Genomic DNA, 57,671 nt, shown 5'->3' on the forward strand with positions numbered 1-57,671 from the left:
ACACCACGAGAGTTTACAACACCCGAAGTCGGTGGGGTAACCCGCAAGGGAGCCAGCCGCCGAAGGTGGGGTAGATGATTGGGGTGAAGTCGTAACAAGGTAGCCGTATCGGAAGGTGCGGCTGGATCACCTCCTTTCTATGGAGAATCGTTTCCTGCAATGGAAACATTCAAATCGGAAGTATTACTTCCACAACGAACCTTAGGGTTCAAACACTCACTCGTTGGTCAGTTTTGAGAGTTGAAGCTCTCATCTTTGAACTTGATCCTTGAAAACTGGATACCGAAACGAATTTGCGTTTTAGAACATTCCTTTAAGCTGAACTTGTGTAAACAAGTTTCAATATTATAGTGATGCTAAGCGAAGATTTTGGATGATGAAGCGACCTTTGGCTTTGAATGTGTTGGTGAATGGAGCAATCCATGAACAGCATTCAAAACAAGATGAGCGAATCAGCCAAACATCGGAGCGTTGGTTAAGCTAATAAGAGCACACGGAGGATGCCTAGGCGCCAGGAGCCGACGAAGGACGTGGCGAACAACGAAACTGCCTCGGGGAGCTGTAAGCAAGCTTTGATCCGGGGGTGTCCGAATGGGGAAACCCAGCTGTGGTAATTCGCAGTTACTCATTTCTGAATACATAGGAAATGTAGAGGCAGACCAGGGGAACTGAAACATCTAAGTACCCTGAGGAAGAGAAAACAATAGTGATTCCGTCAGTAGCGGCGAGCGAACGCGGAACAGCCTAAACCAAGGGGCTTGCCCCTTGGGGTTGTGGGACGTCTCACATGGAGTTACAAAGGAATATGGTAGGTGAAGAGGTCTGGAAAGGCCCGCGATAGAGGTAAAAGCCCTGTAGCCTAAACTGTGTTCTCTCCGAGACGGATCCCGAGTAGTGCGGGGCACGTGAAACCCCGTATGAATCCAGCAGGACCATCTGCTAAGGCTAAATACTACCTGGCGACCGATAGTGAAACAGTACCGTGAGGGAAAGGTGAAAAGCACCCCGGAAGGGGAGTGAAATAGAACCTGAAACCGTGTGCTTACAAAAAGTCAGAGCCCGATCTATGGGTGATGGCGTGCCTTTTGTAGAATGAACCGGCGAGTTACGTTTAACATGCAAGGTTAAGGTGAGAAGCCGGAGCCGCAGCGAAAGCGAGTCTGAATAGGGCGATTGAGTATGTGGACGTAGACCCGAAACCGTGTGATCTACCCCTGTCCAGGGTGAAGGTGCGGTAACACGCACTGGAGGCCCGAACCCACGCATGTTGAAAAATGCGGGGATGAGGTGGGGGTAGCGGAGAAATTCCAATCGAACTCGGAGATAGCTGGTTCTCCCCGAAATAGCTTTAGGGCTAGCCTCGGTGAATGGAGTGGTGGAGGTAGAGCACTGATTGGGTGCGGGGCCCGCAAGGGTTACCAAGCTCAGTCAAACTCCGAATGCCATTTACTTCTTGCCGGGAGTCAGACAGTGAGTGCTAAGATCCATTGTCAAAAGGGAAACAGCCCAGACCATCAGCTAAGGTCCCCAAGTGTGTGTTAAGTGGGAAAGGATGTGGAGTTGCACAGACAACCAGGATGTTGGCTTAGAAGCAGCCACCATTGAAAGAGTGCGTAATAGCTCACTGGTCGAGTGACTCTGCGCCGAAAATGTAACGGGGCTAAACACACCACCGAAGCTATGGCTAGATGCTTTGCATCTGGGGTAGGGGAGCGTTGTATGTAGGTTGAAGGTGTACCGTAAGGAGCGCTGGACCGCATACAAGTGAGAATGCCGGTATGAGTAACGAAAAGATCAGTGAGAATCTGATCCGCCGAAAGCCCAAGGTTTCCTGAGGAAGGCTCGTCCGCTCAGGGTAAGTCGGGACCTAAGGCGAGGCCGACAGGCGTAGTCGAAGGACAACAGTTTGAAATTACTGTACCACCGTAATCCGCTATGAGCGATGGGGTGACGCAGGAGGGTAGTGACGCGGACTGATGGATGTGTCCGTCTAAGCAGTGAGGCTGATGTGTAGGCAAATCCGCACATTACTAAGGCTGGGCTGTGATGGGGAGCGAAAATTGTAGTAGCGAAGGTCATGATCTCACACTGCCAAGAAAAGCCTCTAGCCAGGAGAAGGTGCCCGTACCGCAAACCGACACAGGTAGGCGAGAAGAGAATTCTAAGGCGCGCGGAAGAACTCTCGTTAAGGAACTCGGCAAAATGACCTCGTAACTTCGGGAGAAGAGGTGCCTCGGTAGGGTGAATAGCCCGAGGGGGCCGCAGTGAAAAGGCCCAAGCGACTGTTTAGCAAAAACACAGGTCTGTGCGAAGCCGTAAGGCGAAGTATACGGGCTGACGCCTGCCCGGTGCTGGAAGGTTAAGGGGAGTGGTTAGGGGCAACCCGAAGCTGTGAACCGAAGCCCCAGTAAACGGCGGCCGTAACTATAACGGTCCTAAGGTAGCGAAATTCCTTGTCAGGTAAATTCTGACCCGCACGAATGGCGTAACGACTTGGGCGCTGTCTCAACGAGAGATCCGGTGAAATTTTAATACCTGTGAAGATGCAGGTTACCCGCGACAAGACGGAAAGACCCCATGGAGCTTTACTGCAGCTTGATATTGAATTTGGGTACGATCTGTACAGGATAGGTGGGAGCCGGTGAGGCAGGAGCGCAAGCTTCTGCGGAGGCGCCGTTGGGATACCACCCTGATCGTATCTAGGTTCTAACCTAGTGCCCTTAGCGGGTACGGGGACCGTGTCAGGCGGGCAGTTTGACTGGGGCGGTCGCCTCCTAAAGAGTAACGGAGGCGTTCAAAGGTTCCCTCAGAATGGTTGGAAATCATTCGCAGAGTGCAAAGGCATAAGGGAGCTTGACTGCGAGACCTACAAGTCGAGCAGGGACGAAAGTCGGACTTAGTGATCCGGTGGTACCGCATGGAAGGGCCATCGCTCAACGGATAAAAGCTACCCTGGGGATAACAGGCTTATCTCCCCCAAGAGTCCACATCGACGGGGAGGTTTGGCACCTCGATGTCGGCTCATCGCATCCTGGGGCTGAAGTAGGTCCCAAGGGTTGGGCTGTTCGCCCATTAAAGCGGTACGCGAGCTGGGTTCAGAACGTCGTGAGACAGTTCGGTCCCTATCTGTCGTGGGCGCAGGAAATTTGAGAGGAGCTGTCCTTAGTACGAGAGGACCGGGATGGACGTACCGCTGGTGCATCAGTTGTTCCGCCAGGAGCATGGCTGAGTAGCTACGTACGGACGGGATAAGCGCTGAAAGCATCTAAGCGTGAAGCCCCCCTCAAGATGAGATTTCCCAGTATGTAAGACCCCTTGAAGACGACGAGGTAGATAGGTTGGAGGTGGAAGTGCAGCAATGCATGGAGCTGACCAATACTAATCGGTCGAGGGCTTATCCAAATACACTAATACACAAATTCGTTTCGGATTCAGTTTTCAGGAATCAAATCCTGAAGCATTTACGCTGTAAATGCCCGTTTGGTGGCGATAGCGGAGGGGTTCCACGCGTACCCATCCCGAACACGACCGTTAAGCCCTCCAGCGCCGATGGTACTTGGACCGAAGGGTCCTGGGAGAGTAGGACGCCGCCAAGCGGACCATCCACACACACTGTGGTATTTTTTTTGCCCTTATTGGTTACATATTCCCTGATAGCTCAGTTGGTAGAGCACTCGACTGTTAATCGAGTTGTCACAGGTTCGAGTCCTGTTCGGGGAGCCACCATGGAGAGGTGTCCGAGTTTGGCCGAAGGAGCACGATTGGAAATCGTGTAGGCGCCACAAGCGTCTCGAGGGTTCGAATCCCTCTCTCTCCGTAGCATTACTTTTGTACAAGCAATACTTTTCACATAACATGGCTCGTTGGTCAAGGGGTTAAGACACCTCCCTTTCACGGAGGTAACATGGGTTCGAATCCCATACGAGTCACCAATTTCTTCTTCGATGAATGGGATGAGAATTCCCTGGGTTCGTTGAAGCATAGGCATCGTTAGGAATACTTCGCAATCTCGTAACGGAGTGGAGAGTATCCCATACGAGTCATACATGGAGGCTTAGCTCAGCTGGGAGAGCATCTGCCTTACAAGCAGAGGGTCGGGGGTTCGAACCCCTCAGCCTCCACCATCTATGATTAACTGAATAGATCTTTACCAATGACGCGGGGTGGAGCAGCCCGGTAGCTCGTCGGGCTCATAACCCGAAGGCCGCAGGTTCAAATCCTGCCCCCGCAATTTATCCCCACAAAGTGAAGAGATGCTCTGTAGCATATTCCGAGTACTTTCCGGGGACCCCAAAGTGCCAAACATGGAACCGTGGTGTAGTTGGCCTAACATGCCTGCCTGTCACGCAGGAGATCGCGGGTTCGAATCCCGTCGGTTCCGCCATTTTTATGGTATTAAGATGTCAGGGTTTGAGCATCCTATATCTCGAAGTATAGAGTATCCACCCGATTCCGTAGTGTTCTGCTAATTATAATATTGGGGATTAGCCAAGCGGTAAGGCAACGGACTTTGACTCCGTCATTCATAGGTTCGATTCCTATATCCCCAGCCATCTATTTTTGATTGTTTTTCTCATGAGAGCCATTAGCTCAGTTGGTAGAGCACCTGACTTTTAATCAGGGTGTCGAAGGTTCGAGTCCTTCATGGCTCACCATTTTCTTGTAACGTGTGCGCGTGTGGCGGAATGGCAGACGCACCAGACTTAGGATCTGGCGTTTCACGACGTGGGGGTTCAAGTCCCTTCACGCGCACCATGTTTTTGCGGACGTGGCTCAGCGGTAGAGCATCGCCTTGCCAAGGCGAGGGTCGCGGGTTCGATTCCCGTCGTCCGCTCCATATAGATTTTGCGCCCTTAGCTCAGCTGGATAGAGCGTTTGACTACGAATCAAAAGGCCGGGAGTTCGAATCTCTCAGGGCGCGCCACTATTACTTCATTGAATTATCAAAGTGTCCTCAAGATTCGAACGAGTTCGTTGGAGCATTGTCTTCGATAGCACAACTTCGCAATCGGATGCGCAGCATCCGTATCTCTCAGGGCGCGCCATTATTACTTCATTGAATCATCGCTTCACTTGTATTAACGGGATGTAGCTCAGCTTGGTAGAGCACCTGGTTTGGGACCAGGGGGTCGCATGTTCAAATCGTGTCATCCCGATATTTCACCTTTGCGGGTGTAGTTCAATGGTAGAACTTCAGCCTTCCAAGCTGATAGCGTGGGTTCGATTCCCATCACCCGCTTAAATATTTGCTGTAGAAGAAGTCCGTCAACCATAATTGGTTGGCGGACTTTTTTGTGTACAGGTGGGAGTTGCAGGAGGTTGCAGCGAGTGTTTTTGCAGACAGTTATCTTCCTGTAGAACTGATATAGTATAGCTATGGAAATCATAGGTGACATTTACGTGGAAGCTAAGGAGCATTCGTTATGACAGACAAGGTGATTCGGATTTTCAAAATTATTAATGCAATTCAGGCCAATCCCGGGATTACTGCGGCTGACTTGGCCTTCAGGTGCGAGGTGAATATTAGAACGATCTACAGGGATCTTGAGGTGATCAGCCATTTTGCCCCGGTTACGAATGAGGGAAGGGGGACGGGCTACAGGTTCATGGGGAAGTTCTTCATGTATCCGCTGGATTTCTCTGAGCAGGAGTCACTCGCCTTCTCGCTGCTGCCTTCAGTACTGAATCAGGATAAGATCCCGCCGGGCTTCCATTCTGCTTACGACAAGGTAATGGGAACGCATCTGAAGGAGAAATCCAGACAGAATGGAATCCTGGAGAATATTGCCGACATTATTCAAATGGGCACCCCGGCCTACCGCAAGGAGAGCCGGAATTTCCTGCAGCCGCTAATCGGGGCGATTCTGGAGCAGCGCAGCATCCGGACCATTTATCACTCGCAATCCCGTAATGCGACTACTGCACGGGAGATTGACCCTTATTATCTGGTCCCGCGTGATCAGCGCTTTTATCTGATTGGCTATTGCCATCTGAAGGGAGCCATCCGCACTTTTCGGATTAGCCGTTTTCAGCAGGTAGAGATGACGGCCTCCACTTTTGATAAGGGGAATTTCAATATTAAACATTACTTAAAAAATACATGGTCGATTAACCGAGGCACCCGGAATATTACGTTCAAGGTACGGTTTCATCCAGAGGTGGCGCGTTACATCAGAGAAGAGGAGTTGTTCGTACACCCGCGGATGAGTGACGAAGGAGATGGTACGATGCTGTTTGAAGTCACCGTTAATAATGAGAAAGAATTCACGAAGTGGGTGCTGCAATATGGCCCTAATGCGGAGATCCTGGAGCCGGAATCCGCCAGAACCGGACTGAAGCTGAAACTGGAGCAGTGGCTGGAGGTGTACCAGCAGTAATTAGATGTTAATTAATTACAAATTTTAGCTAGAATATGTCGAAATGATAAGATTATTATGCTCATTTGGGAAATAAGGGGTTATTTAGAGATATATCTGCCGGGAAATAATTGACCAGAGCCGGGAAGCAGAGTATTATTGGAATATAATGGAATGATAGGAGGCAAGATAGAAATTGCTGGAACTGGATGGGATGAATGAAGACTCTTTGACAGATATGCTTAAAGTTTCGTTTTCATGGGAGAACTGGACAGCAATTCTCGAGATTTCAGATAAGCTCTTTGAACTTGCGGTTCTAACCTACGGCTCCCGTCAACAGGGTGCAAAGAAGCCTTACCTGAAGAAAAATATAGCGTATTACCTCGGCTACAGTTTGTGCATGAAGGGCATTGCCTATCAAAAGCTGGGTAACCTCGCTGAATCAAGAAAGTGTATAGGACTCTATTCGGATATGAGCTGGGTTAAGAATCTGGATCATGATGCTTACGCTGAAGTGGAATACTACAAGAATATTGCTATTGCTAACACCTTCGTTATTGATCTGCTGGAAGGTAAGGTAGAAGTGCTCGCCGACTATGTTGAATTCATTCGTACAGGCGACAAGGAAGAACTGCTTGCCTGCCTGATTACAGTATTGGAATCTGCCATTAAATACAACTTTTCAATTGATTGGGTACTGGATGAATTTCATGATCAGTTGAAGGAATTGAGCTGCAGAGAGAAGCAGGAAGACATACGGTACTACATAGACTACATGCATCTTAGTGCAATTTATTTGTATAAAAGGGAAAAAATTCATGATGCAATTAATTTGACTCTCTATATTTTGGTAATAAGTAGTAAACTTTATGATGGGACAGGCTTTCGGAAGATTGTTTCATTTTATGAGCATATCCGGAGCCATGCTTCTGCAGAACAACAAGAATCTTATCAAAATATAATGAAAAATATCTTAGAGAGGGAGTTTTTAAAAGATGAAAAAGGCGATCTCGTTATTAACAGCCGTATTGTTGATTAGCGCAAGCGTAGTAGTAACAACGGTAAGCGCAGGCGGTCATCTGTCAGCATCCTCGGGTAATATATCTATCAACAATCATGGAGCAGGACACTAATCTGAATTCTCTGTCTTATTATTCTGGAAATATAAGTGGTATATAATGCAAAAAAGGGGTAAGCGATGCTTACCCCTTTTTGCTGCTGCTTCCAGGTTACTCGGTTACAGCCAGCCCCAGCCCGTCAGCGATACGCCGTCCAAATTCCGGATCAGCTTTGAAGAAATGACCTATCTGGCGAAGCTTGATCTCGTCGGACTGCACTGGAGTCATGGCGCCTACAATGTTGCGCACAAGCCGGGCACGTTCCTCTTCACTCAGCAGACGGTACAGGTCACCCGGCTGGGTGTAGTGATCGTCATGGTCATAAGGAACACTGTCCGCCTGGCCGGAGACTTCGAATGCAGCCGGTTTATGCTGCGGTGACTCGGTGGCTCCGCCGGAGCTGTTAGGCTCATAATAGACGGAGCCTCCTCCGTTATTCGTAGCATTCATTGCGCCGTCGCGCTGATTATTGTTGACCTCTGCGATGGGCCGGTTAACCGGCAGATGGTTATGATTCGCTCCTACCCGGTACCGGTGGGCATCCCCGTATGCGAAGAGACGGCCCTGAAGCATTTTATCAGGGGAAGCTTCTATGCCGGGCACGAATGAGCCGGGGGAGAAGGTAGCCTGCTCCACTTCAGCGAAGTAATTGTCAGGGTTGCGGTCCAGCACCATACGGCCAACCTCAATCAGCGGATAATCCTTCTGGGACCATACTTTGGTGACATCGAACGGATCGAAACGGTAGGTGTCGGCATCCTCTACAGGCATGATCTGCACGTGCAGTCTCCAGGCCGGGAAGTCCCCCTTATCAATAGCGTTGAACAAGTCCTCCGTATGATAATCCGGGTTGTCAGCGGCAAGCTGTGCAGCCAGTGTAACATCGAGGTTCTTGACGCCTTGCTCTGTCTTGAAATGGTACTTCACCCACACGGCCGCGCCTTCAGCATTGACCCACTTGAAGGTATGGCTGCCGAAGCCGTGCATATGACGGAGGGTAGCCGGAATGCCGCGGTCAGACATCAGAATCGTAACCTGGTGCAGAGATTCAGGAGAGAGGGACCAGAAGTCCCAGACGGCATTCGGATTCTTCAGATGGGTCTGCGGATGGCGTTTCTGGGTATGGATAAAGTCCGGGAATTTAATCGCATCACGGATGAAAAAGACAGGCGTGTTGTTGCCGACCAGGTCGTAGTTGCCTTCTTCGGTATAGAATTTCACGGCGAAGCCGCGCGGATCGCGCACGGTGTCGGAAGACCCCGATTCTCCGGCTACAGTGGAGAATCGGATGAACATCGGTGTGCGTTTGCCGACTTCAGACAAGAAGGAAGCCTTCGTATATTGGGAGAGATCATTGGTGACTTCAAAATAACCATGGGCCCCGGCGCCTTTGGCATGGACGACACGTTCAGGAACACGTTCCCGATTGAAATGGGCCAGCTTTTCCAGCAAATGAACGTCCTGCAGCAAAGTAGGCCCGCGTGAGCCTGCTGTCATAGAATTCTGGTTGTCGCCGACAGGGGCGCCCCAGCTTGTAGTCAGTTTATTGTTATGATTCGGAGTCATAAACACAATCACCTCGTATTAGGATTTGATTTTAGAATAAGTATAAGTTTCATGATAACAAAAAATTTAATAAAATCAATCCTTTTTTATAATTATTATAATTAACAATATGCGGTAGGCGCTTGGTTCATGTTCGATCTGCCTCTCTTTCGGGGAGAAATTTGAACAAAGCCCTCCACGCATAAACGTGAAGGGCCATGGATTCTGGCGGTCAGAGACCGGCGGTGAATGTATGGATAGAGGTGCTGTTGGTGGAGGCTAATTAGCTTGGAATGTACATTCTGGTATAGTATTCGTCCAGCATACGTTTGGTGGCGAACTCGGTGCGGGTGGTCTCGATGCTGCGGTGCATCATCTGTACCCACTTTGCCTGATCCTCATAAAAGACTGGAAGGACACGGTTCAGAAGCGTGTCGTATAGAGCGTCACTGTCGTGCTTGTCGAGCACTGCAAAATCGGTAGTCTCGAAGCCGTCACCAATCTGCCAGCCGTTCTCTCCGTCTATGCAGGCTTCCGGCCACCAGCCGTCAAGGATCGAGCAGTTCAGGACGCCGTTCATGGCGGCCTTCATGCCTGAGGTTCCGCTTGCTTCCAGCGGTCTGCGCGGATTGTTGAGCCAGATATCCGAGCCGCGGGTCAGCTGTGCCCCGATGGTCATATCGTAGTTCTCCAGGAAGACTACGCTCTTCGGATATTTTTTCATCATGGCTACAAGGTTGCTGACGATCTTTTTGCCGTTGTCGTCGAGCGGATGCGCCTTGCCGGAGAATACAATCTGGATCTTGCCGCTCTCCAGATAAGGCTCAATCACCTCCGGCTGGGAGAAGATCAGGTCACTGCGCTTGTAGGGAGCCGCCCGGCGGGAGAAGCCGATGAGCAGATGGTCTGCATTCAGGGCGATGCCGGAGCGCTGCGCAATGAAACCGATCAGCTCCTGCTTGATCTCCTTATGCACGGCCCACAGGTCGCCGCCCTCCCCGAAGGCACGGGTCATCCGCTCATCTACCCAGGTAGGGGTGTGAATCGCATTGGTGATGCCGATGATCTCTGATCTGCCGGCGACTTCCTTCCACATTTTGTTCGCGGTATCGGCATGAAGCTGGGCAACCGCGTTCGAGATCCGTGACAGCCGCAGACCGGCAACCGTCATGTTGAAGGGGTCGCCGCCGATCCGCTCCATCTGGTCGCGGGTTAAGCCGCCGAAGGCTCCCATGTATTCGAGACGATCCAGCGGATGGGTCTCATTGCCTTCCTTAATCGGTGTATGTGTAGTGAACACAACCTCTTCCCGTGTAGCTTTCCAGGCTTCTTCAAAGGTACTGCCGCCGGACATCTTCTCACGAATCAGCTCGATCGCTGCCAGAGCCGCATGTCCTTCATTGAAGTGATACACATCAATTGGAATCCCCAGGGCACGCATGGCTTTGACGCCGCCGACTCCAAGGACGATCTCCTGCGCAATGCGCTCTTCCCCGAACCAGCCGTAGAGCTGGCCTGTGATCCAGGCGTCGCTGTTCTCGGGAATATCCGTATCCAGCAAATAGAGCGGACGGTTTCCGAAATGCTCTGTCTTCCACACTTTGCAGACGACATCGGTTTTTCTGACTTTTACCGTTACGCTGACGCCTGTATCTTCCAGGAAGTCATACACGTAGTTATGATAGGAGTCGTAGGGGTTGCCGTCTGCATCAATCTTCTGATCGGTGTAGCCTTGTTTCCATTTGAGTCCAATAGGGATGATGGGAGCCCCGATATCCTGTGCGCCTTTGATATAATCTCCGGCCAGAATGCCCAGACCTCCGGCGTACATTTTGAAGTCGGAATGCAGTCCGTACTCCATGCTGAAATAAGCTACTGACGGTAACTGGTTCTCGCTCACTTGATAAGCCTCCTAAATACGAATTAGATGGTACCGGGGATAGGAATTGCTGTAGGCTGTATCTAAGATGCAAACGTTTGCTCAAATGGGGAGAGACATGCTCTGGAAGCGATTGCACAATTATTCTAGCATAGTTATGCTTAAAAAGCACAGCGAAGTTTCGGTGACGAATTACAGCCTGCGGCCCGTATAATAAAAATTTGATTAACCTGGCAGAAGGCCATAATATAAGGGGAGCATAACCGGTAATGCCGCCGCTGCTGTCCTTTGTATGGAGAAGGCAGCCTTCAAGGCGCATACGTAATGAAAATAAACCAAGTGGTGGTGTAGAAGGTTGAGTATAGTCGTAATTGGAAGTCTGAATATGGATATGGTCGTACGGGCAGAGCGTGCACCGGAAGCCGGTGAGACCTTGTTCGGTCAAGGCTTTGCCTTGTCTCCGGGCGGAAAAGGGGCGAATCAGGCTGTCGCTGCGGCCCGGCTTGGTGCAGATGTAACGATGATCGGCAGAGTGGGGAAGGATGCCTTCGGCAACGGATTGCTGGAGATTATGCAGCAGGAGCAGATTCATACGGAGTACATCTCACGGAGCGAGTCCCAGGCAACAGGGGTAGCTTCGATTGTGGTGGATGGCGCTGGCGAGAACCGTATTATTGTAGTGCCGGGTGCGAATGTGGAGATGACCCCGGAGGATATTGAAGCCCTTGCATTTGTTATTGCCCAAGCCCGGATAGTGGTCATGCAGCTGGAGACGGATCTGGCGATGTGCGGGGCTGCGGCGGCTATTGCGTCCCGGCACGGGATTCCGGTGATTCTTAACCCGGCTCCGGCCCGGCCGCTTAGTGACGAACTGCTCCGGCATGTAACTTACGTGACTCCGAATGAGACAGAGGCGGGGATTCTGGCCGGTATTACTGTAGAGAGCATTGATGATGCGGAGCGTGCGGCACGGATTTTGCTGCAAAAAGGGGTTCAGCACATTATCGTCACATTAGGCTCCAAAGGAGCGCTGATCGTGAACGCCGCGGGAAGCCTGCATGTTCCCGGCTTCCCGGTGCATGCTGTCGATACAGTTGCTGCCGGAGATTCCTTCAACGGGGCGCTGGCCTGGCAGCTTACCCGCGGCAAGACGCTGGATGAATCGGTCCGGTTCGCGAATGCTGTAGGTGCCCTGGCTGTCGGCAAGGCGGGGGCGATCTCGTCGCTGCCCCGGCTGGGTGAGGTGGAGCAATTCCTGCAGCAGGTTGCTGATGCGGAGCGTGGCGAACAGTAGTTGCACAAAATACAGTTATAGTTTATACGGCGCGAATCCAGCATCAGCTATCCAATCCAACCAGCTCTCCTCTTAAGCTATCCCCGGTACCGGACGTAATAGCAAGTCTGCCTGATAGCTTTCCACAGAAAAGCTAGCTTCGGAAGCAGTGTCCGTCTGCGGATTTCCATAAATGTTGCACAATTTGCAGCTTTGATTCTGGATAGCCAAGTATTTAAAAGGATTGTTGTATAAACTACAAGAATATTCCGGCTAGCCTGCTTGAAAAAGGTGAGATCCTGCCTTTTGTACAACAATTTAGGACTTGGGCCGATAGGATGAGGGAAATGTTGTAGTATTAGCAGGATTTGTAGAAGAAGGACAAGTACAATCTATAGAGTTACCCCTCAAATGGAACCCGCAGAGCTCTGCGGTAGGTCATTCTCCGCAGCTCTGCGGGTTGAGCGGCTAAATCTCAAATTCTCAGGCATGGCCTGATACATAAGGAGCTGACACGATGAGCGGTACAGTAACCGTCAAGAATGTAACCCTGGGGGAGGGAATCCCCAAGATCTGCGTTCCGCTGGTCGGAACGACGTTATCCGGGCTTCGGGAAGAGGCGGAGGCGCTTAAGGCTCTGGCACCAGATGTGGTAGAGTGGCGGAGTGATTACTTCAGCCAAGTGGAGGATCCTGCAGCGGTAACGGAGGCTCTGCGGGAAATCGGGCAGCTTCTGCCGGAGGTTCCGCTGATCTTCACATTCCGCAGCGCCAGGGAAGGCGGGGAGAAGGAGATTTCCACGGAATATTATATCCGGCTCAACGAAGCTGCGATAGCGAGCGGACTGGTGGATATCGTGGATGTGGAGCTGTTCAATGAGGAAGCGGATGTCCGCAGACTGATTGCAGCGGCGCATGAGCAGGCGGTGTTCGTGATTGTCTCGAATCATGACTTCCAGGGGACGCCGCCTCTGGAAGAGATCGTATCCCGGCTGCGCCGGGCACAGGAGCTTGGCGGCGACCTGCCGAAGATTGCCGTGATGCCGCAGAAGGCGGGAGATGTGCTGACCCTGCTGGCAGCAACGAACCTGATGCAGGAGCAGTACGCGGATCGTCCGATCATCACGATGTCGATGGCCGGTGAGGGCGTGATCAGCCGCCTGGCCGGAGAGATCTTCGGCTCGGCGCTGACCTTCGGGGCGGCCCATAAGCCATCCGCTCCCGGTCAGGTAGCGGTTACCGAGCTGCGCAGGGTGCTGGAGCTGCTGCACCGCAGCTTATAACTTCTGCTGCGGTTGCTGGTACATACGCAGATACGGAGTTGAAGAGAACAGGGTGTTCCTGAGCCAATTGAACAATGGCACATCACTTGCACCCAGGCAGAGAGGAAGGGATATTCATGACAGAATCCATTCTGGTTGTTGAGGATGAGGTGAGAATTGCCCGTCTGCTGCAGATTGAGCTGGAATGCGAGGGGTATCGTGTAGCCATTGCAGGCAGCGGCCACCAGGGGCTTGAGCTGTATCAGGAGCAGCAGCCGGATTTGCTGCTGCTGGATGTGATGCTGCCCGGATTCAGCGGAATAGAGCTGCTGCGGCGTATCCGGGCAGTGGATGCAGATACTCCCGTTCTGCTGCTGACTGCCAAAAGCTCGGTGGAGGATAAGGTATCAGGGCTTGATTTGGGGGCGAATGATTATATTACCAAGCCTTTTCAAATAGAGGAGCTGCTGGCCCGGGTCCGCGCTGCGCTGCGGCTGGCCTCAGGCCGGAAGACGGCGGAAGCAGCCTCGCTGCTGCGGGCGGATGATCTTGAACTGAACGAAGCTACGCGTGAGGTAGTCCGGGCGGGCAGACAGATTGAGCTGACGCCGCGGGAGTTCGATCTGCTGGTGTATCTGCTGAAGAATAAGCAGCAGGTGCTGAACCGGGAGCAGATTATGACAGCGGTCTGGGGTTATGATTATTACGGTGATACGAACATCGTGGACGTCTACATCCGCTATGTCCGCAAGAAGCTTACGCTGGATAATCAGGAAGAGCTGATTCATACCGTGCGGGGCATCGGCTATGTGCTGAAGGATTCTCCATGAAGCTGCGGAGCACCATACATCTCTACTCCAGTGTGCTGTTTGCTGTACTGCTTGTGATGATGAACCTGTTCATCTACCTGATGTTCAGCCGGTTGTCGATAGACAGTCAGCTGGAGCAGGCAGCTGCAGAGACGGCAAGGATTGCCGCGGATATGAGAAGGGCGGGAGAAGGGGTGGCAGCGCAGGAGCTGCTCCGGGCCTATGTGCCGATTGAAGGAATGCTCCGGCTGCTGTCTGCAGACGGAAGCGGTCCTGCCCCTGTTACCTCTGCCTCCGAACAGGAGATCAGCCGGCTGAAGCCGGTCTATTATACAGACAAGCAGATTAAGAGGATTCAGACGGGCGGACGCTCTTATGCATTCGTGAGCATTCCGGTCATCTGGACAGACGGGAACGTCAGGAATGTCCAGACAACCAAAAGTCTGGAGAGTACTATGAATACCCTGCGTGTACTGCGGCTTGTGCTTGCCGGGGCCACGGCTCTGGTGCTGCTGCCCTTGCTGTTATCCAGCCGCCTGCTGGCGGGGCTGATTATGCGCCCGATCGTCCACATGACGGCTACCATGCGGGAGATCCGCAATAGCGGGAAATTTCGCAGACTTACGCTGAAGGAGACCTCCAGGGATGAGCTGACGGAGATGGGACACACCTTCAATGAGATGATCGCGCTTCTGGAGAGCAACCATGTGAAGCAGGAGAAATTCGTATCGGATGCGTCACATGAGCTGCGTACCCCGCTGACGGTAATCGAGAGCTATGCCAGTCTGCTGAAGCGCAGAGGGCTGGACCATCCCGAGCTGTTCAATGAATCCGTTGAAGCTATCCATTCCGAAGCGGTTCGGATGAAGGAGCTGACCGAGCAGCTGCTGTTGCTGGCGAAGCATCATGAACACTCGGATCTTGAGTTGACCATGCTTGATCTCGAAGAGCTGGTCCGTGCCTCGGCCAAGGTCTTTCATAATGCCTACGGAAGAGAGATCATTGTTCAGTCCAAGGGCCCGGTTGAAGGATACAGCGATGGAGCGAAGCTGAGGCAGCTGCTGTTCATCTTCCTGGACAATGCCCGCAAATATAGCGATGAGGCAATCACTGTCAGCCTGGAAGCTTCCGGGCAGGAGCGGAGGATAGTCATTACCGACCAGGGCATCGGGATTCCTCCCGAGGAGCTGCCTAAGATCTTCGACCGCTTCTACAGAGTGGATGAGGCGAGGAGCCGCGCGGGCGGAGGTGCAGGCTTGGGGCTGTCGCTCGCTGCCGAGATCGCAGATGCTATTGGAGCGAAGTTATCCATAGATAGCGCTGTAGGCCGGGGAACCTCGGTGATGATCGAGGTTGCGGCTAAAGAGCAGGGGGGAGGTTAATGGATAAGGGACAAGTGAACAAGGAACGAGTGAATAAGCAACGAATGAACAAGAGCAGGGTAATCAAGGCTGCTATCGTCATAGTTATCCTTCTTGTGCTGGTCTGGGCGGCACTGCGAATATTCGGGAAGCAATCCGAACCGCTGTTGTCCAGAGAGCAGGCGGAGCAGGCAGTGCTGAACGAATATCCCGGAAAGGTGGGGAGCCTGGAGCTTCAAGCCGGACAATATATTGCGGAGCTTCAGACCGTGCAGGGGTGGTATAAGCTTAAGCTGGATGGAGCCACGGGTGAGATTATATCTATCGTGCTATTGAAGCATACCGTTGAACCGGTGGTCCAGCCAACGCCTTCAGTGTCCGGGGCCCTTCCGGGCGGAGCTGCTGCCTCGCCATCCCCTTCACCGCCCCCTACGCCGTCCCCGTCTGCGCAGCGCGTGGTCTCGGAGGATGAAGCTGTCCGGCTGGCTTTGCAGGAGGTGCCGGGGAAGCCGGATGATGTGGATACCGGCATCAACGAATCAGGTGCGTACTATCTGGTGGAGATTAAGACCTCAGACGGAAGGGAAGCTGTAGTCCAGGTGAACGCCATATCGGGCGGCATTATGTCAGTAACCTGGGAAGAGCCGGACGGGGGGAACTCCTGAGTCTTTTTTTGAGGCAAGAATTTATAGGTTTTGGGGCCTCGCAGAGTACCTGAATCAATAGTCGAAGCTACAGCTCCGCTTTGCGGGTTGTTTTTCTCATCAAATTCTAATGTTCCTCCCGCTGTCCTCTCATGTTCGGGCGTTATAGTTACTACATGAGCAGCACAGAATGAACTTAGGAGGCGTTATAGATGAACAAAAAGATATGGAGCAGTATGGCGGCGGCAGCATTGATTCTCGGAGGTGCTTACGGCATCGGTGAGGTTAGAGGCGGTACGGCAGAAGCGGCTGCAGCCGTGCAGAGTCAGAGCAAGACGCTGATTGGGATAAGCAAGGCTGAACAGATCGCTCTGAAGGCAGCGCCAGGACAAGTTGAGAATATTGATCTTGAAAAGAAAGCCGGCAGCATGTATTACGACATCGAGATTCAGCAGACCAAGCAGGAAACAGAGGTCCGGGTCGATGCTTATACCGGTAAAGTGATCAGTGTGCGCAAGGATGCTGACGATGACCGTGACGATAATAACACGGCGGCTACGGCGCCAAGCGGTAAGATGATTACCGCAGCCAGAGCGGCTGAGGTGGCAGCAGCTTCAGTAAAGGGAACAGTAGCGGAAATTGACCTGGACCGGGACCATGGCGGCGCTGTGTATGAGGTAGAGATCCGCAACGGACAGGTCTCGACAGAAGTGGGAGTCGATGCGTATACGGCGAAGATTGTGTACACGGATGTAGACTCCGAGGGCGATGACGACTGAGCAGTAGGCACTATAGAGAATTTAGCATATGTACAAGAGGCAGCCGTTGCAATCCGGCTGCCTCTTTATGGTGAGCAAGGTCCCCGCAATTCACCGGGCAACCGCCGAAGCGGAAGACCTGATTAGCGGGACACGGGAGGTACCTTAACCTACTGCTTCGCTCCCGTATACACATGTACGGCATCCCGCAGGAACTCTGCCATTCCCGGACGGCGCTTGTCGTAATAAGCGGTGAAGCGCTCGTCATCGACATACATCTGAGCTACGCCTGCATGGGCTTCCTTGGTGTAAGTATCCCAATAGAAGCTGAGCCACTGGCGGTGCAGGTCCGCTGCCTTCTGCGCAAGCTCGCTTGCAGCATCCCCGTCCTCCATCGCCTGTTCGAGCGACGCGAACATGTCCGCTTCGAGCTGCTGAATGGCAGCGTACTGCTCCTCGGTCATGTTCTTCAGCTTGCGGTTCGACTTCTCGACCGCTTCCTCACCGTATTTCTCCCGGATCTCCTGACCGTACTTCTGCTCGTTATCCCCGATCAGCTTCTGCTTGAAGCCTGTGAATTTCTCCTCATTACTCATTGTAATTCTCCCTTCTGCGAATGCAATGCTCTGCTCGACGTTCGCGATCAGCTGGTCCAGCTGCTGTCTCCGCTGCAATAGCTTGTCATGGTGCTCGCGCAGGGCGCGCGCTCCATCGAAGGAAGGCGAGTTGACAATGTCCCTGATCCCCTCCAGGCTTAAGCCCAGCTCTCGGTAAAAAAGAATCTGCTGCAGCCGGTCCACCTCAGCCTGGCCATAGATCCGGTATCCCGAGGAATTGATTCTGGCCGGCTTCAGAATGCCGAATTCATCGTAATACCGCAGGGTCCGCGTGCTGATGCCCGCGAGCGCCCCCAGCTTTTGAACAGTGTACTCCATGGTCTGTCTCCTCCCAGCTCTGTCTTGGCGTGTACAGCATGGACAGCTTCCGCGTCCCCGCCGTGTAAGCTGCTGCTTACAGAATTCACTCTACACCTTTACGTAACGGCAAGGTCAAACCTTATTTTTATGACGACAAGTACAGACGACTTCGCTGTCCTCTTGGAAGGCCGGCACCGTTTCGGCGAGACATAGAAGTGTGAGTTATCATGTGAAACCTATAAATTCTGGCGTAATCTTTTAAAGAAAACCGCCTTAGCGAAAAGGCGGTTCATTGAGCGGTCATTTTCAGTTGGCTGAATCACTTCTTGTACTAAGCTGCTTAAATACCGCGTATTCCTTACCGGACTTCATATAACTTAATATCTTCCCGGCACATTCCACCGGACTGAGCTCTTCCGTATTTACTTCGAAGTCATATTCATCAAAGCAATAGACTTCGCTAAACTGTGAAGCTGCAAGTCCCGCCCTTCGATCTCCTCTTGCCTGCTCTCTTCTGATGAGCTCTTCCTGCGAACATAATACACCTATGAATAGCACAGGCTGATCAGAAAATTGATCATGAAATTCATTAAACCGCTTGCCATTGTCGATTACGGTATCCACAATTACATTAAAACCCAGTTCCAATAACAATTTAATGGTCGAATGGTACACCGAGAATATGGAATCATCAAGGATTTGTGAGACGACTTGATGATCTATTTCTTTTGGGGGATCATCCGGAAATTTATTGTTAATAAAATCGTTGTAATTATTAAAAAAATCATCAACGGATAAATGATAAAAAGGAATCTCTTGCTGATTGGTTAGTTCAGTCGATATGGAGGTCTTCCCGGAGCTTGAAGTTCCATTCAGATAGACTAATAATCCTTGCGTCAATGTAGTCCCATCCCTTCGCAAAATAATCATTGCCGCTGCCTTGGCGGATGATGAAGCCTGTCTACTTCTTGCCGAGCTGGGCGGCGAAATAGGCCTGTAGTTCAGCCAGCTTCCGGGGGTCAGCCAGCGCATCCTCAGCAGGGAAGTAATGCTCGGCTACCAGCTCCCAGGTAGGAACGATTTTTTGGGCGTTCATTGCTTTGATTGCAATCTTGACCGTCTTGCGCTCCCTCGCGTTCGAGAAGGTATCGACATAGTGCTGCGACCGCTCGAAGTCCAGTTCGCTGAAGACCGCACGGAAAATTTCTGCCGTCATCTTGGCATCGTCCAGCGCGCGGTGCGCCGAACCGGAAGGCTCAAGGCCAAACAGGGCCATGGCGCCTTCGACGCTGATATCATTGCTGAGGCTGCGGGCTCGCAGGACCCCTTTGAGCAGATCGAAGTAGGTGGCTTCCATCCAGTAGGAGTCATCCATCTTGTGCATCCGCACATCCTGGATAATCCGCTTCATATCCTCGCCGCCCCAGGTCAGCAGCAGTACGCCGTCCGGGCTCTGCTCCAGCCAGGCTCTGAAGGCGGTAATCACCTTCGGGAACCGGCTGGCGACGTCGATATCCTCTTGGGGGATGCCGGTTTTTTTCTTAATAAAAGAATTCAGGGTGGAGAAGTATATGGGTTTGATCAAGGCTGAGAATTCATCCTTAACCTGCAATGAAGCGTCTAACCGGACCGCTCCGATCTCAATGACCTCCATAGGATGCTCGCTGGCAAATTTGCGGCCGTTGAATTCGATGTCCAGAACAATATAATCCACAGGTAATGCCTCCGTTTCAGTGACTGGCGCTAGAATTGCACGGAAATGCGCCGACAATTCTATTTTAACAAAAAAAGAGCTTGTGTGGGAAATTCGGCGGTGAAATGGCAGATTGATGCAGGATCGGCGGTCCTTCGGGGACTGAACAGCCCGGTACTTGCCTGAAATCGTGCAGAAGTGCGGCAGGAGGGCCGGAATTGGGTATTAGACTTAGATAGTCTGTTTTCCATTAAGGTCTGTAGAAACAGGAGGGATGGATGTGCGGCTGTATGTGACCGTCAAAAGCCTGGGCAAACGCAAGCCGGTGCTGGAGCGGAAGGAATTGTTGCTCGGGAGGACTCCTGCTACGGTGAAGGAGCTGATTGAAGAGGTCGTGCTTCAGCAGGTGCAGGGGCTTGTGGACAGGCAGGGCCGCGGTGAGGTGCTTCCATTCCTTACGGGTGCGGAGATTGGGGAGCAGGGAGAGAACGGCAAGGTCGGCTTCGGTACGGTTTATAACGGTGAGCCGCCGGTTGCTGCTGAAGCGGTTGCTGCGGCACTGCTTGCTTTTGAGGACGGATTATATAAGGTGTTCCTGCAGGAGCGGGAATGTGCCTTGCTTGAGGAGCCGTTGCAGATTGGGGAGGGGGATGAGCTGGTATTCATCCGGTTCACCATGCTGGCCGGAAGGCTATGGTAGGAAGACTACGTAGAAGGGGGAACAGAATATGGCGGTAAGTAAAACGGAGGATCTGGAAGCGCAGTGGTATGCGGAGATGGAGGAGAAGGCGCGGGGGCTGGATGAAGAAACGTCAGGACTTGCGTCTATGGTTATCGGACTCAGCAGGCTGAGTTATTTAGGCGGTCAGGAGGATGAGAGTAAGGCATGCATGGAACGGCTGTGGACACTGGCTGGCGGCTGGACAGAACAAATATACGAACCGCTGCTGGAGGCTGTCAGGAAGCTGTTCAGCCCTTATACCGCCGGGGTTATGAACTACATAGTCGGGCATTGTACGGAGTATCCATATAGCAGGGGATACGCGCGCAGACCTTACCGTACCCGAAGTCTTGCGCTGCACAGTGCACAAATCCTAAGCAAGCTGAGCTCGCTGATCCTCATGGAGCGGCACGGTTTCGTCCTTGGAGAGTATCTGCGCAAAAAGGACAATGATACGGATTACAATGAGAGTTACCGCTTCAAGCTGGTCTTAAGCGATGTCATTGCCTGTGAGCTGGACCGTGAGGACAGCAGCGAGATGCTGGAGATCCTGAAGGAAATGGTCTACGGCGATAACCAGGCAGCAGTGCTCAGCTTCGAGGTGATCAAGGGAGTATTCATGAGTCACCGGCAGGAAGCGGTGGTTATGCTGGGCGAGCTGCTGCTGGCTGCCAGGCTGCAGGAGGGACTGCGCCAATCGCTGGTAGAACGGATGGATGAGGGGACGCTGGATAACAATCTGTATATGCTGAAGCTGATTCTGGATAATGATTTCGTCCGCTACAGCTCTGTCGTGCGCGCGCTGGGCGTGTGGACGGGAATGGGGCTGGAAGCCCAGAATCAGCGGGTGGCCAAGAGCCTGATTGAAGGGGCCTATCTGGTTCTGACGGATGAAGCGGTGAGGACAGCGTGGCTGGAGGATGCCAACGCGCATCATGTCTACCTGAGCCTGTGGGCGACAGCCGTATATGAGGAAGAGGATCTGTATGGACGGATTGAGACGCTGATGGCCAAGGGGCAGCTCTATCAGCGGATTGTGGCCCAGTATGTGCTGGCGAACAGCCAGCACAGTGAGCTGCGGCTGGAGAGTGCCCGGCAATCCCTGGAGGAGCAGGATCTGGAGCTGCAATACTGGGTGCTGACCAATTATTCCTACGGATACAGCAGGCTGTGGAGACCGGATAAGAACGGGCCGAAGCTGGACGTGCAGCGTTCTCCGCAGCTTGAGGATAAGGAGGCGCGGCAGCGCGATTTCACTGCCCTCAAGGCCATGTTCCTGCGCGCGCCCCAGCGTGAATTAACCATAGAATCCAAAGTGCTGAATTTCGTTCAGGTGAACTATACCCCGGAGCTTCCGGTGCGCAAAATGCTGTATCTGACCGCATATGATATGGACAATAGCTGGATTGCTGAGCTGATTGCGCTGAAGGATGAGCTGACTCCTGATCTGCGCGGCGAGCTGCTGGCCAGCTTCATCAGTGATCCGCTGGATCCGGTGCAGCGTGAATTCGTGTTCGCCAGTCTCGGTGATAAAAGCATGAAGAACCGTGAACTGGCTCTGGAGCAGGCCAAGGAGTGGACGCTGGATGCTGAGGAACTGGTGCAGGCAGAGGCGCTGCTGAAGCTGAAGACCGGATCGCTGCGCCAGAACGTGACCAGGCTGCTGCTTAACCAGCCGGATGCTGCCTTAGAAGGAAGCATCGGGAGGCTGCTGCAGGTGAAGAATGGCCTGCAGCGTCTGGCCGCACTGGAGATGGTGACGGTGCTCTTCGAGGATGAGCAGCGTAGCGGCGTGTACGAGACGGTGCGTCCCTGGGTGGAGGCGATTGCTGAGCCTGCGGCGAAGGAACGGGAGCTCATTGCGAAGCTGGGCCGCAGGAATGAATATACCGCAGCCAGCGGGTTTGGATTGTTCAACCCGGATGAAACGGAGCCGTGGCTGACCAGAGGACCCCAGCCTGGAGCATTCCGCTGGGAGGAAGTGTTCTCCCTGCCCGTGGAAGAGATCAGGACCTTCCTGCAGGGGCTGGATGAGCAGATTCATGAGCAGCGGGATACGGAATATGTCAGCGAATTCTATTCCGGACAGAAGGAGACTCTGCTGATTGGTGCACTACTGCGTACAATGAAGTGGGTTTCAGCCCGGGATAGAGAAGATTCTGAATCCCTGCTGGAGGAGTATCCGCTTCATGAGCTATGGTCGGCTTACCTGGAGCAGAGCGGCTGGAATCCAAGAATGCTGCTGGAGCTTAACTTCTATATCCTGCTGGAGGATCTGGATGACACGCTGGACCGCTATTTCAGGTACTACAGAGGTTCGATGGATTACCAGGAGATGAGGAAGCATAAGCTGCTGGAAGGCTGGCGGGCGGAATTCACGGAGCAGATCTATCCGCTGCAGACCATAAGGGAGGTAACCGGGCTGCTGGACGGGCTGCGGTACGGGAAGCAGGCGGAGACTCTGATCAGAGCATTCTATACGGACAGTGTCAAGCAAGACAACTTCAGCCTTGCCAACGGGGCGCTGAATGCACTCCTGGCCGCGATGCCGGAGGACAAGCTGGAGAGTGAGCCGACGCTGCTGAATGTGCTTGCCCAGCCATGGCTGAGAATGATGCGGGACCGGGCGCAGGAGCCGGAGGAGCGCAAGGAGCTGTTCAGATCCTTGTATACATTCGACCGGATGAATCCGGAGGATGCCAGTACGGTGCTGGAGCTGTATGATTATTTGAAGGCTTTTGAAGCCGGATGGATCGGCGAAGGGGAGTTATACAAAGAACTGCTTGCCGGCCAGAACAACCGTAACCACATGCGCACTCTTACCGGGCGCCATGTGGACTGGATTAACGAGAGTGAACAGATTGCCGGAATCCGCAAGGTGCTGATTGACCGGCTGCTGGAAATTGAGCTGGTCCGCGGAGAGCTGCCGACTGAAGTGACTCCGCTGGCGATGGGGCTGCAGCGGATCGAGGGCATGGAGTACTTTGTCCGTATTCTGGCAGGCCTGGACAAGGAGACCTTCATTCGGGGGTATGTATATGGCTACGGGAACAGTATCACGAAGAAGGAATCCTTCAGCCATCTGCTTAAGATCAGCCATCCCCGGGAGGGTGAAGATGCTGCGCTCCTGCGGACGATGCTGAAGGACTCCGGTATTACGGAGAAGCGGCTGCTGGAAGCTGCGATGTATGCACCGCAGTGGATTGAGATTATCTCGGGTTATCTGGAATGGGAAGGCATCCGCAGCGCCGCCTGGTATTTCCACGCCCACATCAACGAGAGCTTCTCGGCGGAGAAGGAGACCGTGGTGGCGCATTATTCGCCAATCACGCCGCAGGACTTCAACGATGGCGCCTTCGATGTGAACTGGTTCCGGTCCGCTTATGAGACGCTTGGACAGAAGCGCTTCGATCTGCTCTATGACTGCGCGAAGTATATCTCCGCAGGCGCCAACCACCGGCGTTCCCAGCTGTTCGCCGATGCGACGCTGGGCAAGCTGAAGCTGGAAGAGATGAAGGAGTCCGTTCTGCTGAAGCGTAACAAGGACCATCTGCTCAGCTACAGTCTGATTCCGCTCGGCAAGAACCGGGAGCAGGATATCCGGGAGCGCTATGAGCTGATCCAGCGCTTCCTGGCAGAGAGCAAGAAGTTCGGTGCACAGCGGCGGGCGAGTGAGGGGCTGGCTGCACGGATTGCTCTCGGCAATCTGGCCCGCAATGCCGGATATGCCGATGTTACCCGGCTGATGTGGGATATCGAAGCCCGCAAGCTGGATGAGCTGAAGCCATACTTCGAGCCTCACGCGCTGGATACCGATACCACTGCCCAGCTGGTCATTGATGAGCAGGGACAGAGTGAGCTGGTCATCACCAGTAAAGGCAAAGTGCTGAAGTCGGTACCAGCCCGCTTGAAGAAGGATGCGTATATCGAAGCGCTGAAGGAAACGCGGAGCGAGCTGACCGCCCAGTTCCGCCGGGCGCGGCTGGAGCTGGAGCGCTCGATGGAATCGGGCAGCAGCTTCACGCTGCAAGAGATTAACGGGCTCAGCAAGAACCCGATCCTGGCACCGCTGCTGCGCGGTCTGGTCCTGAAGAGCGGCAGCACGCTGGGTTACTTCACGGCTAGTCCGCCTGCACTGGCGGCTCCTTCCGGTGAGCAGGCTGCTCTTACGGATAAGGATGAGTTATTCATCGCTCATCCGCTGGATCTGTATAACAGCGGGCAATGGAGCCTGTACCAGAAGGATCTGTTCGACCGGCAGCTCAGCCAGCCGTTCAAGCAGATCTTCCGGGAGCTGTATCTGCCAAATGCGGATGAGCTGGCGAATGGCGGCGTGTCCCGCCGCTATGCGGGCCATCAGGTACAGCCGCGCAAGACGGTTGCGCTGCTGCGGGAGCGACAGTGGACGGTCAGCTATGAAGAAGGGCTGCAGAAGGTATTCTACGGCGAGAATCTGATTGCCAGGCTGTACGCGATGGCGGACTGGTTCTCTCCGGGGGATACGGAAGCACCGATGCTGGAGACGGTCCAGTTCTTCGACCGGACTACGTACAAGAACGTTATGCTGGATGAGGTACCGCCCCGGCTGTTCTCGGAGGTGATGCGGGATGTAGATCTGGTCGTCAGCGTGGCCCATGTCGGCGGAGTCGATCCGGAAGCCAGCCTGACAACGGTAGAGATGCGCCGGGTCATCGTTGGGGAGTCGCTGCGTCTGCTGAAGATCGGCAACGTCCGGGTGGACGGCAGTTATGCCCGCATCGACGGCTCGCTGGGCGAGTATGCGGTGCATCTGGGCAGCGGCCAGGTGTACAAGCAGGCGAGTGGGGCATTGTTCATTATTCCGGTGCATTCCCAGCATCGGGGCCGGCTGTTCCTGCCGTTCCTGGACGAGGACCCGCGTACGGCGGAGATTCTCTCCAAGGTCGTGCTGCTGGCTGAGGACACGAAGATTAAGGACCCGGAGATTCTGGCGCAGCTGAAAGCTTAAGGCGCAGAATCTGACCGAATTACAGAAATCACCGGCGCCGAAATTTAGGGCGCCGGTGATTTTGGTATGCAGATGATCATGTATCATCCGGCGCACGATTAACGGGGAGAGTACGCGAATGGTTCTGCAAGAGTATCAGAAGCAGACTTTCCGTAAAGGAAATGCAGGTGTAAACGTAGAATAGTAAATGTAAAAAGGAGGAAGATTTATATTCGAATACAAATTTGTGCGGATTGAAAAGAAGAATACTGGATTTCTTCAAGGGCCAACTGAGAACTATCAGGAGATTATACATACTCATGCAGCGGAGGGATGGCGGTTCGTTCAGTTTGTTATCATGCCCAGCGCACAGGCTGTGGGGTTTCCGGAATATTATGAGCTGATTTTTGAGAAATTAGCGGAGTAGGTCTATTGGAGTAACCAGCGTGGAGTGCCTACCTTTTAATTGTATTTCATACAGTTAAAAGTGGCGGAAGACCGGCTTTTGTCGGGTTAACTGTATTCCATACAATTAAAAATAGGGGGAAGTCCTCTTTTGTGGAATATGTGGATTTTTAACTGTAGAAAGTGCAATTAAAGTCCTGGGAGCGGGGAAATCGCTCGTTATAGTTGTACAAAATACAGTTAGAGCTTGGGCAGCACGGTTTCGGGCATATGCCCCCCTGCTAACGGTCCCGGATCACATGCCCGATCCCCGGGGTGATCTCGCTGAAGCCGGCCATGTGGCGGGAATGGCAGGGGACCGGACGGGCGCTGCCAACCATAATAATATTGCGGAGGTCGGCGTTGCCTTCTGCCGGGAGGGCGAAGGATCGGGTGTAGGGATATACTTCGCTGAGCGTGGTGTGGATGGCGCTGATTAGCCGGTCATTGCCGCTGCGGCCCATCAGGTTCATGATCATCGCCCCATGTCCATGCAGTTTATCCCGGGTAAGCCGGAAGAACTCCAGCGAGGTGAACTGCGGCGGTGTTCCGGCTGCGGTGAAGGCATCCAGCAGGATGTAATCGTAACGATGGCCCTCTTCCTCCTCCAGCAGGCTCCGGCCGTCACCGATCAGAACATTGTCCTGATCGTAACCGAAATGGGTTCTGCTGTAGTCCACAACCTTCGGATTAATCTCAGCCACCTTGAAGCGCTTCTCCGCACAATACCCGGCAATCGTACCAATCCCATGCCCGATCAGAAACACATCCTCGAAGTAAGGATTACCCGCCTCCATCAGATGGATCATCGCCCGGGGATACTCGAAGACCACCCGGCGCGGGTGATCCAGATCCAGTGCGCCTTGAACCGCTTCACCCGAGAATTGCAGCACCCGGAACCGTCCAGTCTCGCCATACAGGCCAGTCGTATCGTAGACCTCAATGTCCTGAGAGTCATTAGTATCAGTAGTAGAACTCGACAATGGATGCAAGCGGATCAGACTCCTTACACAGATGAGATTCGTTTATATTCGTTCGGTGTAACACCGACAACCTTCTTGAACAATTTATTGAAATAGGCCGGGTCGGGATAGCCGACTTCGGAGCCGATTTCATGGATTTTGAGATCCGGGGCGTTCTTCAGCAGCAGCTTGGCCTTACGGATACGGATCTCGATCATATAGTCCGTCAGCGTGAGACCGGTCTCCTGCTTGAACAGCTTGCTTAAATAGCTTGGCGTAAGATACACCATCCCCGCAAGGGTATTCAGATCTGCGTGCTGATTGTAGTTGGCCGAGATCCAGCGCTTGATTGTCTCTACAGCCGTGCCGGACATCTCCAGCCGGTGGGTACGGATGCTGTTCAGGGCTGAGGCGAAGGAGGAAACGAACTGTTCTTCCATCTCTGCAAAAGCCATACACTTCTCCAGCTGCTCCTCCAGTGACGCGCTAATCCCCTTCCGGTAGGCCCCGCTGAATTCCGGCACTTCATGACGGGCAAGCTCCCCGATCTCCCGGCAAATCCGGAGAATCTCTTCTGGACACACGGTCCTGAGCGCGAGCTCCGAGAACAGCTTATGAATCCATGACAGAACACCTTCGACATTCAGAATCTGCAAATCATGGACCAGAGGTTCACGGTAAGCCGCCAAAAGCTCAGACCCTGCCTGATCCGGCAGGATCAGCTCTTCAATAGTAACATAATGCAGCGGCCGGGATTGATAAATCCCCTGGTCACAGCCCTGCCTGGCCTCCAGATAGGCAGCTCCAAGCTTGGCTGCATCGGCATAGGACCGGCTTATGCCGGCATGGAGCCTGTGGCCTGCCCCCGCAGCCTGCATAGACTCCCGGATCTCCAGCAGTTGATCCGGTGTCAGCGGCTGCGCAGAGTACCAGACCCAGGCTTCTAGTCCCTGGCGCAGCTCCAGCACATCGAAGCACTCTCCACATTCTTGCCGCAGCAAATCAGCACAGGCACAGACGGCTGCGGGCGAATCCCCCTTTAGCACAAATACGGAGAAATAAGCCCCCGGCAAGCTAAGGCTGGAGAGCAGCAATGCTGAAGGCTCTTCGATACGCAGAATGGAGAGCAGTATCCCGGTACGGTGCCGCGCCTCCTTCTCGCGCAGCAGCGTACGTTCCTTATCCAGATTATGGAGTATTTCGAAGAGCTGCTCTTTGTTAATCGGCTTCAGCAGATAATCCACTGCCGAGCTGCGGATGGCTTCCCGGGCATAATCGAATTCAACGAATCCGCTCATCAGCAGGGAATGGATATGGGGGTGACTGGATTTGAGCAGCCGGATCAGCTCCAGCCCGCCAATCTGCGGCATGCGGATATCTGTAATCAGGACATCGAACTGGAGAGAAGGAAGCTCGTCCAGCAGCTGTTTGCCGTCAGGATAGGTGCGGATGACGGCGAATTCGCTGCTCTCCTTGCTGATCATCCGGGCCAGACCCTCGCGGATCAGGACTTCATCATCTACGATTACAATACGCAGCAAGCCGGATATCCCCTTTCAAAAGACATAATGTGCAGGTTGCCATGTTTCCGTTCAATTCTCCATAGGGCGGGAGAGATTCTCGATTCTTAGCATGACACGGGTGCCTGTGCCGGATTCGCTCTCGACCCGCAGCCCATACGGGCTGCCGTAGTCCAGCCGGAGCCGTTCATTCACATTCCTCAGGCCGATGCCGAATTTCTCGCTGTCCGCCCCGCCTGTCAGGGTATGGTTCAGTGTGCGCAGCGTAGCTTCATCCATGCCGACTCCGTCATCTTCAACGCAGAATACGGCACTTCCGCCCTCTAACCAGCCGGTAATGTGGATGGTGCCCGGGCCTTCCTTGGGCTCCAGGCCGTGAAAGACGGCATTCTCAACGATCGGCTGGAAGACCAGCTTAATCACCGGCAGGTCCAGCAGGGCAGCCGGGACGTCTATCTTCATGCTGAACTTATCGGGAAACCGGATCTGCAGCATATCCAGATAATTGCGCGTATGATCGAGCTCCTGCCGGATGGTCACGGTCTCTTCGCTGCGGACAATCCCGTAACGCATCTGCATCCCGAGCAGATAGGTCAGCTTCGCCACCCGCGGATCATCGCTGCCTTCGGCCAGCATACGGATGGATTCAAGGGTATTATAGATGAAATGCGGATTGATCTGGTTCTGCAAAGCCCGCATATCAGCCCGTTGCTTACGTTTCTCTGTCAACTTCACTTCCTGGAGCAGATCTTTGATGCGGATGATCATCCGGTTGAAGTGGCTGCCCAGGATGCCGATCTCATCATTGTACCTGGGATGCAGCCATACCTCCAGATTGCCGTGCTGTACCTGCTTCATCAGGCGGACCATGGATTTCAGCGGCTTCGTCAGGGCATGGGAGATGAAGGTGGCGACGATCAGGGCAAAGGCGATAATCGCCAGAGTGGTGAGAAGCTGCGCATTGCGGGTGGTCTCCACCGGTGACAGGATACGCTCCAGCGGAATGGAGACCAGTGTGGTCCAGCCTGTCTTGGCCGATACGGTGTAGACAGCAAGAAATTTCTTGCCGTCCAGCGTAATCTGGAAATGCCCCCCGGGCCCGCTTACATGCTGTAGGAACTTATCCGTATGCTTCTCCAGCAGGCCGGAGCCGCCGCTCCGATCATCCGGGCTGGCGTATAGGAGTTCGCCCTTATCATCGACAATCAGCGTATCGCCCTGGGTTACGGCATTGACCGGGTCAACGATGCCCTTGAACAGGCTGATATGGATATCGAACACAATAATGCCAATCTTCTGGAGCGAGCTGACCGAACTGACGGTACGCAGAATGCTGAAGACCTCCCGGCGGTCCCCGGCGTTCACACGGATCGTATGCCTGCCCTGAACTACGGGGGCTACGCCGGACTCGGTGAGGCTCTGCCACTGCGCCAGCCGCTCCTCCGGGAACAGCTCGCTGATTCCCGAGCTTTTGTCATAATAGACAGAGCCGTATTTATCCACCAGGTACACAGCAACAATCTCTGCTTTTGTATGATTCAAATAGCTTAGGAACATCGACATGCCTGTGTTTTTGTCCCAATCGGTCCCCTGCTGCTCCAGATAATACTGGACATCGGTGTTGTAGAGCGGGAGCGCCGTATACCTCTTCAGGTCCTCGACATAACGGTCAATGGTCCCGGAGGCGCTGTCTGCCATCTGTCCGGCACTGTCCGTTGCATTAACCAGCACGGAGTTGAAGGTGGAACGGGAGGAGAGATAGCTGACATAGGTGATCGGCATAGAGATCAGAAAAATAAACACGACAATCAGCTTGCGCTCCATAGGCAGATTGGCCAGGAACAGCCAAAGCGTCCGCGGAAATCTCCGGATATAGGATACCACTGTGTTGTTCCTTTCTGTTCAATCCCCTACTTCACCGCGCCGTTCGTTACGCCTTCGAAGATATAACGCTGCAGGAAAAAGTAGAGGATGACTGTGGGCAGCAGGATCAGCAGGATCGCCGCACAGATCAGATTCCACTCACCGGAGTTGACCCCCTGAAAGCGCATGAGGATCGTCGTCACCACACCCAGGCTCTGCTTGGGCATATAGAGATAGGGGATGTACATGTCATTGTATATGCTGATCGTCTTCAGGATGACGAGCGTAGCTGTCGCCGGTGTCAGCAGCGGGAAGATGATCGAACGGTAGATTTTGAACAGGGAAGCCCCTTCAACCATGGCATTCTCGTCGAGATCAAACGGGATATTGCGGATGAACTGCAGATAGAGAATGATCTGGATCACATCGGCCCCGATGTAGAGCACAATGGGAGCGCCGAGCGTGTTGTAGAGCCCCATATTTTTGATGATGCCGAAGGTGGCGACCTGGGTGGTGATGCTCGGAATGATGGTGGCGATCAGGTACGCACCGAACACAACCGGCTTCAGCTTAAAAGAAAAGCGGCCCAGTACATATGCCACCATTGTGCCAAACAGAATGTTCAGGGTCAATGTAATTATAATGATGATCAGGACATTGCCGAAGCCGCTGAGCAGCCCGCCGCGCTGAAAGACCGCAATGAAATTGTCGAAGTTCAGGAAGCTGTGCGGCAGAGCCATAGAGCTGCTGCTGTTGAACTCATCCGTGGATTTGAACGCATTGACGATTACGACATACGGCGGGAACAGCACTACGAAGACGCCGATCAGCAGCGTGAAATATTTGAACAGGTCTTTGAAGCGCAATTTGGAATGTTCCATGGCTATTTCTCTCCTCCCCGGCTAAGAACCAGTTGTTGTACCAGAAGTACGATGACCACAAAAAAGAGCAGGATAATGCTCATCGCCGAGGCCAGGCCGTAGTTATTGAAAGCGAATGCTGTGTCCACCACGCGCTGGACATAAGTCTGGCTGGCGCCCGCAGGGCCGCCTTTGGTGAGTACGAAGGGCAGGTCGAATACTTCAAGCGCTCCGGTAACGGTCAGGAACAGGTTAAGCTGAATGACGGCCTTCATATTCGGCAGGGTAATTCTCCAGAGGGTCTGCATGGAGCCAGCGCCGTCAATTTTGGCCGCTTCATAGATGTCGCGCGGAATGGCCTGGAGGGAAGCAATGTAAATCACCATATTGTAGCCCATGAACCGCCAGAAGCCGGTGGAGGCGAGCGAGTAGTTCACAAGTCCTTCGGTGCCGAGCCAGCTGGTCTGTCCAAGGCCGGTCAGGCCGATGCTGTTCAGGAACAGATTGAGTGAGCCATTGGTCGTGTCGAAGACATAACCGAACATGAAGGCAACGGCAACACCATTCATAATGTAGGGCAGGAAGAGCATGATGCGAAAAGCGTTCCTTCCCCGCAGCCTGCTGTTCAGCACAACGGCGAAGTAGATGGCTACTATATTCTGAAGGATGCCCATGACGAAGTAGGCGAAGTTATGGGTGAAAACTTTGAAAATATCGGGATTGCTGAATACCTCACGATAGTTGTCCAGACCTACCCAAGGCTTCTCGGGACTATATCCATCCCAGTTCGTGAAGCTGTAATAGACCAGCTTCAGCGCCGGATAGTACGTGAAGGTGGCGAGAAGGATCAGCGGGACCAGCAGAAAGGAAACGATGATGATAGTCTTCTGCTTGTTATAGGACAGTGTTCCGAACAATGGCGTACCCTTCTTTCCTGTGAGCTGTAAGTAAGGCTGACGACAAAATGGATTATCCGGGAAGAGCGATAATCCACCTTGCGCCGGATGTCTAGTGCATCAGGCTGCTTAAGTAGCAGCAGGGCAAATAAGATTTCGGGGTCCCCGGAAAGTACCTGAGTAATCTTCGATGCTAGAACTACACTTTGTGGGGCTGTTCTAGTAGCCGAGGTCTTTTTTGGCTTTGGCCCAGGCCTTGTTCCATTTGTCGAAGACCGTCTGCGGATCTTTGGCCAGCACGAATTCCTGAGCCATTGCCGGGAGGTCGAGCTGTGCCTTGTTAGTAATTTCAGTCACCTTGGCATCATCAACTGTACCTTCTTGCAGAACTACGCCGGTGGACTGGAATTCCTTCAGCTGGGTCAGCTTGGATTCTCTGCCCTTGAGCGGTGAGATGAATCCGGCAAAATCCTCATAGCCTGATTCTTCAATCATCCATTTCACGAACGCCTTGGCCGCATCGGTATTCTTGCTGTTCTTCGCTACGGCATAGAAGAAGTCAGGGCTGAGCGGAGCGGTCAATGTACCCGAATTGTCATAAGGGAGAGGGAAGAACCCTACGTTGTCGGAAGTGGTTCCGGCACCGATCACCTGATTGATCACCCAGTTGCCCAGGAAGTACATGGCGAACTTACCCGAGGCGATATCTTTCTTGGATTGCTCCCAGTTGGTGGAGTTGATGTCTTGTTCCAGGTAGCCTTTCTCGTTCAGCTCTCTGAGCAGGCCAAGCGATTTGCCGTATCCATTGTCCATAGTAAACGGAGCATCTTGGGTCAGCTTCTCGTTAGGGAAATCAGGGTTGCCGGCAATCACGCGTGGAACAGCATATACCCAGTCATTGAGCGGCCATTTGTCCTTGAAGTTGGAGGCGAGCGGAACGACACCTTTGGCCTTGAGCTTCTCGCAGGCTGCGAGGAATTCATCCCAGGTCTTCGGAACTTCGGTAATTCCGGCATCGGCGAAGGCCTTCTTGTTATAGACAATCCCCGAGGTGGAGTTACCGGAAGTAATGCCGTACAGCTGGCCCTCATGGGATTTGAAATCTTTGAATGTCAGCTGGTCGTTCAGCCCCAGATCATCGAGCGGGGCAAAATATTTGGGCAGGTCAGAGTTGGGGATGTTGGGCACGAACATCACGTCAGGCAGCTCGCCGCTGGCCATTCTGACCTTGGCCTGCTGGTTATAGTCCGTCTGGGAAGCCTCGAATTCTACCTTGATGTTCGGAAATTTCTCATTAAAGCGCTTCACATATTCGTCATACTCTTTGCCGATCATGTCGGTTCTGTTGGTCAGGAAGATGATAGTGCCGCTGATGTCCCCGCCGCTTGGTGCGGCCGGTTCAGTGGTTGCCGCTGCCGGATCTCCGCCTGTGTTCCCGGGAGCGCTGGTTGCTGCTGCAGGCTCCTCTGTAGTTGCTGCTGTGCTGTTATTGTTGTTAGCACCGCAGCCGGTCAGGGATAAAGTGAAAATCATGATAATAACAAAGGATAACGAAAATAACTTGTTTCTCATTGTTCAGTCCCCTTTTCGTTTATTGTTAGCGTTTACATGATTAGTATAGCTTGATTTCACGCTAGGATAAATGCGTTCATTTATTATTTATTGTCTTTATTTGTTCTGTTTATCAGATTATAATAAAGGTACTGCTAACAATAAAATAACAAAATATAATGATGGTAGTTACAGCGTAGGAGTGTCAGAACTTATAGTATGCTATCCAAACTTTTAGGAGGACTTATGAAACGACTGCAAATCGGCCTGACGAACTGGGAATTTAGAGCCTGCGGGGATGAAGCGTGGCTTCCAGCGATAGTACCGGGAACGGTACATACGGATCTGCTCCGGAACGGAGTAATTGAACAACCCTTCTATGGAACCAATGAGCATGACCTGCAATGGATCGACAAGAAGAATTGGGAATACAGAACGGTATTGACCTTAGAAGAGGCATGGCAGACGCTGGCGGTCACGGAGCTTGCATTCTCCGGGCTGGATACGTATGCCGATGTATATGTGAATCACGTTCATGCGCTGTCGGCGGACAATATGTTCCGCTCCTGGACTGTGAATGTGAAAGGTCTGCTGCAGGCCGGAGAGAATGAGATCCGCATTGTATTCCGCTCGGTGGTGACCGAGGATCTGCCGAAGCTGGCACAGCTGGGTTACGATCTGCCGGCACCGAATGACCAGTCTGAGCTGGGCGGGCTTCAGGAGCAGCGGATCAGTGTGTTCGCCCGCAAAGCGCCGTATCACTACGGCTGGGACTGGGGACCGAGATTCCTGACCAGCGGCATCTGGCGTGAAGCGGTGCTTACAGGCCGGGACCTTGCGGATATTCAGGATCTGTACATTCGTCAGAATGCGGTGAGCGTGAAGGAAGCGCGGCTGACGGCATTGGTCGAAGTAGATGCCCCGGAAGCCTGGAGCGGGCTGCTGCGCGTGAGCGCCGAAGGGCAGGAATGGATGAAGGCGGTTACGCTTGTTCCGGGCAAGCAGCAGTTGGAGCTGGAGCTGGTTGTTGACAGTCCGCGCCTGTGGTGGTGTAACGGGCTGGGTCTACCTGAACTGTACCAATTCCGTGCAGAGCTGCTGCAGGGGGAGGAAGCTGTGGCCGTGTCGGAAGTTACGACAGGGCTGCGGGACATCAAGCTGGTCCGGAAGCCGGATGAGCATGGGGCTTCGTTCCATTTTGAGCTGAACGGGGTGCCGGTCTTCGCCAAGGGGGCTAATCATATTCCAAATGACAGCTTCATCACTGAGGTTACGGAAGAACGCTACCGCCATGAGATTGCTACGGCAGTGGAATCCAATATGAATATGCTGCGTGTGTGGGGCGGCGGATTCTATGAAGAGGAAGTGTTCTACCGGCTGTGTGATGAGTACGGGCTGCTGGTCTGGCAGGACTTCATGTTCGCGTGCAGCATGTATCCGGGGGATGAGCCGTTCCTGAATAATATCCGCGAGGAAGCGGTATATAACGTCCGCCGATTGCGCAATCACCCTTCTATTGCTGTATGGTGCGGGAACAATGAGATTGACTCGGCTTGGTCGCAGTATGAGGAGCATATGGGCTGGGGCTGGAAAGAGAAGCTGAGTGCTGATATCCGCCAGACCTTGTGGGCCGCGTATGAAGAAATCTTCCACAAGATTCTGCCCGAGGCCGTTGCCGCGAATCATCCGGGTATGGATTACTGGCCGTCCTCCCCGCTGCGCGAGTTAACCCGTGGCCAGGATCAGCACGCTACGCGGATTATGGGTGAAGGAGATATCCACTACTGGGGCGTATGGCACGGGATAGAGCCGTTCGAGAACTATAACCTTAAGGTGGGCCGCTTCATGAGTGAATATGGCTTCCAGTCCTTCCCGGAGCTGAAGTCGGTACTGAGTTATGCGGAAGAAGAGGAGCTGGCACTGGAATCCAAGGTCATGCTGGCGCATCAGAAGAACGGACGCGGCAATCAGCTAATCAAGGAATACATGGATATGTATCTGCCGCAGCCTAAGGACTTCCGGGGCTTCCTCTACATGAGCCAGGTGCTTCAGGCAGAGGCCATCCGTATGGCGATTGAGAGCCACCGCCGGAACAAGCCTTATTGCATGGGCACGCTGTACTGGCAGATGAATGACTGCTGGCCGGTAGCTTCCTGGGCGGGCATGGACTATTACGGGCGCTGGAAGGCGCTGCAATACACGGTGCGCCGGAGCTTCAAGGAAGTGCTGCTGTCCATTGACGGCACAGACGCGGAGACACTCAAGGTTCACGCCGTCTCCGACCGGCGTCAGGCGCTGGACGGCGAGCTGGTGGTCCGGCTCCATGACTTCAGCGGTGCGCTGCTGCGGGAATGGTCGCAGCCGGTAACATTGGCTGCGGATTCGGCAGCGGTAGTATTAACGCTGCCGGTTGCTGAACTGCTGGAGGGCCGGGACCCGGCTCAAGTGCTGCTGGTAGCTACCCTGCTGGAGGGCGGGCAGGTGCTGGAGCGAGGAGAAGTGCTGGAGGACAGGCAGGAGCTGGAGCGAGGGGAAGTGCTGGAGGACAGGCAGGTGCTGGAGGGCAGGCAGATGCTGGAGCGAGGGGAAGTGCTTGAGGGCAGGCAGATGCTGGAGCGCAAAGAGCATTACTTCGCGGCAGCTAAGGATATTTCGCTGAGCAAGCCGGTGATCACGGTGACGGAGGTGCCGGGCAGCGCCGGGAAGAGCTTCACGCTGAGCAGCGATGTGCTGGCGCGGGGCGTGCATTTGACCGTAGAAGAAGAAGGAATCTTCTCCGACAACTTCTTCGACCTGCTGCCGGGCGAGCCGAAGACCGTGGAATTCCTGCTGAGAGGCGGCGGCACCGGCGGAGCGGACTTCACGCCCGCGGCACCGGCCGGACTTGTGGTCCGCTCGATGGCGGATTATATCTAGCCTTCGGGTGATGCAGGAAGCTAGGAGCAGGTATAGCAGGTGCGCAAGTCTGTGCCTGCTACCGGCTCAACGCTGATAACTGAACAGCAATAGAGGGAGCCGGGGATACTTGGGCTTCCTCTATTGCTGTTCTTTTTGCTGCGTGGAAACATTGGGGTGCCGGAAGTGGGCGTCAGGCGGGAAGGAGGAGCAGAAGTGCACCTTAATTTGTTGGAAGTGGGCGTCAGGCGGGAAGGAGGGGCAGAAGTGCACTTTAATTTGTTGGAAGTGGGCGTCAGGTGGGAAGGAGGGGCAGAAGTGCACTTTAATTTGCTGGGAGTGGGCGTCAGGCGGGAAGGAGGAGCAGAAGTGCACCTGAATTTGTTGAAAGAGGGCGTCAGGCGGGAGTGAGGAGCAGAAGTGCACCTGAATTTGCTGGAAGAGGGCGTCAGGCGGGAAGGAGAGGGATAAATCCCTCTGAATTTGCTAGAAGTGGACGATACGCCGGAAGGAGAGGGATAAATCCCTCTGAATCTGCTGGAAGTGGGAGATACGCCGGAAGGAGAGGGAAAAATCCCTCTGAATTTGCCGGAAGTGGGCGAAACGCCGGAAGGAGAGGGATAAATCCCTCTGAATCCGCCGGCAGTGGGCAATACGCCGGAAGGAGAGGGAAAAATCCCTCTGATTTTGTCGGAAGTGGGCGATACGCCAGTGTCGCTGGCAGATGAGGAGCGGCTAGAAGCTGCCTGTTATATACTCTGCGTTTAACGCAAAGCAGCGCTCCCCAGATAACTGGAGGAGCGCTGCTTTTTCTGGAAATAGGGTTCGCATGTGAACACACGACTGTTCCCAGGCTGTCCCCTGACTGTTCCCAGGTTGTTCCTGGCGGTTCCGCCGAATGGGCTTGTGAGTCCGGCTCTATGCTTGTGAGTTCGGCTCCATGCTTGTGCGACGGCTCTACTCCTTCAAGCAGGTTCGATGTACAGTTCGTTCAAGATATGCTTAGTGCGATAAGTTTGCGCAGGAAGCGCTGCCGCGGTGAAGTCCTCGACTTCCTGCTGCTCTATATCGTACATGACCTCGATTTCCCGGGCGAAGAGAAGGTGCCCCTCGGCCATTAACTCCGGCAGCGCCGGGATTGCGGCTGGAATAAGGGGTGTTGTGGTTAACTGCTGCAGTGCATCCACGTAGTTTTGCAGGGTCCGGGAGCCCACGAGCTTCACGCCTTTGTTCTCTTCATTGACCATGACGAGAGTCGGGAAGCCGCGTACGCCGAGCTGGGCCACTCTCTGGAAGTCTTCCTCCAGCAGATCCTGCGCCGCCTCAAGCGCGGAGGCCTGAACGATGTCATCACCGGGTAATCCAAGCCCGTTCACAATATCAATGAGCACCTGCTCTTCTCCAATATTCCGGTTGAACACGAAGACGGCTTCTCTTGCACGCCGCAGGAAGGCATGTTCGTTCCCCGGATGGCTGCTCTGAATGACTTTGAACACTCTGGAGGGAGGATAGGAGGACTGGACCGGATTGCTCAGCCACAAGGTACCGTCAATGGGCATCCGGTAATGTTCCCCGACTTCCTTCCAATGTCCTGCCACATCAGCAGGCTGCTGTATGCCGTTCGCACGGTCCGCGAAGCCGTTCCAGCCAGCCAATAATCCGCCCATAAGGAGCTGTACTTTGAAGTATTGACCATATTGCCGGATGAACCGGTTCAGGGTAGGCTCAATCGCCCAGCAGTGTGAACAAATCGGATCTGTAGCATAATAAAGAGTAATAGCAGGCTGCTGCGGGTTGAAATCTATCATTTGGGTATGTTCGTCCTCCTCGCCGACACCACATACACCAGTCTTAAGATCACAGATCATAGGGTTCGTATTCATAAGTTGCTGCTACCTCGCTTTCTTTTAAAGTGTAGCTGAAACGTATGCCGTCCTTCCAAAGGATATCGTAGCCGTTTCTACTTGAGTATGATTATAATAGCTGTAACAATATTAACAAGTACTATTGTTTTTAATACCTAGTATACTAAATATACCTAAGGAGGGGTCTGGATGAAATATGAATTTAATCTGGCGGAGCTGTGTCCTGCCACTTTTGCTTTTCATGTCATCAGCGGGAAATGGAATCTGCCTATTCTGGCTTTTCTAAGCGAAGGCGAGCCGATCCGGTATAACGAATTAAAAAGAAGGCTGCCCGGCATCACAGGGACCACATTAACAAATTGCCTCAAAGACCTCATAGACAACGGTATTATCCATCGTGAGCAGTATAATGAGGTGCCTCCGCGCGTGGAGTATTCTCTCACTCCATCCGGTAAGGAATTAGTTCCGCTCATTGAAGACATTGTGGCCTGGGGAGCCAATAATATACATGTACTAGGCGAACGGAACGGTTAGGAAGTTCTCTGCCGTGAATCCTTCCTTTCCGGTTGACTTGCGCAGAACCCGCCCCTATGATGATAAATAATATGTAACATTAGCGCTCGCACACAGAGGAGAGAAACAGCATGGCTATGGAGATCGAACGCAAATTCCTGCTGCCGGAATACCCGGAGCGGCTGATTCAAGAAGGACAGCTGAAGGTGCAGACCCGTCACAGCATTGACCAGACTTATCTCGCGATTGAAGACGGACAGGAGCTGCGGGTGCGCAAGATAACCGATCTGGATACAGGTGAGGTTACTTACACACATACATTCAAGGATGGCAAGGGCATCAGCCGCCAGGAGATCGAATATGCCATCTCTGCCGGTATTTATAACCAGATGATTGAGGCAATGAAGGCAGTTCCGCTGGTCAAAACCCGGATTACAGGCGTATGGAACAACACCACTGTGGAGATAGATCTGTACACGCAGCTCGAGCTCACGGTGCTGGAGGTTGAATTCGATTCGCTGGAGGAAGCGGAGAGCTTCACCGCCCCGGAATGGTTCGGCCAGGATGTCAGTACGGAGAAGAAGTACAGCAACAAGACCGTCTGGAAAGAGCTTCAGAACAAATAACATGAAGCGCGTCCCATGAAAAGATAGACAAGCACCAACAGCTAACCATCATTTTGAATAGAATAAGCGGACTTTAGCGCGTAAACGTGGTACTATGTAGAGTAAATTAAAGAGGGGTTCAGGAGGATGAGGCAGGCATGGAGTATATAAGCACAAGAGGCAAGGTGGCAGCCAGAGGCTTTATTGATACGGTTCTGATGGGGCTGGCGGATGACGGCGGGTTGATGGTTCCTGCTCGGATTCCGGTGATTTCCCCTGAGAAGCTGGAGGAATGGAGAAGCCTGAGCTTTCAGGATCTATTCCTTGAGATTTTCTCCTACTATACCAATGATGAAATTCCCTATGATGACTTGAAAAAAATGGTCTACACCAGCTACGGCAATTTCCGCGCTCCGGAGGTTACGCCGCTGCACCGGGTGAATGATTCCCTGTATGTACTGGAGCTGTTCCACGGGCCGACGTTTGCCTTCAAGGATGTGGCACTGCAGTTCATGGGTGAGCTGTACTCCTACATTGCCAAGGTGCGGGGCGAGATTATCCACATTCTCGGCGCAACCTCCGGCGATACCGGAGCGGCTGCCATCCAGGGTGTCCGCGGCAAGGAAGGCATCAAGATCTGTATCCTTCATCCGCACGGTAAGGTCAGCAAGGTGCAGGAGCTGCAAATGACCACCGTGGATGACAGCAACGTGCTGAATCTGTCCGTGGAGGGCAATTTCGACGACTGTCAGAAGATTATCAAGGAGCTGTTCGCCGACCTCGACTTCAAAGGGCGGTATCACCTGCGGGCGATCAACTCGATCAACTTCGTGCGTATTCTGGCGCAGTCGGTCTATTATTTCTATGCGTATCTCCAGCTTGAAGGCAGTGACCGCAAAAAAGTGAATATCAGCGTGCCTTCGGGCAACTTCGGCAATATTTTCTCAGGCTTCCTGGCGCAGCGAATGGGACTGCCGATCCACAAGCTGATCATCGCCACCAATGAGAACAACATTCTCGAACGGTTCGTCGTCACCGGCGAATACAAACCGGGCAGCTTCACAGGCACCTACAGCCCGTCGATGGATATCCAGGTAGCGAGCAATTTCGAACGCTATCTGTATTATCTGCTGGACGGGGATGCGGAGAAGCTGTCCGCGTATATGGCAGCCTTGCAGAGCGAGGGCGCCATTACTGTGGACGGCGAGCTGTTCGCCCGCGTGCAGGAAGATTTCTCCGCGCTGGGCGTGAAGAACGCACAGTGCCTGGAGACCATCGGCAGATACGAGCAGGAATACGGCTACCTGCTGGACCCGCATACCGCCTGCGGCGTAGCAGCGTATGAGAAGTTCAGCACCCCGGAGGAGACGAGCATTGCCTTCGCTACGGCACATCCGGCCAAGTTCGACGAGGCGATTGCCCTGACCGGCATCAAGCAGGAATTCCCGGCGCAGATTGCTGCCCTGTTCGAGCAGCCGCAGCATCAGGTCGTGGTCGATCATGACAAGGCGGAGATTGTATGCCAGCTTCAGGCTTTTTACGGTTAGAATAGCTGCGGGTCTGGAGTGACTCGCCGTCTGAATAGTAACAAACAGCCCGGCTCCGAGTAGAGCTGGGCTGTTTGTTTATGCTTAGGATAAAAGACTCATGAAAGACAAAGCGCCTCTATTTATGCAGGTGCTTTTTTTCACAAGCGAAATCTAGCGGAATTTGTCGGAAATTACGGCGGAAAAGTGGACATACCTACCACGGAGTGAGAAAATAGCTGTTATAGCGCAGTATTAGTATACGTTGATCATGGGAAACATATAAAATCTTATATTTACAAAAAAGGACGGGATCATTCATGACTATTCGTTTTGGGGTTGTAGGGACTAACTGGATTACAGACCGTTTTATTCAAGCGGGACTTGAGAATGAGGAGTTTCTGCTCACGGCTGTGTACTCCCGCTCAGAGGAGAAGGGCCGGGCTTTTGCCGCTAAGTATGCGGGGGCTTCGATCTATACCGATCTGGAGCAGATGGTATCGGGTGCAGAGGTGGACGCGGTCTATATTGCCAGCCCCAATTCCATGCATGCGGAGCAGTCATTGATCTGTCTGAACCATGGCAAGCATGTGATCTGCGAGAAGCCGGCGGCCTCCAACAGCAGAGAGCTGAAGGCGATGATCGAGGCTGCGCGCAGCAATGATGTTCTGCTGATGGAAGCGATGAAATCAACCTTTATGCCGAATTTCGGCGTTATCCGGGATAATCTATATAAGCTGGGCCAGGTACGGCGGTATTTCGCCGGTTATTGTCAATACTCCTCCAGATATGATGCTTATCGTCAGGGGACCATCCTGAATGCCTTCAATCCTGAATATTCCAACGGTTCGCTGATGGACCTGGGCATCTATTGCTTGTACCCTATGGTCGCCTTGTTCGGCAAGCCGGATTCGATGAAGGCTGTAGGTCTGATGCTCTCCTCGGGAGTAGATGGTGAAGGCAGTATGGTTATGCGCTATAAGGATATGGACGCTGTAGTTATGCATTCCAAGATTGCGGATTCCTATCTGCCGGCCGAGATTCAGGGAGAGAACGGGACGATGGTGATCGACAAGATCAACCAGCCGTATCAGGTCAAGATCCACTACCGTGACGGGACTGTCGAAGAGCTTACACTGCCGCAGGTGTACGAGCCGATGTATTATGAGGTTCAGGAGTTCATTCATCTGCTGAAAAGCGGACACCGGGAGAGCGTGACCAACAGCCATGCCAATTCCCTGGCGGTTGCGGAGCTGATGGAAGAGGCAAGAGCTCAGATCGGCCTCCGCTATGCTTCGGATCTGTAGCTGAACAGGTGGAATAGCCTGCATTTATCATTGAAATGGGGAGCGGAACTTGAAGACGTTCAAAAAAGTGTATATCGAGATCACAAGCGTCTGCAACCTGGCCTGCAGCTTCTGTCCGCCCACGGAGCGGCAGAAGAATTTCATGAAGCTGGAGACGTTCGATAAGATCCTCGATGAGATCAAACCGCATAGCAATCATATCTATCTTCATGTCAAAGGAGAGCCGCTGCTGCATCCGAAGCTTGGTGACCTCCTGGATGCAGCACATGCCAAGGGCTTCAAGGTCAACATCACGACCAACGGCACGCTGATTCACAAGGCGGGTCCGAAGCTGCTCGGCAAGCCGGCGCTGCGGCAGATGAACTTCTCGCTGCACAGCTTCGACGGCCATGCAGGCTCGGAGAACCGCGAGGGCTATCTGTCGGAGATTATCCGGTTCGTCCGGGAGATCTCGGCCCAAGGCGTCATTGTCTCCTTCCGGCTATGGAACCTGACGGAGGACAACCGGACGAATCTGGAGAAAAGCCGCAACCGTGAGACACTGGCCCTGCTGGAAGAGGCCTTCTCGCTCGACTACAGGATTGAAGAGAAGGTGGTCCCCGGCAGCGGAGTGAAAATCGCCCCGCGTGTGTATCTGAACCAGGATCATGAGTTCAAATGGCCGGCGCTGCATGAGCCGGAGGATGACGGCAAGGGCTTCTGCCATGCGCTGCGCAGTCAGGCGGCTGTTCTGGTGGACGGCACAGTTGTGCCCTGCTGTCTGGATGGTGAAGGGGTGATCAACCTCGGCAATATCCACGAGCAGCCGTTCTCCGAGATTGTCGAGGGGGAGCGGGCGAACAATCTGTTCTACGGCTTCTCGCGCCGGGAAGCGGTCGAGGAGCTGTGCCGCAAATGCGGATACCGGCAGCGGTTTGGAACGTAAAGTTATTCTATACAAGAATAGATGCCTGCCTTGATGCAGACGATGATGCGAATATCCGCTAAGTCGTCTGCTTCTTTTTGCGCTATGACGGATTTGACACAGCCGCAGGATCAAGTGCCGCTTGAAGTTTTCCGGGGACGGGGGAGTAATTCATGTCAATATCAGGCAGAATAATAAGCATGTGACCGTCACTTTACCGGTCAATATACCAGCGGCGTAAGAGCGGTAGCAAGAAATAAACAAAAAGCAAAAGAAGCGGAGGGGAAATTTGGAACTGTAGGAGCGATAGCGTCCGCCTTTGTCACCGGATTTCCACCGCGAAGAGCGGTATTAATCAAGAAATCTGGGGATGGGCAGCGGCCGGAAGTCCAAATGTTCACCGCAGTGACGATGAAGCTTCAAGTTGAAATCTTAAGTGAGTCTTATATACAGTTCATCCTCCGTTCATATTGCCTTCACGAGGAGTACATTTCCATGGGGTAAGCTATCCTTAGCAGTTCAATTAAGTTAGATTTCAGCGATAAGGACAGGTGAATGGATCATGAAAAAATGGCTGAGGGTCACGCTTAAGTCAATAGCCGCAGTAATGATTGTCATCGTGCTATTTTTTGCCGTAGTGTTTGTAGTCAATATCATCAGCAACAAATCGGAGCAGGGCAAGATTGAAGCCTATGGCCAGTTAGTGCCTGTGGACGGTAAAAAAATGAATGTAATGATCCAGGGGTCGGGTAAGGAGACCGTTGTCATGATTCCGGGATATGGAACCGCGGCGCCGGCACTTGATTTCAAACCGCTGGTAGATGAGCTGTCCTCTTCTTACCGAGTGGTGGTTGTCGAGCCGTTTGGCTATGGATTAAGTGACCGGACAGATAAGGAGCGGACGAACGACAATATCGCCAGCGAGATTCATGAAGCGTTACAACAGCTTGGGATTAAGCGTTACACTTTAATGGGCCATTCCATAGCCGGGATTTACGGGCTGGATTATGTGAACAAGTACACTGATGAAGTGACCGCTTTTGTAGGAATCGACAGCAGTGTTCCGACCCAAGGGGGAATGGACGATGAAATGCCGGTGGGGATGTTCAAATTCCTCGACCAGTCAGGGATCATGAGATTGCTCAAAAAGGTGGGCGGTGACGCTTATGCCGGACTTGATTTTGATGACCACACCAAGCAGCAGATGAGAATGATCTCGAACAAGAACTCCAGCAACGATACTACGCTGAATGAAATGAAGCATTTCAATGAGAATTTCACTGCCGCCCAGGCGCTCAGCTTCCCGAAGGAGCTGCCGCTGCTTCTCTTCATACAGGCGAATAATACGGATGTTGAGGGCTGGCAGACGCTGCATGAAGAGCAAGTGAAGAATTCCGCGTATGGTAAGCTGGTGCCGCTTGTAGGTGAACATTATCTGCATCATACCCTGTCCAAAGAAATTGCTAAGGATTACAAGGATTTCATGGCAGGCATCAAATAACTTGAACTTAAACCTAGATTACCAAAGCAGCGGCAGCACGGGATCGTAATATTTCCTGGATTGCCGCTGTTTTTAATGTTTCAAACTACAGCCAGCGGGGCTATTGTATAGAGATTGTTAATACATAGGGAGGCATGGAAATGCTGAAATCATTGCAGGCTATAGAAGCGCACTGTGAAGGGGGGCAGCCCTCCGGTGAAGGCTGGCGGTGGCTAGAATACATCGTTCAGGCCGAACAGACGATTGTAAATCTGGAACGGGTGGAATCGCTCCGGGAATTGGAACAGCAGAACCCGGTGCTGGATTATGTAGAGCGGAGTCTGCGTATACTGGACAGTCTTCCTCTGTCCTATTGGATCAGGGAATTGGTTGAAGAGACCCTGGTCTGGTCGGAGACGGCCAAGGGAGGCACTATCCGGCAGCGCCGGAGCTGGCAGGAGGAAGGCATTAATATTTTCGTTCATAATATCGGCTCTGCCCAGCTATACCAGCGGTATGTAGACGGCACCGGGCAGGAGCAGGCAGGGTCGGCGGAGAAAAGACTGGTCGTACACACACTGATCGAAACGCACGGGCTGATCGGGCAGCAAATCCGCGGCGAGGTTCCGCCTTCCGTCAATCTTCCGTTGTCCCGGCTGGTGGAGCAGGGGGTGCTAAGCGCCGATGAATTGGAGCGTCTGCTGTTCGCGCTGAATCACTGCATCATTGCTGCCGTCTCCCCGGAGCTGTGGCAGGAGGTCCGTCCGCAGGTGATGGAGCTGATCGCTGTCATCTCCTCGGGGAATCTGCAGCCTGAGGTGCCGATGAAGGAACGCCTGCGGAGAATGCGCGCAGAGTCGATTGTGCAGGGCGAGGATTATGAGACGGAATGGAGCCTCCTTATGCGGGAAGGGTTCCTTCCTGACGCACTGGAGCCGCTGCAGCCTGCTACCTTCTGGTATGTGGAGTCAGCGCTGCAGACCTTCTCGCTGGAGCAATTCCTGAAGGTCATCAGCCTGGCCGCTGCCAGCAGCCCGCTTCATATTCATCACCTCAGCTTCGAGGCGGTGATGAACAGTATCCACTATGATTATAAGGGCAGCAAGAAGATCAACGTGTACAAGAAACGGATTATCGAGAAATACCTCTCCGGGCTGAGCTGGGAGGAGATATACAGCGGAGCGGAGCCTTCCGGCGCCAATCCGCATCTGGTACACCGGCTGCTGCGCAAGGAGCATCTGCCGGGTACGCTGTTCTTCCATTTCGAGTTCTCTCCGGCAGCGGAGAAGCTGATCGAATTCTGTATAGAGGCCGAGAAGTCGGCGCTCTATGAACGGGCGGTGCTGCTGCTGTTCGACTTGTTTGATCTGCGGCGGGACGCCTTTGACCGGTTCCACAATGAGGATACGTACTTAAGCCAGATGAATGATACAGCAGATTACAAGGCGGTGATTCTGGATTATGTCACCGGCCGTAAAGTACTGGACATCGGGCCGGGCGGCGGGGTGCTGCTGGACCTGATCGAGGAGCGGATGCCGGAGGTGGTTCCGGTCGGCATTGATATCTCCAGCAATGTGATTGAAGCGCTGCGGCAGCGCAAGCAGCGGGAAGACCGCCGCTGGGAGGTGCTGCAGGGCGATGCGCTGAACCTGAAGGACTATGTGGAGCCGGGGACGGTGGATACGGTGATTTTCTCATCTATTCTGCATGAGCTGTATTCTTATGTCCCGCTGGACGGGAAGAAGTTCAATCATGGAACGGTGGCGGCAGCGTTGACCAGCGCCTTCGGGGTACTGGCGGACGGCGGAGCCATCATTATCCGTGACGGGATTATGACCGAGCCGGAGGATCAGATGCGAAGAGTGCGGTTCCTGGAGGATGACGGAATGGCGTGGCTGGAGCGGTATGCGAAGGATTTTGACGGCCGGAGTATCCGGTATGAGCAGCTTAGCGGGCAGGAGGTGCTGATGCCGGTGAATGATGCGATGGAGTTTCTGTACACGTATACGTGGGGGGAAGAAGCCTACATCCATGAGGTGCAGGAGCAGTTCGGATACTTCACTCCGTCGCAGTATGCTGCGTTCATTGAGCAGACGCTTGGACCGCAGGCGAAGATTGAGGTGTTCCGCCACTACTTGCAGGAGGGCTATACGGAGGCGCTCCAGGAGCGGGTCGTGGTGATGGATGAGAGCGGGCAGGCAGTCGCCCTGCCGGACAGCACCTGCTTCATCGTGATCCGCAAGGCGGGGTGAGGGCGGGGGCTTAGGCTTCCGCCTAAGTTGTCCAGTGTGTTCCGGTATGGATAACGGGCGCAGTAGTGCTCCTTATTGGCTCACTTGGCCCGCGCCCAGTAAATTCAGGTGCATTAAGGCTCCTTATTTGCCCATTTGGCCTGCACCTATTGAAATGAGGTGCACTATTGCTCTCTGTTGGCTCATTTGGCCTGCGCCTAGTGAAATGAGGTGCACTATTACACCTTATTGGTTGATTTGGCCCGCGCCAGTGAAATGAGGTGCACTAATGCTCCTTATTGGCTCCTTTGGCCGCGACCTAGTGAAATAAGGTGCACTATTGCACCTTATCGGCTCATTGGGCCCGCGCCTAGTGAAATGAGGTGCACTATTGCGCCTTATTGGCCCATTTAGCCCGCGCCTAATAAAATGAGGTGCACTATTGCTCCTTCTTGGCTCATTGGCCCTGCTTCTCCATTTTTCGTTTATGTTTCTGTTGCGCTTTGTGCAATAGATTTCTCTAACAAGCACGAGGAAATGGCTTCTATTGAACTCTATACACTAGAATTTCCTGGAAATGACCTTTTGGAGCCTATATTCAGAAATCTGATGTATGAAATACAACAGAATGAATTTTAAGGCAAAATAAAGCGGAATCTATTGCAGAAAGTGCAATCAGTGAAGAAATCCGGAGAGCCCAGCGGCGGTTGGAACAACGGCCCGTTCGCGGAGCGTCCACCCATAGGCACACGTTAATCCTGCTCCAAATAAAAGCTGTCCCACGCAGTCATTTCATGACTTACGGGACAGCTTTTTTGAAATAGAAGAAGGTATAGGTGTCACATGAAAAGCAGTCTCTGCTTACTTAAGCGTGCTGATCAGAGTGCTGATTTTACCGCCTTGTACCTTGAACTCATGCCGGAACAGCTGCGGGGCGGGAACGCGGTTCTTATTGAATTCCCCCTCCATCTCGGCTGTTACGGCGATGTGGTCGCCGGCTTCTTCGATCTCCATAATGGTGAATCGAACTTTGGCAGAGAACAGCTCGGATTCACCCCAAGCCGCTATGGCTTCTTTGCCTTCGGCCGTTTTGCCGTTATCCTTCACGCTCGCGCCGGGAGAGAACAATTCAATGAAGACCTCGGGCTGATATTGGTTGATCGCATTGTAAAAGTCCTGTACTTCACTTGGCAAGGTAACATGTTGATTCATGGATATCTGCCTCCTGTAAGTAGATTGGTGAGATGCCATCCTTACACTAACTTAAACGTATCCGGGCATCCGTAAGCAGACATTCTTGTTTGGACGGGGGCTGAGCTATGGATATAGCTGGTTCTGCCCGGAGAGCTGACCGGCATCCTTGCGGAATTCGGAAGGCGAGCAATTCATCATTTTGCGGAACACTTTGATGAAGTAGCTGACATTGTCGAAGCCGACGTCCATGGCGATGTCGGAGATTTTGCGGTCGCCCTGCTTAAGCAGGGCTGCGGCCTGGCGGACCCGGTAGGAGTTGATGTAATCCACGGGCGTTTTGCGCGTCATGCTTTTGAAGAACCGGCAGAATTGCCCTTCGCTCATCGGAATCAGCCCGGACAGGTCTCGGGTGCGGATCGGCTCCTGGTAGTTGTCCTGGATATAGAGAATCACCTTCTTCAGCCGGTCCACCTTCGCCGTATCCGCTTCCCCGGACTGGCTGTGGTTGACCGAACGTCCGGGCGCGGCAATCTGGGAGAGCATGATCAGCAAAGTTCCTTTCATAAAGGCCTCGAATCCGGGCATTGTATGATCATAGGCCTCCATCATCCGCTCCAGGTGCAGCAGAAGCTCCCCTTGCCAGGGAACGGAGGGAGTGATGTGACGCGGAAAGCTCTGGCGCTTCTCCTGAAGCGGCAGAATTACGGTCTGCTGGATGGTATCATATTGGGCGCTGGCCAGGAGATCGGGGTGAAAGACAAGTGCGCAGAACCGGCAGGGAGTGTCCTTAACCGCATAAGCGGCATGAATATCACCGGATTCAATAAACACGGCTTCGCCGGGGCGGAGTGTGAAATAGTCGGTATCCACCTGGAAGAGAATCTCGCCTTCAAGCAGCAGGAAGAATTCCGCTTCCTCATGCCAGTGAGTATCAAGGACAGGCGCTCCGGCCGGAAGCTCGATCCAGTAGGCAGCTAAGGGAAACATGGCATCCCCGTGTTCACGGTCTTCCTTCAGCAAACGCTGTGATGTGCGGTCCATTGTAGCCCTCCTTGGATGAATGATATCAAAATAGTGTTATAAATGAGCTATATATTATTAGTTTTGTGATTTTGTTATCGGTATAATGCAAATATAAACACCAAATTGAAGGGTGGCAAGTGCACATATGAAATTTACAGACGGCCTTTGGCTGGTACGTGACGGAATTACAATTAATGGTGCAGTGCAGAACTATGTAGTAGAAAAAACGGAGGAAGGTCTGACAGCCATTACGCAGACGACTCCGATTACAGGACGTTCGGCCACACTTAACTCTACACTGCTTACCGTAAAATTCCACTCTCCATTGCCGGGTGTGGTTGGTATTAAGATTATTCATAATGATGGCGTAATTAACCGGGGGCCTTCGTTTGAACTGACCCAGGGAACGGGCGATCATGTTCAGATTGAAGAGACGGAAGCACAGACTGTGCTGATCAGCGGCGGACTCCGTGTGGTCATCAACAAGGGCACTCACTGGTCTGTGGACTTTTACCGCGGCGACGAGCGCATTACCGGCAGCGGTTACAAGTCGATGGCTTATATCACGGATCAGGACGGCAACACGTTCATGCGTGAAGAGCTGGATATCGGCGTTGGCGAATTCGTGTATGGTCTGGGCGAGCGCTTCACTGCTTTTGTGAAAAACGGCCAGGTGGTTGATCTGTGGAACAAGGATGGCGGTACAAGCTCCGAGCAGGCCTACAAGAACGTTCCGTTCTATGTGACCAGCAAAGGCTATGGCGTGTTCGTGAACCAGCCGGAACTGGTGTCTTACGAAATCGCCTCCGAGAAGGTGAAAAAAGCCCAATTCAGCGTAGCCGGAGAGAGCCTGGAATACTTCGTGATTGAAGGGCCGACGATTAAAGAGGTTATTACCAAATATACCTCCCTGACCGGCAAGCCTGCGCTTCCTCCGGCATGGACTTTCGGCTTGTGGCTGACCACTTCGTTCACTACGGACTACGATGAAGCTACGGTGAATTCCTTCGTGGAAGGGATGGCGGAGCGCGATCTGCCGCTGCATGTGTTCCACTTCGACTGCTTCTGGATGCGCGAATACCAATGGACCGATTTCCAGTGGGATTCCCGTGTATTCCCGGACCCGGTGGGGATGCTGAAGCGTCTGCATGACAAAGGGCTGAAGATTTGCGTCTGGATCAACTCCTATATCGGACAGCGCTCTCCGCTGTTTGAAGAAGGCCGCAAGAATGGTTATCTGCTCAAAAAAGCCAACGGTGACGTCTATCAGACGGACCTCTGGCAAGCGGGCATGGGTCTGGTGGACTTCACGAACCCTGCAGCTTGTGAATGGTATGCCGGTTACCTGCGTGACCTGGTGGATATGGGCGTAGACAGCTTCAAGACGGACTTCGGCGAGCGGATTCCTACCGATGTGGTGTACTTCGACGGCTCTGATCCGTACAAAATGCATAATTATTATACCCAGTTGTATAACAAGGTTGTCTTTGAAGTCCTGGAAGAGAAGCTCGGCAAAAATGAAGCTGCCGTGTTCGCACGTTCCGCTACAGCTGGCGGGCAGCAGTTCCCGGTTCACTGGGGCGGCGACTGTTACGCTGACTATGAATCCATGGCAGAGAGCCTGCGCGGCGGCCTGTCGCTCGGCCTGTCCGGCTTCGGCTTCTGGAGCCATGATATCGGCGGCTTCGAGAATACAGCTCCGGCGCATGTCTTCAAGCGCTGGCTGGCCTTCGGCCTGCTCTCCAGCCACAGCCGTCTGCACGGCAGCACCTCGTACCGTGTGCCTTGGGCTTACGATGACGAAGCTGTGGATGTTACCCGCTTCTTCACCAAGCTCAAATGCAGCCTGATGCCGTACCTGTATGATGTTGCCGGACAGGCACATGAGCAGGGCTGGGCTTCAATGCGGGCAATGGTGATGGAATTCCCGGAAGATCCGACCTGCGAAGTGCTGGACCGCCAGTACATGCTGGGGGATTCCCTGCTGGTGGCTCCGATCTTCCAGGAGAACGGCGAAGTGAAATACTATCTGCCGGCCGGCCGCTGGACACACCTGCTAAGCGGTGAGACTGTAGAAGGCGGATCCTGGCGCAAAGAGAAATATGACTTCTTCAGCCTTCCGCTGTTCGTACGCCAGAACTCTCTGCTTGCCGTAGGCAGCGAGGATAGCCGTCCGGATTATGATTTTGCCGAAGGCGTGAAGCTTAGCCTGTACTCCCTGGAGGACGGCAAGACGGCGACGGCCACGGTACGTGATATCAATGGCGCTCCCGAGCTGAAGGTGGAAGCTGCACGCAGCGGCAGCACGGTAACCGTAACTGCCGAAGGCAGCGGCAAAGCGTTCACCTTTGCAGTGAAGGATCTCGGCGCTATCGCTTCCGTAGAAGGTGCGGCTCAGGCAGATGAGACTACAGTGACAGTGGGTGCCGGAGCGAAGTCCGTATCGTTCACGCTTACGCTGAAATAAGAATAGCTGATGCTTAAGCTCTCTGATGACAGGGGACATCCGTCCCTGGTGCATTGGAGAGCTTTTTGCAGGCGGAGTCATCAGAACAGGAGAATGCAGAACTATGAATATTCAAGAGAACAGTGGTAAAGAGATTAGCGATACAGAGAATAGCGGAGTCCTGAGCCAGCCGGAGTTCACTTCAGCCACAGCGCTGTCTACAGCCGCCAATTATATTATGAACTCGCCCGAGCCCTTCACCCGTACGTACCGGACTTACATCCGGCTCCGGGAGAACGGCCGCCTGACGCTGAAGTTCTGGCACAGTAATGCCGTGGATTCGACCTGGGACCTGGGGGCGGAGTCAAGGGCCAGTGAACCGGGCGGGGCGTGGAGTATTGAAGCGGCGTATATCGCCGATGGGGGCACCGTGCCGGACGGTACGGTTGTACCGGGATCACAGGTCCCGGTAACCTTCGGAGGCGAAGCCTCGCGGCAGGTGGAGCCTGGTGAGCAGTTCTGGAGCGACGAAGCGCTGCTGGAGCTGCCCGAAGGGCATGTTCTGGCGTTCACCTGGACGCTGAAGGCGGCAGCCGGGAAGTCGATTCCGTTCAACGTGGAAGGAATGCTGGTCTCCGGCTACGATGCGCCGGGCCACCTGGCCGCTCAGGAATCGGCGGCTGCGTTCAACGCATCGGATAAGCTGCTGGTCCTCCCAAGCTTCCTGGGATACAGGGCAGAGGTAACGAAAAAGCTGGTCTTCCTGGGGGATTCGATTACGCAGGGAGTACGGACAGCGAAGGATGAATATTCCTATTGGGCGGCAAGAATCGCCGAAGGACTGGGAGCAGGCTACGGGCTGTGGAATATCGGCTCCGGCTGGGGCCGGGCCTATGATGTCGCCACGGATGGCGCCTGGCTGGGCAAAGCGAAGCAGGGCGATGAAGTGCTGATCGTGCTTGGGGTGAATGATCTGGATATCGGTCAACGCTCAGCCGAGGAGCTGCTTACGGACCTTACACACATTATCTCCGTGATAAAGGAAGCGCGGCCTGAGAGCGCCGTGATTCTCAGTACCGTGCCGCCGTTCAATTTCGAGGGTGCACGCGAAACGGCTTGGCGCACGGTGAATGCGGTGATTCTTAACAGCCCGCCTGCCGGTGTGGACCGCGTGTTCGACATAGCCGCAGTGCTGTCTGTACCGGCTCCGGCAGAGCACAGAATCAGACCGGAGTATATGAGTGACGAGTTCGACCCGCACCCGAACGGCACGGCCGGGAAGGCCGTGGCGGATGCTTTTCTGGCATGGTACGGGGAATCCGGGAAATCCGGGAAATCTGCATCTTCAGGCAGACCCTAATACTGCTTAGGCAAGGCAACAGGCAGGAAATGTTGTAAGTTATGCAGCATTGAATCCCGGGTACCAGGGGCAGAGGAGGATTGTTGCACGGAGTGCAGGAGTTGTTCCGCAAAGCCGCTTTGGACGGGGTGGAATGCTGCCTTTCGTACAACAAAATCCGAAATACGGCCGTACTCCGTGAGGGGAATGTTGCATTCCGGGCAGGATTCTCACGTTAAAACGCGTTATACCGACAGTAATCGTGCAGCAGGACAGTTTATGCGCATTATCAAAGGATAAGGGCCTGCGGGTTTGCAGACGCTTATCTTTTTTTCGAAAGATGTATCTGCTTCGCGCAATCTCCTGCACTTAAGGCTCCATCCGCCCCCGGTAATCCTTCGGCGAGAGGCCGGTGTGCTTCTTGAAGACCTTGCTGAAGTATTTGACGTCGTGGAAGCCGACCATCTCCGAGATCTGGGCCAGCTTGAGGCCCGGATTGGGCAGCAGCAGCTTGGCCTTCTCGATGCGGACGCTGACGATATAGTCGGAGAAGTTGATGCCGTATTCCTGCTTGAACCGGCGTGAGACGTACTCGCGGCTGACCTGGAATTTGCCGGCGATCTCCTGCAAGGAGAGATCGGATGCGTAATTCTGCTCGATATACTTAATAATCTCCGCGACTATATTCTGCTCATTCCTGTGTCTCGCTGAGAGCATCTGCGATAGCTGCTGCATGAACGTGAAGGACCAGTCGCGCCAGGCGAACAGCGAGAAGGAATAACCGCCGGGCTGCGGAGAGGGGTTCTGCCGGTCCTGTTGCTCAAGCTCGGCCAGTACGCTGTCCGCCTGGCTGCCAAGCGCTGCACGGACGAGACGGGAGCGCAGCAGCATAGCGTCCGCCTTCCAGGCGTTCAGCATCTGCGGGGTAACCACACCCCGGCGGCTAAGCTCCTGGGTCCAATAATGCGCAGCAGCGGACAGGGCCTCAGGAGTCCCGCTGATAACAGCCAGCCGCCAGTCCTCCTGGACATCGGCGAAATTCAGCGGCGCTGCTGTGCCGGGCTTGCCGGACCGCTGGCCGTCCGGGACCAGCCCTGCGGCCGGTTCAGCCGGAGAGAAGTGACAGTAATCCTCATGCCTTAACAGATTCCGCCGGAGCAGTGCTTCGGCGGCTTCTGCGCGTCCTGCGGGGAGTTGTCCCGGGAACTCTCCCGCTGTGCTGATTCCGAAGTGCATCCGGAACTGCAGGGTCAGGTAGAGCCCCTGATTCATCCGGCTGATCAGCCCGGTTACGGATTCCTCCAGATCCCAGAGAATGATGGCAATCTCCGGCGGACCGCCCCAATACCGGAAGGCAATGCCTTTGCGCTGCGATTGCAGGAATTCATTGCAGATGTTAACGATGGCGTAATACATCAGCTCGCTGTCGCCGCCGAACCGCCTCAGCAGCGGGTTGTTGCCGCTGTCGGTCTGCAGGAGGATCAGGCGCGAGGTCCGGATGTCCTGCGGAATAATGCCGTCATGAATCAGGCGGCGCAGCGAGGCCTCGGCATTGACCTTATCATCTATTAATGCGGAGAGCAGCTTCTCCCCGTAGATCGGCTTGATCTCATTCAGCCGGAGGCTCTGGCGCTGGCGGTGGTTGCGCTCCTCCTCTTCGGCACGCCAGGCGGATACCGCCTTGGATACCGCATTGTTAATCATCTCTGCTTCAATCGGCTTCAGAATATAGTCAATGCCGCCGTGACGGACGGTCTGGCGGACGAAGTCGAAATCATCATGTCCGCTGACCACAACGAATTTGGTATTGCCGGCGAATTCATCCACCCAGCTCATCAGCTCCAGGCCGTTCCCGGATTCCATCATCATATCCATAATGACCAGTGCAGGCTTCTCCTTGCGGATCAGACCCATGGCTTCATTGCCGCTGCCGGCTTCCAGAATCTCCTCTATCTGATGGACCTCCCAGTCCACCAGCAGGCGGACCGCCTTCCGGACTCTTGCTTCATCGTCCACAATAAGCGCCTTCATATCGGTTCACTCTCCACTAATATATCAATTTCCAGCCGGATGATGACCCCGCCTGCCTTCAGATTATCTACGCTCAGCAGGGAATCATCTCCGCATACCAACCGCAGCCTGGCCAGAACATTCCCGAGGCCAATGCCCGCTCCGGGGGCATCGCGCCTGCTGTAGCCGTCCTGGCCCGAGTTCTTCAGCATGTCCATTTCCTCTGGCGGCAGGGGCTGCTGCAGCTCCTTGCGCAATGTCTCCAGCCGGCTTGCCGGAATGGGGAGGCCGTTATTGCTTATGCTGATCTCCATCCGGTCCGGGGATAGCCGTGCGGCGGTAATCTCAATGAATCCGTCACTGCGGGCGCGATTGAACCCGTGCTTGAAATAATTCTCCACAATCGGCTGGAGAATCATCTTGGGCATCAGCGCCTGCTGCAGCGATTCTTCTATATCGTAGCGGAAGCTGAACTTATTCTCGAAACGCTCCTTCTGCAGCTCGATATAGGCTTTGACATGGTCCAGCTCGTTCTGTATCGTCACAATCTTCTCATCATTGTACATGCTGTAGCGCATCATCTTGGCCAGCGCAGAGAGCAGGCCGTAGATCTGCGGCACCTTCAGCTCCAGGGCGAGTGTGCCGATAATCTGCAGCGTATTGTTCAGGAAATGCGGATTAATCTGAGACTGTAGCGCCCTTAGCTCATTGGTTCGGTTCGTCAGCTCCAGCCTGTACTCCCGCAGGATCAGATTGTTGATCGTGTCCATCATACTGCGGAAGCGCTCGGTGACGACACCGATCTCATCCTTGCCCGCCGGGCGGATCTCAATCTCCAGATTCCCGGTCTGCACCTGATTCATGTACCGGACCAGCTGCTTGATCGGGGCGGTGATCCGGAAGGAGACCAGCACGGTTAAGATAATGATCGTAATGAGCAGCAGAACCAGCAGCAAGATATTGATGCCAGCGGCCTCCTTGGCTTCCCGGAACAGATAAGAGACGGGGATCTGCTTGACGAGCGTCCAGCTATAGCCGATGCTGCTGATCTGCTGATAGATGAACACAGCGCCTTCCTGCTCGAAATAGCCCTGGGTCCCGGTGCTGTCAGCAATCTGCCTATTGTACCACGCTGCATTCAGCGGTTTGCCCAGAGCCTTGGCATCCTGGCCGTATACCAGCTTGCCGCTGCCGTCCAGCAGATAGATCTGCTCCTGATCCTGGTCGTACAGCTCGTCCACAATATCGCCGAGGGCGGCCAGCTTGACATCAATCGACAGATAGCCGATGGCCTCTGAGGAAGGGATACGCTCAATCCTGCGGTGCATCGTAAAAACCGGCTCCGGCACGAACTGTGTTAACGGCAGGTTCAGCCCGTAAGCATTGCTCAGATGGGTGCTTTGCACCTTCACCGGGGGGCTGCCTGTAATCCGGGATTCCCGGTACGGCGTACTTCTCAGCCAGCGCTTGGGCGTGGTGTTGTCGGTAATCAATGTAGCTTTGGCGTCTTTCACGCCATATAAGTACACCTGCGAGATATTCGGAAGTGAAGTAGAAATGTAGCTGAGCGAGTTGTAAATGGCAATGTCGGAGGACAGATCGTCGTACCCGGCTTCAAGCAGCCGGTAGAAATCCCCGTCGGCGTATACGTTCAGCGACAGGCGGTTGATCTCCTGAAGCAGGCTGTTAATGTTCTTGGAGCCCTGATACAGCAGATTCGTATTCTCATCAACCGCGCGGGTTCTTAGCGACTTGGTGGTATGAGAATAGCTGACGTACATAGTAGCCATTATGCAGATTAAGGTGGGCAGGAGCAGGAAAACAATCAGTTTCGTGCGGATACTGTTCCATTTCAAGGGGCTTGTCACTCCGATCAATATTTTACACCCTAAAGATCACTTGCGTAGGTGTAAGAGGCGCTCTAAAAAACAGATAATATCTTTAGATCATAAACAAGTAAGTGAGCAAAAGAAAGGGGGGCCTTTAAATGCGCGGCAATAAGTTGTCCCAGTTCGGTCAACAGGCATTTTTCGTTGGCCCGGCATTATTGTTTTTTACCTTGATCACGATTATTCCATTTCTGATGGGGATGTACTACTCCTTCACAGACTGGAACGGGGTATCTGGTCAGGTTAGCTGGGTCGGCTTTGAGAATTTTAAAAAGATTTTTACCCATGATCCCGATTTCTGGTCATCCTTCTGGTTTACCGTGAGATTCACCGTGCTGGGCGTTATATTGACTAATGTAGTAGGCTTCTTCCTGGCCTATCTGCTGACCAAACCTTTAAAAACACGCAATATGCTCCGGACGATCTTCTTCATGCCGAATGTGATCGGGGGCTTGCTGCTGGGCTTCATCTGGCAGTTCATCTTCATCAAAGGCTTCGCCACCATGGGCGATATTACAGGCTGGTCCTTCTTCAATCTTCCTTGGCTTGGGGATGCGACTACCGGGTTCTGGGCGATCGTCATGGTATTTATCTGGCAGTCCTCCGGCTATCTGATGGTCATCTATATCGCTTCGCTGAGCAACGTGTCCAAAGAAGTGCTCGAAGCGGCCGAGATTGACGGCGCCTCCCGGATGCAGGTGCTGCGTAACATTATCGTTCCGCTGATCATGCCTGCGGTAACCATTGGTCTTTTCCTGGCGATCTCCTGGTCCTTCAAAATGTTCGATCTGAACTTGTCGCTGACCAAAGGCGGGCCGTTCAAATCGACGGAGTCTGTAGCCATGAACATCTATAATGAAGCCTTCCTGAATAACCGTTATGGTCTGGGTACGGCAAAAGCGCTGTTGTTCTTCCTCATCGTGGCGCTGATCACTGTCATTCAGGTTCGTATAACGAAGAGTAAGGAGGTAGAAGCTTAATGAATGCCAAGTCCAAAAGCAGATGGAATATCGGAATTGAAGTCATCATGATTCTGCTGGCGCTTCT

At 53.5% G+C, this 57,671-nt stretch carries 39 protein-coding genes, 13 tRNA genes and 3 rRNA genes (2 of these 55 running past the window's edge); 39 read left to right on the top strand and 16 right to left on the bottom strand.

Annotated elements, in window-relative coordinates:
* The 18 genes from KDC22_RS04145 to KDC22_RS04230 all read left to right on the top strand — a co-directional run.
* Positions 1-137, top strand: a 16S ribosomal RNA gene (locus KDC22_RS04145); it begins 1,421 nt to the left of the window's first position.
* 336 nt (positions 138-473) lie between these two features.
* Positions 474-3,402: ribosomal RNA gene (locus KDC22_RS04150) — 23S ribosomal RNA — on the top strand.
* Positions 3,403-3,479: 77 nt separating this feature from the next.
* Positions 3,480-3,596: ribosomal RNA gene (gene rrf / locus KDC22_RS04155) — 5S ribosomal RNA — on the top strand.
* Together the 16S, 23S and 5S rRNA genes with 13 tRNA genes alongside form the textbook arrangement of a ribosomal RNA operon.
* Before the next feature lie 51 nt (positions 3,597-3,647).
* Positions 3,648-3,723, top strand: a tRNA-Asn gene (locus KDC22_RS04160).
* A gap of 4 nt (positions 3,724-3,727) precedes the next feature.
* Positions 3,728-3,817: transfer RNA gene (locus KDC22_RS04165), tRNA-Ser, on the top strand.
* A 40-nt stretch (positions 3,818-3,857) separates the two neighbouring features.
* A tRNA-Glu gene (locus KDC22_RS04170) sits at positions 3,858-3,932 on the top strand.
* Positions 3,933-4,048: 116 nt separating this feature from the next.
* Positions 4,049-4,124 (top strand) — tRNA-Val (locus KDC22_RS04175).
* Positions 4,125-4,157: 33 nt separating this feature from the next.
* A tRNA-Met gene (locus KDC22_RS04180) sits at positions 4,158-4,231 on the top strand.
* A 75-nt stretch (positions 4,232-4,306) separates the two neighbouring features.
* Positions 4,307-4,384, top strand: a tRNA-Asp gene (locus tag KDC22_RS04185).
* Between the two features lie 94 nt (positions 4,385-4,478).
* A tRNA-Gln gene (locus tag KDC22_RS04190) sits at positions 4,479-4,553 on the top strand.
* 26 nt (positions 4,554-4,579) lie between these two features.
* Positions 4,580-4,655, top strand: a tRNA-Lys gene (locus KDC22_RS04195).
* Positions 4,656-4,671: 16 nt separating this feature from the next.
* Positions 4,672-4,755, top strand: a tRNA-Leu gene (locus tag KDC22_RS04200).
* A 7-nt stretch (positions 4,756-4,762) separates the two neighbouring features.
* Positions 4,763-4,837: transfer RNA gene (locus tag KDC22_RS04205), tRNA-Gly, on the top strand.
* A gap of 10 nt (positions 4,838-4,847) precedes the next feature.
* Positions 4,848-4,924 (top strand) — tRNA-Arg (locus tag KDC22_RS04210).
* 158 nt (positions 4,925-5,082) lie between these two features.
* Positions 5,083-5,156: transfer RNA gene (locus KDC22_RS04215), tRNA-Pro, on the top strand.
* 12 nt (positions 5,157-5,168) lie between these two features.
* Positions 5,169-5,239, top strand: a tRNA-Gly gene (locus KDC22_RS04220).
* A 184-nt stretch (positions 5,240-5,423) separates the two neighbouring features.
* Entirely contained in the window at positions 5,424-6,377 is a 954-nt protein-coding gene (locus KDC22_RS04225; RefSeq protein ID WP_211722166.1) for a helix-turn-helix transcriptional regulator, read from the top strand.
* Positions 6,378-6,552: 175 nt separating this feature from the next.
* Positions 6,553-7,395, top strand: coding sequence for a DNA-binding protein (locus tag KDC22_RS04230; RefSeq protein WP_211722167.1), 843 nt, complete (start codon positions 6,553-6,555; stop codon positions 7,393-7,395).
* A 190-nt stretch (positions 7,396-7,585) separates the two neighbouring features.
* Here KDC22_RS04230 and katA read toward each other — a convergent pair whose 3' ends face one another.
* Positions 7,586-9,040 (bottom strand): catalase KatA, encoded by a 1,455-nt coding sequence (katA, locus tag KDC22_RS04235; RefSeq protein WP_211722168.1) that lies wholly within the window; start codon positions 9,038-9,040, stop codon positions 7,586-7,588.
* A gap of 262 nt (positions 9,041-9,302) precedes the next feature.
* The gene (glgP, locus tag KDC22_RS04240; protein WP_211722169.1) at positions 9,303-10,919 is read right to left on the bottom strand and encodes an alpha-glucan family phosphorylase; all 1,617 of its coding nucleotides are present in this window, start codon (positions 10,917-10,919) and stop codon (positions 9,303-9,305) included.
* A 334-nt stretch (positions 10,920-11,253) separates the two neighbouring features.
* Here glgP and rbsK point away from each other — a divergent pair, with 334 nt between their 5' ends.
* From rbsK to KDC22_RS04270, 6 genes are all read left to right on the top strand, one after another.
* Complete coding sequence (gene rbsK / locus KDC22_RS04245) at positions 11,254-12,192, top strand: ribokinase (protein WP_211722170.1); 939 nt, start codon at positions 11,254-11,256, stop codon at positions 12,190-12,192.
* A 496-nt stretch (positions 12,193-12,688) separates the two neighbouring features.
* On the top strand, positions 12,689-13,453 hold the full coding sequence (gene aroD / locus KDC22_RS04250) for a type I 3-dehydroquinate dehydratase (protein WP_211722171.1): 765 nt from the start codon (positions 12,689-12,691) through the stop codon (positions 13,451-13,453).
* A 116-nt stretch (positions 13,454-13,569) separates the two neighbouring features.
* On the top strand, positions 13,570-14,262 hold the full coding sequence (locus KDC22_RS04255; RefSeq protein WP_173136872.1) for a response regulator transcription factor: 693 nt from the start codon (positions 13,570-13,572) through the stop codon (positions 14,260-14,262).
* Positions 14,259-15,623 (top strand): sensor histidine kinase, encoded by a 1,365-nt coding sequence (locus tag KDC22_RS04260; protein WP_173136870.1) that lies wholly within the window; start codon positions 14,259-14,261, stop codon positions 15,621-15,623. The genes KDC22_RS04255 and KDC22_RS04260 overlap by 4 nt, the downstream gene beginning before the upstream one ends.
* Positions 15,623-16,267: a PepSY domain-containing protein gene (locus tag KDC22_RS04265; RefSeq protein WP_246553283.1), complete on the top strand. Its 645-nt coding sequence runs from the start codon at positions 15,623-15,625 to the stop codon at positions 16,265-16,267. The genes KDC22_RS04260 and KDC22_RS04265 overlap by 1 nt, the downstream gene beginning before the upstream one ends.
* 191 nt (positions 16,268-16,458) lie before the next feature.
* Complete coding sequence (locus KDC22_RS04270; RefSeq protein ID WP_173136868.1) at positions 16,459-17,025, top strand: PepSY domain-containing protein; 567 nt, start codon at positions 16,459-16,461, stop codon at positions 17,023-17,025.
* Between the two features lie 149 nt (positions 17,026-17,174).
* Here KDC22_RS04270 and KDC22_RS04275 read toward each other — a convergent pair whose 3' ends face one another.
* The 3 genes from KDC22_RS04275 to KDC22_RS04285 form a co-directional block, all read right to left on the bottom strand.
* The gene (locus KDC22_RS04275) at positions 17,175-17,939 is read right to left on the bottom strand and encodes a MerR family transcriptional regulator (RefSeq protein WP_211722172.1); all 765 of its coding nucleotides are present in this window, start codon (positions 17,937-17,939) and stop codon (positions 17,175-17,177) included.
* Between the two features lie 288 nt (positions 17,940-18,227).
* Entirely contained in the window at positions 18,228-18,821 is a 594-nt protein-coding gene (locus KDC22_RS04280) for a chloramphenicol phosphotransferase CPT family protein (protein WP_211722173.1), read from the bottom strand.
* A 61-nt stretch (positions 18,822-18,882) separates the two neighbouring features.
* Positions 18,883-19,635: a 3'-5' exonuclease gene (locus tag KDC22_RS04285; RefSeq protein WP_173136862.1), complete on the bottom strand. Its 753-nt coding sequence runs from the start codon at positions 19,633-19,635 to the stop codon at positions 18,883-18,885.
* A 253-nt stretch (positions 19,636-19,888) separates the two neighbouring features.
* Here KDC22_RS04285 and KDC22_RS04290 point away from each other — a divergent pair, with 253 nt between their 5' ends.
* The 3 genes from KDC22_RS04290 to KDC22_RS04300 all read left to right on the top strand — a co-directional run bounded on the left by KDC22_RS04290 (position 19,889) and on the right by KDC22_RS04300 (position 25,728).
* Positions 19,889-20,314 (top strand): hypothetical protein, encoded by a 426-nt coding sequence (locus KDC22_RS04290; protein ID WP_216857370.1) that lies wholly within the window; start codon positions 19,889-19,891, stop codon positions 20,312-20,314.
* A 28-nt stretch (positions 20,315-20,342) separates the two neighbouring features.
* Positions 20,343-25,322 carry a DUF4132 domain-containing protein gene (locus tag KDC22_RS04295; protein ID WP_211722174.1) on the top strand — a complete coding sequence of 1,660 codons (4,980 nt, stop codon included), beginning with the start codon at positions 20,343-20,345 and terminating at the stop codon, positions 25,320-25,322.
* 208 nt (positions 25,323-25,530) lie between these two features.
* The gene (locus KDC22_RS04300) at positions 25,531-25,728 is read left to right on the top strand and encodes a DUF4177 domain-containing protein (RefSeq protein ID WP_173136825.1); all 198 of its coding nucleotides are present in this window, start codon (positions 25,531-25,533) and stop codon (positions 25,726-25,728) included.
* A gap of 259 nt (positions 25,729-25,987) precedes the next feature.
* Here the strand turns inward: KDC22_RS04300 and KDC22_RS04305 are convergent, their stop codons facing one another.
* The 6 genes from KDC22_RS04305 to KDC22_RS04330 all read right to left on the bottom strand — a co-directional run bounded on the left by KDC22_RS04305 (position 25,988) and on the right by KDC22_RS04330 (position 33,418).
* Positions 25,988-26,737: a spermidine synthase gene (locus KDC22_RS04305; RefSeq protein ID WP_246553286.1), complete on the bottom strand. Its 750-nt coding sequence runs from the start codon at positions 26,735-26,737 to the stop codon at positions 25,988-25,990.
* 14 nt (positions 26,738-26,751) lie between these two features.
* Positions 26,752-28,248 carry a response regulator gene (locus tag KDC22_RS04310; RefSeq protein ID WP_246553288.1) on the bottom strand — a complete coding sequence of 499 codons (1,497 nt, stop codon included), beginning with the start codon at positions 28,246-28,248 and terminating at the stop codon, positions 26,752-26,754.
* Positions 28,249-28,299: 51 nt separating this feature from the next.
* Positions 28,300-30,111: a cache domain-containing sensor histidine kinase gene (locus tag KDC22_RS04315; protein ID WP_211722175.1), complete on the bottom strand. Its 1,812-nt coding sequence runs from the start codon at positions 30,109-30,111 to the stop codon at positions 28,300-28,302.
* Positions 30,112-30,137: 26 nt separating this feature from the next.
* Positions 30,138-30,971, bottom strand: coding sequence for a carbohydrate ABC transporter permease (locus KDC22_RS04320; protein ID WP_173136820.1), 834 nt, complete (start codon positions 30,969-30,971; stop codon positions 30,138-30,140).
* Positions 30,972-30,973: 2 nt separating this feature from the next.
* Entirely contained in the window at positions 30,974-31,867 is an 894-nt protein-coding gene (locus KDC22_RS04325; protein WP_173136819.1) for a carbohydrate ABC transporter permease, read from the bottom strand.
* A 198-nt stretch (positions 31,868-32,065) separates the two neighbouring features.
* Positions 32,066-33,418, bottom strand: coding sequence for an ABC transporter substrate-binding protein (locus KDC22_RS04330; RefSeq protein WP_211722176.1), 1,353 nt, complete (start codon positions 33,416-33,418; stop codon positions 32,066-32,068).
* A 225-nt stretch (positions 33,419-33,643) separates the two neighbouring features.
* On the opposite strand from KDC22_RS04330, the gene KDC22_RS04335 reads away from it, so the two are divergent.
* Complete coding sequence (locus KDC22_RS04335; protein ID WP_246553290.1) at positions 33,644-36,313, top strand: beta-mannosidase; 2,670 nt, start codon at positions 33,644-33,646, stop codon at positions 36,311-36,313.
* A gap of 944 nt (positions 36,314-37,257) precedes the next feature.
* On the opposite strand, the gene KDC22_RS04345 is transcribed toward KDC22_RS04335, so the two are convergent.
* On the bottom strand, positions 37,258-38,175 hold the full coding sequence (locus KDC22_RS04345) for a DsbA family protein (protein ID WP_211722177.1): 918 nt from the start codon (positions 38,173-38,175) through the stop codon (positions 37,258-37,260).
* A 171-nt stretch (positions 38,176-38,346) separates the two neighbouring features.
* Here KDC22_RS04345 and KDC22_RS04350 point away from each other — a divergent pair, with 171 nt between their 5' ends.
* The 7 genes from KDC22_RS04350 (at position 38,347) to KDC22_RS04380 (ending at position 46,744) form a co-directional block, all read left to right on the top strand.
* A complete protein-coding gene (locus tag KDC22_RS04350; protein ID WP_211722178.1) occupies positions 38,347-38,691 on the top strand; it encodes a winged helix-turn-helix transcriptional regulator in 345 nt (114 codons plus the stop codon).
* Positions 38,692-38,801: 110 nt separating this feature from the next.
* Positions 38,802-39,296, top strand: coding sequence for a CYTH domain-containing protein (locus KDC22_RS04355; RefSeq protein WP_173136814.1), 495 nt, complete (start codon positions 38,802-38,804; stop codon positions 39,294-39,296).
* A 137-nt stretch (positions 39,297-39,433) separates the two neighbouring features.
* Positions 39,434-40,822, top strand: coding sequence for a threonine synthase (gene thrC, locus KDC22_RS04360; RefSeq protein WP_211722179.1), 1,389 nt, complete (start codon positions 39,434-39,436; stop codon positions 40,820-40,822).
* Positions 40,823-41,121: 299 nt separating this feature from the next.
* On the top strand, positions 41,122-42,108 hold the full coding sequence (locus KDC22_RS04365) for a Gfo/Idh/MocA family protein (RefSeq protein WP_211722180.1): 987 nt from the start codon (positions 41,122-41,124) through the stop codon (positions 42,106-42,108).
* Between the two features lie 49 nt (positions 42,109-42,157).
* Positions 42,158-43,033, top strand: coding sequence for a radical SAM/SPASM domain-containing protein (locus KDC22_RS04370; protein WP_211722181.1), 876 nt, complete (start codon positions 42,158-42,160; stop codon positions 43,031-43,033).
* Positions 43,034-43,574: 541 nt separating this feature from the next.
* A complete protein-coding gene (locus KDC22_RS04375; RefSeq protein WP_211722182.1) occupies positions 43,575-44,513 on the top strand; it encodes an alpha/beta fold hydrolase in 939 nt (312 codons plus the stop codon).
* Between the two features lie 140 nt (positions 44,514-44,653).
* Positions 44,654-46,744, top strand: a complete 2,091-nt coding sequence (locus tag KDC22_RS04380) for a class I SAM-dependent methyltransferase (protein WP_211722183.1) — start codon at positions 44,654-44,656, stop codon at positions 46,742-46,744.
* 840 nt (positions 46,745-47,584) lie between these two features.
* On the opposite strand, the gene KDC22_RS04385 is transcribed toward KDC22_RS04380, so the two are convergent.
* Entirely contained in the window at positions 47,585-47,935 is a 351-nt protein-coding gene (locus tag KDC22_RS04385) for a nuclear transport factor 2 family protein (protein WP_211722184.1), read from the bottom strand.
* Positions 47,936-48,040: 105 nt separating this feature from the next.
* Entirely contained in the window at positions 48,041-48,958 is a 918-nt protein-coding gene (locus tag KDC22_RS04390; RefSeq protein WP_211722185.1) for an AraC family transcriptional regulator, read from the bottom strand.
* Positions 48,959-49,085: 127 nt separating this feature from the next.
* Between KDC22_RS04390 and yicI the strand changes: the two genes are divergently transcribed.
* Complete coding sequence (yicI, locus tag KDC22_RS04395; RefSeq protein WP_211722186.1) at positions 49,086-51,407, top strand: alpha-xylosidase; 2,322 nt, start codon at positions 49,086-49,088, stop codon at positions 51,405-51,407.
* Between the two features lie 103 nt (positions 51,408-51,510).
* Positions 51,511-52,746 carry an SGNH/GDSL hydrolase family protein gene (locus KDC22_RS04400; RefSeq protein WP_211722187.1) on the top strand — a complete coding sequence of 412 codons (1,236 nt, stop codon included), beginning with the start codon at positions 51,511-51,513 and terminating at the stop codon, positions 52,744-52,746.
* A gap of 348 nt (positions 52,747-53,094) precedes the next feature.
* Here KDC22_RS04400 and KDC22_RS04405 read toward each other — a convergent pair whose 3' ends face one another.
* A complete protein-coding gene (locus tag KDC22_RS04405; RefSeq protein WP_211722188.1) occupies positions 53,095-54,756 on the bottom strand; it encodes a response regulator transcription factor in 1,662 nt (553 codons plus the stop codon).
* The gene (locus KDC22_RS04410) at positions 54,753-56,525 is read right to left on the bottom strand and encodes a cache domain-containing sensor histidine kinase (RefSeq protein ID WP_246553292.1); all 1,773 of its coding nucleotides are present in this window, start codon (positions 56,523-56,525) and stop codon (positions 54,753-54,755) included. Before KDC22_RS04410 ends, KDC22_RS04405 begins: the two co-directional genes overlap by 4 nt.
* Before the next feature lie 197 nt (positions 56,526-56,722).
* Here KDC22_RS04410 and KDC22_RS04415 point away from each other — a divergent pair, with 197 nt between their 5' ends.
* Together KDC22_RS04415 and KDC22_RS04420 are read left to right on the top strand one after the other, a co-directional pair.
* Positions 56,723-57,604 (top strand): carbohydrate ABC transporter permease, encoded by an 882-nt coding sequence (locus tag KDC22_RS04415; protein WP_173136791.1) that lies wholly within the window; start codon positions 56,723-56,725, stop codon positions 57,602-57,604.
* On the top strand, positions 57,604-57,671 hold the start of the coding sequence (locus KDC22_RS04420; protein WP_211722190.1) for a carbohydrate ABC transporter permease. The gene runs 766 nt beyond the window's last position; the window shows 68 of its 834 coding nt (coding positions 1-68); it begins with the start codon at positions 57,604-57,606; the stop codon falls past the right edge of the window. The genes KDC22_RS04415 and KDC22_RS04420 overlap by 1 nt, the downstream gene beginning before the upstream one ends.

It is taken from the genome of Paenibacillus tritici (assembly GCF_018207515.1).
Taxonomy (GTDB): Bacteria; Bacillota; Bacilli; order Paenibacillales; family Paenibacillaceae; genus Paenibacillus_AQ; species Paenibacillus_AQ tritici.

Excerpts from the sequence above, each read along its gene's own strand:
- KDC22_RS04270 (WP_173136868.1), top strand. The coding sequence starts at position 16,459 with ATGAACAAAAAGATATGGAGCAGTATGGCGGCGGCAGCATTGATTCTC.
- KDC22_RS04350 (WP_211722178.1), top strand. The coding sequence starts at position 38,347 with ATGAAATATGAATTTAATCTGGCGGAGCTGTGTCCTGCCACTTTTGCT.
- KDC22_RS04330 (WP_211722176.1), bottom strand. The coding sequence starts at position 33,418 with ATGAGAAACAAGTTATTTTCGTTATCCTTTGTTATTATCATGATTTTC.
- KDC22_RS04255 (WP_173136872.1), top strand. The coding sequence starts at position 13,570 with ATGACAGAATCCATTCTGGTTGTTGAGGATGAGGTGAGAATTGCCCGT.
- aroD (WP_211722171.1), top strand. The coding sequence starts at position 12,689 with ATGAGCGGTACAGTAACCGTCAAGAATGTAACCCTGGGGGAGGGAATC.
- KDC22_RS04410 (WP_246553292.1), bottom strand. The coding sequence starts at position 56,525 with ATGGCTACTATGTACGTCAGCTATTCTCATACCACCAAGTCGCTAAGA.
- KDC22_RS04265 (WP_246553283.1), top strand. The coding sequence starts at position 15,623 with ATGGATAAGGGACAAGTGAACAAGGAACGAGTGAATAAGCAACGAATG.
- KDC22_RS04295 (WP_211722174.1), top strand. The coding sequence starts at position 20,343 with ATGGCGGTAAGTAAAACGGAGGATCTGGAAGCGCAGTGGTATGCGGAG.
- KDC22_RS04260 (WP_173136870.1), top strand. The coding sequence starts at position 14,259 with ATGAAGCTGCGGAGCACCATACATCTCTACTCCAGTGTGCTGTTTGCT.
- katA (WP_211722168.1), bottom strand. The coding sequence starts at position 9,040 with ATGACTCCGAATCATAACAATAAACTGACTACAAGCTGGGGCGCCCCT.
- yicI (WP_211722186.1), top strand. The coding sequence starts at position 49,086 with ATGAAATTTACAGACGGCCTTTGGCTGGTACGTGACGGAATTACAATT.
- thrC (WP_211722179.1), top strand. The coding sequence starts at position 39,434 with ATGGAGTATATAAGCACAAGAGGCAAGGTGGCAGCCAGAGGCTTTATT.
- KDC22_RS04380 (WP_211722183.1), top strand. The coding sequence starts at position 44,654 with ATGCTGAAATCATTGCAGGCTATAGAAGCGCACTGTGAAGGGGGGCAG.
- KDC22_RS04405 (WP_211722188.1), bottom strand. The coding sequence starts at position 54,756 with ATGAAGGCGCTTATTGTGGACGATGAAGCAAGAGTCCGGAAGGCGGTC.
- KDC22_RS04365 (WP_211722180.1), top strand. The coding sequence starts at position 41,122 with ATGACTATTCGTTTTGGGGTTGTAGGGACTAACTGGATTACAGACCGT.
- KDC22_RS04335 (WP_246553290.1), top strand. The coding sequence starts at position 33,644 with ATGAAACGACTGCAAATCGGCCTGACGAACTGGGAATTTAGAGCCTGC.
- KDC22_RS04355 (WP_173136814.1), top strand. The coding sequence starts at position 38,802 with ATGGCTATGGAGATCGAACGCAAATTCCTGCTGCCGGAATACCCGGAG.
- KDC22_RS04400 (WP_211722187.1), top strand. The coding sequence starts at position 51,511 with ATGAATATTCAAGAGAACAGTGGTAAAGAGATTAGCGATACAGAGAAT.
- KDC22_RS04345 (WP_211722177.1), bottom strand. The coding sequence starts at position 38,175 with ATGAATACGAACCCTATGATCTGTGATCTTAAGACTGGTGTATGTGGT.
- KDC22_RS04385 (WP_211722184.1), bottom strand. The coding sequence starts at position 47,935 with ATGAATCAACATGTTACCTTGCCAAGTGAAGTACAGGACTTTTACAAT.
- KDC22_RS04415 (WP_173136791.1), top strand. The coding sequence starts at position 56,723 with ATGCGCGGCAATAAGTTGTCCCAGTTCGGTCAACAGGCATTTTTCGTT.
- KDC22_RS04275 (WP_211722172.1), bottom strand. The coding sequence starts at position 17,939 with ATGGAGTACACTGTTCAAAAGCTGGGGGCGCTCGCGGGCATCAGCACG.
- KDC22_RS04390 (WP_211722185.1), bottom strand. The coding sequence starts at position 48,958 with ATGGACCGCACATCACAGCGTTTGCTGAAGGAAGACCGTGAACACGGG.
- KDC22_RS04290 (WP_216857370.1), top strand. The coding sequence starts at position 19,889 with ATGGATGTGCGGCTGTATGTGACCGTCAAAAGCCTGGGCAAACGCAAG.
- KDC22_RS04320 (WP_173136820.1), bottom strand. The coding sequence starts at position 30,971 with ATGGAACATTCCAAATTGCGCTTCAAAGACCTGTTCAAATATTTCACG.
- KDC22_RS04375 (WP_211722182.1), top strand. The coding sequence starts at position 43,575 with ATGAAAAAATGGCTGAGGGTCACGCTTAAGTCAATAGCCGCAGTAATG.
- KDC22_RS04225 (WP_211722166.1), top strand. The coding sequence starts at position 5,424 with ATGACAGACAAGGTGATTCGGATTTTCAAAATTATTAATGCAATTCAG.